At 66.9% G+C, this 57671-nt stretch carries 42 protein-coding genes (1 of these 42 running past the window's edge); 41 read left to right on the top strand and 1 reads right to left on the bottom strand.

Annotation, left to right across the window (positions count from 1 at the left end; all coding sequences use genetic code 11):
- Positions 1-591: 591 nt before the first annotated feature.
- Entirely contained in the window at positions 592-2805 is a 2214-nt protein-coding gene (locus ACUWEX_RS12270; protein ID WP_445996416.1) for a hypothetical protein, read from the bottom strand.
- Positions 2806-2929: 124 nt separating this feature from the next.
- Here ACUWEX_RS12270 and ACUWEX_RS12265 point away from each other — a divergent pair, with 124 nt between their 5' ends.
- The 41 genes from ACUWEX_RS12265 to rplB form a co-directional block, all read left to right on the top strand.
- Entirely contained in the window at positions 2930-3136 is a 207-nt protein-coding gene (locus ACUWEX_RS12265) for a hypothetical protein (protein WP_445996415.1), read from the top strand.
- 138 nt (positions 3137-3274) lie between these two features.
- A complete protein-coding gene (locus ACUWEX_RS12260; protein WP_079728021.1) occupies positions 3275-4045 on the top strand; it encodes a DUF5819 family protein in 771 nt (256 codons plus the stop codon).
- Complete coding sequence (locus ACUWEX_RS12255) at positions 4042-5346, top strand: HTTM domain-containing protein (RefSeq protein WP_445996414.1); 1305 nt, start codon at positions 4042-4044, stop codon at positions 5344-5346. The genes ACUWEX_RS12260 and ACUWEX_RS12255 overlap by 4 nt, the downstream gene beginning before the upstream one ends.
- 200 nt (positions 5347-5546) lie before the next feature.
- A complete protein-coding gene (rpoB, locus tag ACUWEX_RS12250) occupies positions 5547-9038 on the top strand; it encodes a DNA-directed RNA polymerase subunit beta (protein ID WP_079728023.1) in 3492 nt (1163 codons plus the stop codon).
- A gap of 48 nt (positions 9039-9086) precedes the next feature.
- Positions 9087-12968 (top strand): DNA-directed RNA polymerase subunit beta', encoded by a 3882-nt coding sequence (locus ACUWEX_RS12245; protein ID WP_077055055.1) that lies wholly within the window; start codon positions 9087-9089, stop codon positions 12966-12968.
- 170 nt (positions 12969-13138) lie between these two features.
- Positions 13139-13909: a hypothetical protein gene (locus ACUWEX_RS12240; protein WP_445996413.1), complete on the top strand. Its 771-nt coding sequence runs from the start codon at positions 13139-13141 to the stop codon at positions 13907-13909.
- 90 nt (positions 13910-13999) lie between these two features.
- On the top strand, positions 14000-14686 hold the full coding sequence (locus ACUWEX_RS12235; RefSeq protein WP_445996412.1) for a hypothetical protein: 687 nt from the start codon (positions 14000-14002) through the stop codon (positions 14684-14686).
- Between the two features lie 213 nt (positions 14687-14899).
- Positions 14900-15712 (top strand): amino acid ABC transporter substrate-binding protein, encoded by an 813-nt coding sequence (locus tag ACUWEX_RS12230; protein WP_079728026.1) that lies wholly within the window; start codon positions 14900-14902, stop codon positions 15710-15712.
- A gap of 164 nt (positions 15713-15876) precedes the next feature.
- A complete protein-coding gene (locus tag ACUWEX_RS12225) occupies positions 15877-16539 on the top strand; it encodes an amino acid ABC transporter permease (protein WP_079728027.1) in 663 nt (220 codons plus the stop codon).
- A complete protein-coding gene (locus ACUWEX_RS12220; RefSeq protein WP_445996411.1) occupies positions 16526-17347 on the top strand; it encodes an amino acid ABC transporter ATP-binding protein in 822 nt (273 codons plus the stop codon). Before ACUWEX_RS12225 ends, ACUWEX_RS12220 begins: the two co-directional genes overlap by 14 nt.
- A 93-nt stretch (positions 17348-17440) precedes the next feature.
- Positions 17441-18655: a hypothetical protein gene (locus ACUWEX_RS12215; RefSeq protein ID WP_445996410.1), complete on the top strand. Its 1215-nt coding sequence runs from the start codon at positions 17441-17443 to the stop codon at positions 18653-18655.
- A 57-nt stretch (positions 18656-18712) separates the two neighbouring features.
- The gene (locus ACUWEX_RS12210; protein WP_445996409.1) at positions 18713-23251 is read left to right on the top strand and encodes an FtsK/SpoIIIE domain-containing protein; all 4539 of its coding nucleotides are present in this window, start codon (positions 18713-18715) and stop codon (positions 23249-23251) included.
- A gap of 157 nt (positions 23252-23408) precedes the next feature.
- Positions 23409-23705: a WXG100 family type VII secretion target gene (locus ACUWEX_RS12205; protein WP_077055063.1), complete on the top strand. Its 297-nt coding sequence runs from the start codon at positions 23409-23411 to the stop codon at positions 23703-23705.
- Positions 23706-23795: 90 nt separating this feature from the next.
- The gene (locus tag ACUWEX_RS12200; RefSeq protein WP_143785435.1) at positions 23796-24125 is read left to right on the top strand and encodes a hypothetical protein; all 330 of its coding nucleotides are present in this window, start codon (positions 23796-23798) and stop codon (positions 24123-24125) included.
- A gap of 19 nt (positions 24126-24144) precedes the next feature.
- Positions 24145-25416 carry a hypothetical protein gene (locus ACUWEX_RS12195; RefSeq protein ID WP_143785436.1) on the top strand — a complete coding sequence of 424 codons (1272 nt, stop codon included), beginning with the start codon at positions 24145-24147 and terminating at the stop codon, positions 25414-25416.
- Between the two features lie 5 nt (positions 25417-25421).
- Positions 25422-26033 (top strand): hypothetical protein, encoded by a 612-nt coding sequence (locus ACUWEX_RS12190; protein ID WP_445996408.1) that lies wholly within the window; start codon positions 25422-25424, stop codon positions 26031-26033.
- On the top strand, positions 26030-26707 hold the full coding sequence (locus tag ACUWEX_RS12185) for a hypothetical protein (protein ID WP_079728034.1): 678 nt from the start codon (positions 26030-26032) through the stop codon (positions 26705-26707). Before ACUWEX_RS12190 ends, ACUWEX_RS12185 begins: the two co-directional genes overlap by 4 nt.
- A complete protein-coding gene (locus ACUWEX_RS12180) occupies positions 26704-27543 on the top strand; it encodes a hypothetical protein (protein WP_079728035.1) in 840 nt (279 codons plus the stop codon). Before ACUWEX_RS12185 ends, ACUWEX_RS12180 begins: the two co-directional genes overlap by 4 nt.
- 154 nt (positions 27544-27697) lie before the next feature.
- Positions 27698-27994, top strand: coding sequence for a WXG100 family type VII secretion target (locus ACUWEX_RS12175; protein ID WP_077055063.1), 297 nt, complete (start codon positions 27698-27700; stop codon positions 27992-27994).
- A gap of 318 nt (positions 27995-28312) precedes the next feature.
- Positions 28313-29812 (top strand): hypothetical protein, encoded by a 1500-nt coding sequence (locus tag ACUWEX_RS12170; RefSeq protein ID WP_445996407.1) that lies wholly within the window; start codon positions 28313-28315, stop codon positions 29810-29812.
- Between the two features lie 73 nt (positions 29813-29885).
- Positions 29886-30716, top strand: a complete 831-nt coding sequence (locus tag ACUWEX_RS12165; RefSeq protein WP_445996406.1) for a PP2C family protein-serine/threonine phosphatase — start codon at positions 29886-29888, stop codon at positions 30714-30716.
- Positions 30717-30724: 8 nt separating this feature from the next.
- A complete protein-coding gene (locus tag ACUWEX_RS12160; protein ID WP_445996405.1) occupies positions 30725-32272 on the top strand; it encodes an FHA domain-containing protein in 1548 nt (515 codons plus the stop codon).
- Positions 32273-34066, top strand: coding sequence for a protein kinase domain-containing protein (locus tag ACUWEX_RS12155; RefSeq protein WP_445996404.1), 1794 nt, complete (start codon positions 32273-32275; stop codon positions 34064-34066).
- Positions 34066-34767: a hypothetical protein gene (locus tag ACUWEX_RS12150; protein WP_445996403.1), complete on the top strand. Its 702-nt coding sequence runs from the start codon at positions 34066-34068 to the stop codon at positions 34765-34767. Before ACUWEX_RS12155 ends, ACUWEX_RS12150 begins: the two co-directional genes overlap by 1 nt.
- A gap of 129 nt (positions 34768-34896) precedes the next feature.
- Positions 34897-40164 (top strand): Ig-like domain-containing protein, encoded by a 5268-nt coding sequence (locus tag ACUWEX_RS12145; RefSeq protein WP_445996402.1) that lies wholly within the window; start codon positions 34897-34899, stop codon positions 40162-40164.
- A 62-nt stretch (positions 40165-40226) separates the two neighbouring features.
- Positions 40227-41195, top strand: coding sequence for an AAA family ATPase (locus tag ACUWEX_RS12140; protein ID WP_079728042.1), 969 nt, complete (start codon positions 40227-40229; stop codon positions 41193-41195).
- The gene (locus tag ACUWEX_RS12135) at positions 41192-42523 is read left to right on the top strand and encodes a DUF58 domain-containing protein (protein WP_079728043.1); all 1332 of its coding nucleotides are present in this window, start codon (positions 41192-41194) and stop codon (positions 42521-42523) included. Before ACUWEX_RS12140 ends, ACUWEX_RS12135 begins: the two co-directional genes overlap by 4 nt.
- Entirely contained in the window at positions 42520-45537 is a 3018-nt protein-coding gene (locus ACUWEX_RS12130) for a transglutaminase family protein (RefSeq protein ID WP_445996401.1), read from the top strand. The genes ACUWEX_RS12135 and ACUWEX_RS12130 overlap by 4 nt, the downstream gene beginning before the upstream one ends.
- A 2-nt stretch (positions 45538-45539) precedes the next feature.
- Complete coding sequence (locus ACUWEX_RS12125; protein WP_445996400.1) at positions 45540-46658, top strand: FHA domain-containing protein; 1119 nt, start codon at positions 45540-45542, stop codon at positions 46656-46658.
- 9 nt (positions 46659-46667) lie between these two features.
- Complete coding sequence (locus ACUWEX_RS12120) at positions 46668-47324, top strand: DUF6121 family protein (RefSeq protein WP_445996399.1); 657 nt, start codon at positions 46668-46670, stop codon at positions 47322-47324.
- A 9-nt stretch (positions 47325-47333) separates the two neighbouring features.
- A complete protein-coding gene (locus tag ACUWEX_RS12115; protein WP_079728453.1) occupies positions 47334-47984 on the top strand; it encodes a spermidine/putrescine ABC transporter substrate-binding protein in 651 nt (216 codons plus the stop codon).
- A 71-nt stretch (positions 47985-48055) separates the two neighbouring features.
- Complete coding sequence (locus ACUWEX_RS12110; protein WP_445996398.1) at positions 48056-49726, top strand: hypothetical protein; 1671 nt, start codon at positions 48056-48058, stop codon at positions 49724-49726.
- Between the two features lie 296 nt (positions 49727-50022).
- A complete protein-coding gene (gene rpsL, locus ACUWEX_RS12105) occupies positions 50023-50397 on the top strand; it encodes a 30S ribosomal protein S12 (protein ID WP_077055075.1) in 375 nt (124 codons plus the stop codon).
- Entirely contained in the window at positions 50397-50867 is a 471-nt protein-coding gene (gene rpsG, locus ACUWEX_RS12100; protein ID WP_077055076.1) for a 30S ribosomal protein S7, read from the top strand. Before rpsL ends, rpsG begins: the two co-directional genes overlap by 1 nt.
- Positions 50868-51032: 165 nt before the next feature.
- Positions 51033-53147, top strand: a complete 2115-nt coding sequence (gene fusA / locus ACUWEX_RS12095) for an elongation factor G (RefSeq protein WP_079728049.1) — start codon at positions 51033-51035, stop codon at positions 53145-53147.
- 149 nt (positions 53148-53296) lie between these two features.
- Positions 53297-54490, top strand: coding sequence for an elongation factor Tu (tuf, locus tag ACUWEX_RS12090; RefSeq protein ID WP_445996397.1), 1194 nt, complete (start codon positions 53297-53299; stop codon positions 54488-54490).
- Positions 54491-54999: 509 nt separating this feature from the next.
- Positions 55000-55308 carry a 30S ribosomal protein S10 gene (gene rpsJ / locus ACUWEX_RS12085; protein ID WP_005050520.1) on the top strand — a complete coding sequence of 103 codons (309 nt, stop codon included), beginning with the start codon at positions 55000-55002 and terminating at the stop codon, positions 55306-55308.
- Positions 55309-55330: 22 nt separating this feature from the next.
- Positions 55331-55987 carry a 50S ribosomal protein L3 gene (gene rplC, locus ACUWEX_RS12080; protein WP_079728051.1) on the top strand — a complete coding sequence of 219 codons (657 nt, stop codon included), beginning with the start codon at positions 55331-55333 and terminating at the stop codon, positions 55985-55987.
- 5 nt (positions 55988-55992) lie between these two features.
- On the top strand, positions 55993-56682 hold the full coding sequence (gene rplD, locus ACUWEX_RS12075; protein WP_445996396.1) for a 50S ribosomal protein L4: 690 nt from the start codon (positions 55993-55995) through the stop codon (positions 56680-56682).
- Complete coding sequence (rplW, locus tag ACUWEX_RS12070; protein ID WP_077055081.1) at positions 56679-56978, top strand: 50S ribosomal protein L23; 300 nt, start codon at positions 56679-56681, stop codon at positions 56976-56978. The genes rplD and rplW overlap by 4 nt, the downstream gene beginning before the upstream one ends.
- Positions 56979-57005: 27 nt before the next feature.
- Positions 57006-57671 carry the 5' portion of a 50S ribosomal protein L2 gene (gene rplB / locus ACUWEX_RS12065; RefSeq protein ID WP_077055082.1) on the top strand. The gene runs 171 nt beyond the window's last position, so the window shows 666 of its 837 coding nt (coding positions 1-666); its start codon is at positions 57006-57008; the stop codon falls past the right edge of the window.

Raw genomic sequence — 57671 nt, 5'->3', positions numbered from 1 at the left:
ACAAAATGGAGCACATCACATGAATTCACAGACACACCGGAGTAGTAACCGTCAGGCCGCTGCCAAGCCGGGAGCCAGCTTCCGCCGCAGCAGCCAGGTTGCGCTCGTCGGTGCCGGGGTCGTCGCGCTCGCCGCCTTGGGTTCCCTGCCCGCCTCCGCCGTCATCGCAACCGGATGGACGGGCACCACCGGCGCGAACAGCAGTCAGACTGCAAGCGTCGGCTCCACCAACATCAACATCCAGACCGAGACCCCCGCCAAGGGCAAGGGTGTTCAGATCGAGCAGGGCGGCGGGGATGTCGGCGTCCGCACCACAGACGCCGGCGAATTGGGCCTCGGCATCATCGGTATCGACGAGGCTTTCCCGTGCGCCAACGGCAAAGCCTGCGATCGCGGTGTCGTCGTGATCAAGTTCAGTAAACCCGTCACCAACCCCAAGATTCTCTTCAGTGATCTCGGTGGCGCCACCTTCGCCGTTCCCGTCGCCGGCACCGTGCTCTCGTCTGCGCGCTACACGCTCGAGACGCCCGGGGTCACGCTGTCGTCGACATCGGGCGGTCTGAACGTGACGTCCAATCAGATCAGCGCCCCTCAGAACCTCGCTTCGAGCGGCGAAGTGACGGCAACCGGCACGGTCACCGAGCTTCGTTTCAAGGTCACGATGGATTCGCGGGCATCAGGCGTCATCGGGGGAAGCTTCTGGACCAAGGTCCAGCAGGACAGCCACCGCATCAACGTCGACATCACCGACACCCCCACAGGCGCGAACGCCAACCCCGACACCGAGGGGACGAAGGATTCCAACCCGGACGGCTCGTCGAACTCGAACGCATCGCCTGACTCGAACGCGTCGCCGAAGGCGGATGCGACGCCGGACTCGAACTCGAATGCGACGCCGGACTCGAACTCGAATGCGACTCCGAACTCGAACGCGTCTAGTACGTCGCAGGGTGACGTGAACAAGAACGCTGCCGCGTCGGCGTCGGCTGACTCGAAGGCGAATGCGGCATCGCAGGCTGCGGCGCAGGCGGATGCCACCACGCAGGCTTCTGCGGCGGCGAACCCGGATGCGAGCATCGCTGCGCAGTCGGCGTCGACCACGGATGCGTCGCGTGATGCATCGAGCACGTCGAAGACCGACACGAATGCTGCGTCGATCTCGGCGTCGAAGACGTCCGCGAACGCTGACAACTCCTCGAGCACGAACGCCAAGGCGTCCGCTGCCGCGAACGGCGACAACTCGTCCGCGTCGAAGGCCGCTTCGATCGCGAACTCGTCGACGGATGCGTCGATCAACTCCAACGCGAACGCGAACTCGAACGCCTCGCCGAAGGCGGACGCGACACCGGATTCGACTTCGAACTCGAACGCGTCGCCGAAGGCGGACGCGACACCGGATTCGACTTCGAACTCGAACGCGTCGCCGAAGGCGAACGCGACTCCGGACTCGAACGCGTCCAGTACGTCCAAGGGTGACGTGAACAAGAACGCTGCCGCGTCGGCGTCGGCTGACTCGAAGGCGAATGCGGCATCGCAGGCTGCGGCGCAGGCGGATGCAACCACGCAGGCTTCTGCGGCGGCGAACCCGGATGCGAGCATCGCTGCGCAGTCGGCGTCGACCACGGATGCGTCGCGTGATGCATCGAGCACGTCGAAGACCAACGCGAATGCTGCGTCGATCTCGGCGTCGAAGACGTCCGCGAACGCTGACAACTCCTCGAGCACGAACGCCAAGGCGTCGGCTGCCGCGAACGGCGACAACTCGTCCGCGTCGAAGGCCGCTTCGATCGCGAACTCGTCGACGGATGCGTCGATCAACTCCAACGCGAACGCGAACTCGAACGCCTCGCCGAAGGCGGACGCGACACCGGATTCGACTTCGAACTCGAACGCGTCGCCGAAGGCGGACGCGACACCGGACTCGACTTCGAACTCGAACGCCTCGCCGAAGGCGGACGCGACACCGGATTCGACTTCGAACTCGAACGCGTCGCCGAAGGCGAACGCGACTCCGGACTCGAACGCGTCCAGTACGTCCAAGGGTGACGTGAACAAGAACGCTGCCGCGTCGGCGTCGGCTGACTCGAAGGCGAATGCGGCATCGCAGGCTGCGGCGCAGGCGGATGCAACCACGCAGGCTTCTGCGGCGGCGAACCCGGATGCGAGCATCGCTGCGCAGTCGGCGTCGACCACGGATGCGTCGCGTGATGCATCGAGCACGTCGAAGACCAACGCGAACGCTGCGTCGATCTCGGCGTCGAAGACGTCCGCGAACGCTGACAACTCCTCGAGCACGAACGCCAAGGCGTCGGCTGCCGCGAACGGCGACAACTCGTCCGCGTCGAAGGCCGCATCGATCGCGAACTCGTCGACGGATGCGTCGATCAACTCCAACGCGAACGCGAACTCGAACGCCTCGCCGAAGGCGGACGCGACACCGGATTCGACTTCGAACTCGAACGCGTCGCCGAAGGCGAACGCGACTCCGGACTCGAACGCGTCCAGTACGTCCAAGGGTGACGTGAACAAGAACGCTGCCGCGTCGGCGTCGGCTGACTCGAAGGCGAATGCGGCCTCCAAGGCTGCAGCGCAGGCGGATGCCACCACGCAGGCTTCTGCGGCGGCGAACCCGGATGCGAGCATCGCTGCGCAGTCGGCGTCGACCACGGACGCGTCACGTGATGCATCCAGCACGTCGAAGACCAACGCGAACGCTGCGTCGATCTCGGCATCGAAGACGTCCGCGAACGCTGACAACTCCTCGAGCACGAACGCCAAGGCGTCCGCTGCCGCGAACGGCGACAACTCGTCGGCATCGAAGGCCGCATCGATCGCGAACTCCTCGGCCGATGCATCAGGCGCCTCGAACGCCACGCCGACTGCGAATTCCTCGAGCTCGTCGAACTCGTCCAGTTCATCGAACTCCGACGTGAAAACGACCGGCTCGGCCTCGGCCTCGTCGAAGGGATCTGCTACGGCAACCGGCCTGAACTACAGCTCGCTCTCCGCGACCGGTGCGGACGATGTGAACGGCTTCACGATCACCGCCCTGTCGCTGATCACCGCGGGTGGCCTCTTCGGTCTCGTCGCGGCCTCGAAGCGTCGCCGCGCGGCCGCTCGGGCATCACAGAACTAGTTCCTCGCCATTCCGAGGGAGCGGGGCGCTCACGTTCTCAACGTGTGTGCCCCGCTTCTGTGTGAAGACCCTCGCAAAATACACTGAAATATATATACTTACATTTATACAAGTCGACCGTTGCGTCAGGAGATTCAGATGACCCGCTCCACTACCCGACCGAGGGGCCCGCTGGTGCGTGGCGTCCTGAGCCTGGGGGTGCTCTTCACCGTCTGGCACGTCTTCGCCAGTTTCCTGTGGATCGGGCCCGTCACGCCGCTGCGCGAACTCATCCCCGGCACCGTCCTGACGAGCTACATGATCCCGTGGTACGGCCAGAGCTGGAGTGTGTTCGCCCCCGAACCGATCAACGGCGACTACAACCTCAGAGTGCGCGCCCTCGTGGTGGACGAGAACGGCGAGCAGCGCGAGACGGAGTGGGTGAGTGCGACCGATGTCGAGCTCGCCATGTCTCGCCATAACCTGCTTCCACCCCGCGCGGCGGGGCTCGGAACGCACCAGTCCTCGCTCCTCAAGGGCGCCTACGACCTGCTGACGCCCGAGCAGCGCGCAACGGCCGCCCTGAACTTCTTCGACGGCGACGCCTGGCTCGGCCGCATGCAGGAGGCGATGAACACTCAGGGCACCGACGACAGCATCGTCGTCCGCTACATCGTCCAAGAGAGATATGCGGATGCCTATGCAACGCAGGTAGCGCGTGCGATCTGGGGTGACTCCGTCGTCCGGGTGCAATACCAATCCAGTCGCCAGAACATCATTCCGTTCTCCGAGCGCAACAACCCGGAAGCGCAGAGACCCGGCGAACAGATCGCCCCGACCGGATGGCGGGGCCTCATCACGATGCCCGGCCAGTCCGGTGACGCCTTCGCCGATGTGTTCCGTGCCGGATACGAGAGGCTCGAAAAATGACCACGACCGACCGGGGCGCACGCGCGCCAGAAGCGCCGTCCGACGTATCCGACGTGTCTGACGTGTCTGACGTGTCCAACGGATCCGACGGGACCATCGAGTCCGCCGGGTCCGACTCCGCAGCCGACACTCGCCCCTCGCCCGTGTCCGAGACCGCGCCTGCACCTGCCTCCGCACCGTCACCTGCAACGCCCGCTCAGGTCCACGCAGGCGCCCGCCGCCGTCTTCCCCTGAGGCAGGCGTGGCGCACGTTCCGCTCGCTGCTCCACGACGGCATCCGCGGGTTCGGCGCACTGGTCAGCCGGCTCTTCGGCCTCGGCGAGGACTGGCTCCTCGATCGCAAGCGGGCCTCCTACGGTCTCGCAATCACCCGGATGCTGCTCGGCCTGACCATTCTCGGCACGCTCGTCTCGAACTTCACTACCCGTCTCTATACGTTCGGCGGGGGCGCCGCCTGGACGGGGCAGCTCGACTATCCGACCAGCGAGTTCGCGCGGCTCTGGCCCTTCAACATCTTCCCCAGCATCGCGGCGAACGACTTCGCATTCACCGAGCTCTATCTCCTGCTCGGCGTCTGCGCGGTCCTCTTCACCATCGGCTATCGCACACGCATCGTGATGATCCCTCTATTCATCCTGTGGGTGGGTTTCGTCGAGATCAACGAGTACGTCAGCGACCAGAGTGACAATCTCACGCGGATGGCTCTCATCGCGATCTTCTTCGCCTCGCCGGCGGAACGATGGTCGTTGGATGCTCGCCGCCGACGTCGCAATGCCGGACGCTCCGGCATCTGGCCACTCAGGCTCTGGCGCTTCCAGCGGGTCCTCCCGGAATGGTCGACGAACCTGTCGCACAACCTGGCCATCATCGTGCTCGCGTGCCAGGTGTCCTTCATCTACGTCTCGGGCGGACTCTACAAGGCGGGCGGCGAGCCGTGGTCGGGCGGTTGGGCGATCTACGACCCGATCCACGTCGCTCAGTTCGGCACGTGGCCCGAGCTGTCGTCGCTCGTGACGACCTGGGCGCCGGGCGTGGCGTTCGCCACCATCCTGACCCTGCTCGTGCAGGTCTCGTTCCCGCTCCTCTTACTGCGGCGCGGCACCCGCATCTTCGCGCTCGTCGTCATGCTCAGCTTCCACATCGGCATCGCCGTTCTGATGGGACTGCCCTGGTTCTCCCTCGCCATGATCGCCATCGACTCCATCTTCATTCGGGATGTCACGTGGCGCCATATGTCGCAGGGGCTGCGTCGCGCCTGGCTGCGGTCGGACCCTCAGTCAGGTCGTATACAGGAGAAATGAAATCGGGTCAAGGAAGTAACTGGACACGGCGCGTCGGAGGGCATACACTTGACCTTTGCGCTCTTAGACATCCCTCTGCCTTCATATTGCGGTCGGCTTTCGGGCTCGGGCATCATGTCCGGCCGGCTTTATCGCGGGGTCTACGAGTTCTCCATTACTAACAGTAACTTGACCCGACGGGGTCCACGGAGGTTATTTCCTTGGCTGCTGCGCGCAACGCATCCACCAACTCACCCAAGAACGGCCGCGGGGCTTCCCGTCTGTCGTTCGCTAAAATCACCGACACGCTGACGGTTCCGGATCTGCTCGCTTTGCAGACCGAGTCGTTCGACTGGCTGGTGGGCAACGACGTGTGGAAGGCACGCGTCGAAGAAGCCACCGCGCAGGGTCGCACCGACCTCGCGAGCCACTCGGGTCTCGAAGAGATCTTTGAAGAGATCTCTCCGATCGAAGACCTCGGCGAGACCATGCAGCTGTCGTTCGCCAACCCCTACCTCGAGCCCGAGAAGTACTCGATCGACGAGTGCAAGGAGCGTGGCAAGACCTACGCTGCTCCTCTCTATGTCGAGGCCGAGTTCATGAACCACCTCACGGGTGAGATCAAGACTCAGACGGTCTTCATGGGCGACTTCCCGCTCATGACCGAGCGCGGCACGTTCATCATCAACGGCACCGAGCGCGTCGTCGTCTCGCAGCTCGTCCGCTCGCCGGGCGTGTACTTCGAGCGTCAGCAGGAGAAGACGTCCGACAAGGACATCTACTCGGCTCGCGTCATCCCGAGCCGTGGTGCCTGGCTCGAGTTCGAGATCGACAAGCGCGACCAGGTCGGCGTCCGCATCGACCGCAAGCGCAAGCAGTCGGTCACGGTGTTCCTCAAGGCTCTCGGTCTGACGACCGAAGAGATCATGGAGGAGTTCAAGGGCTTCGAGTCCATCGAGCTCACCCTCGAGAAGGACACGATCCTCACCAAGGAAGATGCCCTCCGCGACATCTACCGCAAGCTCCGTCCGGGCGAGCAGGTCGCTGCCGAGGCTGCGCGCGCGCTGCTCGACAACTTCTACTTCAACCCGAAGCGTTACGACCTGGCCAAGGTGGGTCGTTACAAGATCAACCGCAAGCTCGGCATCGATGCGCCGCTCAGCGACTCGGTCCTGACCGTCGAAGACATCGTCGCGACGATCAAGTACCTGGTGCGCCTGCACAGCAACGAGACCACCTACTCCGGTGTGCGCGATGGCAAGGGCGTCGACATCCGTCTCGACGTCGACGACATCGACCACTTCGGCAACCGTCGCATCCGCGCCGTGGGTGAGCTCATCCAGAATCAGGTGCGCACCGGCCTCAGCCGCATGGAGCGCGTCGTCCGCGAGCGTATGACCACGCAGGACATCGAGGCGATCACGCCGCAGACCCTGATCAACGTGCGCCCCGTCGTCGCCGCGATCAAGGAGTTCTTCGGAACGTCGCAGCTGTCGCAGTTCATGGACCAGAACAACCCGCTCGCCGGTCTGACGCACAAGCGTCGTCTCTCCGCGCTGGGCCCCGGTGGTCTGTCCCGTGAGCGCGCCGGCGTCGAGGTGCGAGACGTTCACCCGTCCCACTACGGCCGCATGTGCCCCATCGAAACCCCTGAAGGCCCCAACATCGGTCTGATCGGTTCGCTCGCCTCCTTCGCACGCATCAACGCGTTCGGGTTCATCGAGACCCCGTACCGCCGCGTCGTCGACGGTGAAGTCACCACCAACATCGATTACCTCACGGCGAGCGAAGAGGACGACTTCATCGTCGCCCAGGCCAACGCTCCTCTGACGAAGGACGCGCGCTTCGCTGAAGACCGCGTTCTCGCTCGGAAGAAGGGTGGCGAGGTCGACCTCGTTCCCGCCGAAGAAATCGGTTACATGGATGTCTCGCCGCGCCAGATGGTGTCGGTCGCGACCTCGCTCATCCCCTTCCTCGAGCACGACGATGCGAACCGCGCCCTCATGGGTGCCAACATGCAGCGTCAGGCTGTCCCGCTGCTGCGCAGCGAGTCGCCGCTCGTCGGAACCGGTATGGAGGGCTACGCCGCTATCGACGCCGGAGACGTCGTCACCGCGCAGAAGTCGGGCGTCGTGTCCGAGGTCTCCGCCGATGTCGTCACCGTGCAGCTCGACGAGGGTGGAACGCAGGAGTACTACCTGCGCAAGTTCGACCGCTCCAACCAGGGCACCAGCTACAACAACCGCGTTGTCGTCACCGAGGGTGACCGCATCGAGGCCGGCGAGGTCATCGCCGACGGCCCCGCCACCGAGAACGGTGAACTGGCCCTCGGAAAGAACCTCCTCGTCGCCTTCATGACGTGGGAAGGTCACAACTTCGAAGACGCGATCATCCTGAGCCAGAACCTGGTGAAGGACGACGTGCTCTCCTCGATCCACATCGAGGAGTACGAGGTCGACGCCCGCGACACGAAGCTCGGCAAGGAAGAGATCACGCGTGACCTTCCCAACGTGAGCCCCGACCTGCTGAAGGACCTCGACGAGCGCGGAATCATCCGCATCGGCGCCGAGGTTCGCCCCGGCGACATCCTGGTCGGCAAGGTCACGCCCAAGGGTGAGACCGAGCTGAGCGCCGAAGAGCGACTGCTGCGCGCGATCTTCAACGAGAAGAGCCGCGAAGTCCGCGACACGAGCCTCAAGGTTCCCCACGGTGAGCGCGGCACGATCATCGCGGTCAAGGAGTTCAACTCCGAAGACGGCGACGACGAGCTGGGTTCGGGCGTCAACCGTCGTGTGGTCGTCTACATCGCCCAGAAGCGCAAGATCACCGAGGGCGACAAGCTCGCCGGCCGTCACGGCAACAAGGGTGTCATCGCCAAGATCCTGCCGGTCGAGGACATGCCGTTCCTCGCCGACGGAACTCCGGTCGACATCATCCTGAACCCGCTGGGTATCCCCGGTCGAATGAACTTCGGCCAGGTGCTCGAGACCCACCTCGGTTGGGTCGCCAAGCAGGGTTGGGATGTCGAGGGTTCGCCCGCCTGGGCGAAGAAGTTGCCGAAGGAAGCGCACAGCGCGGCCCCCGGCACCAAGGTTGCGACCCCCGTGTTCGACGGTGCCTTCGAGGAAGAGATCGCCGGTCTGCTCGACTCGACGACCCTCACCCGCGATGGTGAGCGCCTGATCGACTCGACCGGAAAGACGCGTCTGTTCGACGGCCGCTCCGGAGAGCCCTTCCCCGCCCCGATCTCGGTCGGCTACATGTACATCTTGAAGCTCCACCACCTGGTAGACGACAAGATCCACGCCCGTTCCACCGGTCCGTACTCCATGATCACGCAGCAGCCGCTGGGTGGTAAGGCGCAGTTCGGTGGACAGCGATTCGGTGAGATGGAGGTGTGGGCGCTCGAAGCATACGGTGCCGCCTACGCTCTGCAGGAACTCCTGACCATCAAGTCCGACGACATCCTCGGCCGCGTGAAGGTGTACGAAGCCATCGTCAAGGGTGAGAACATCCAGGAGCCGGGTATCCCCGAATCCTTCAAGGTGCTCATCAAGGAAATGCAGTCGCTCTGCTTGAACGTCGAGGTCCTCTCGGCTGACGGCACCGCGGTCAGCCTGCGCGACACCGACGACGACGCATTCCGCGCCGCCGAAGAGCTCGGCATCAACATTTCCTCCCGGTTCGAGTCCTCGTCAATCGACGAGATCTAGACCAGGCCCCTGTAAAGAACTCACGAGTTTTCCTAAGTAGGAGAGAAATTGCTCGACGTAACCACTTTTGACGAGCTTCGCATTGGCCTGGCTACCGCTGACGACATCCGTCGTTGGTCGTACGGTGAGGTCAAGAAGCCCGAAACCATCAACTACCGCACCCTGAAGCCCGAGAAGGACGGTCTGTTCGGCGAACAGATCTTCGGACCGTCGCGTGACTGGGAATGTTCCTGTGGCAAGTACAAGCGTGTCCGCTTCAAGGGCATCGTCTGTGAGCGCTGCGGTGTCGAGGTCACGAAGTCGTCTGTGCGCCGTGAGCGCATGGGCCACATCGAACTCGCCGCCCCCGTCACTCACATCTGGTACTTCAAGGGCGTCCCGTCTCGCCTCGGTTACCTGCTCGACATGGCGCCGAAGGACCTCGAAAAGGTCATCTACTTCGCCGCCTACATGGTGATCGACGTCGACGACGAGGCCCGCCACGCTGACATGCCCGGTCTGGAGAACGAGCTCCGTCTCGAGATCAAGACCCTGGGTGACCAGCGCGACAGCCGCATCGCCGACCGTCTGAAGAAGCTCGAAGACGACCTCGCGGCCCTCGAGGCCGAAGGCGCCAAGAGCGACCAGAAGCGTCGCACCAAGGATGCCGCCGAGAAGGAGATGAGCCAGACCCGCAAGTCGTACGACGAGCAGATCGCTCACCTCGAGCGCGTCTGGGACGACTTCCGCAACCTGAAGGTCGGCGACCTGAAGCCGGAAGACGCCGTGTTCCACGAGCTGCAGGACCGCTTCGGCCTGTACTTCGACGCCTACATGGGCGCCGAGGCCATCAAGAAGCGCCTCCTCTCGTTCGACCTCGTGGCCGAAGCCGAGCTGCTGCACCTGCAGATCGCCGAGGGCAAGGGTCAGAAGAAGATCCGCGCCATCAAGCGCCTGCGCGTCGTCAACTCGTTCGTGCAGACCGGCAACTCGCCGGCCGCCATGGTGCTCGACGTGGTCCCCGTGATCCCGCCCGAGCTGCGCCCCATGGTCCAGCTCGACGGTGGCCGCTTCGCCACGTCCGACCTCAACGACCTCTACCGTCGTGTGATCAACCGCAACAACCGTCTGCGTCGTCTGCTCGACCTCGGTGCCCCCGAGATCATCGTCAACAACGAGAAGCGCATGCTTCAGGAGGCTGTTGACGCGCTGTTCGACAACGGTCGTCGTGGCCGCCCCGTCACCGGAACTGGCAACCGTGCCCTCAAGTCCCTCAGCGACATGCTGAAGGGTAAGCAGGGTCGTTTCCGCCAGAACCTGCTGGGTAAGCGTGTCGACTACTCGGGTCGTTCGGTCATCATCGTCGGCCCGCAGCTGAAGCTGCACCAGTGTGGTCTGCCCAAGCAGATGGCCCTGGAGCTCTTCAAGCCGTTCGTCATCAAGCGCCTGATCGACCTGAGCCACGCTCAGAACATCAAGGCGGCAAAGCGTATGGTCGAGCGCTCGCGCGCCGAGGTGTGGGATGTCTTGGAAGAGATCATCCGCGAACGCCCCGTGCTGCTGAACCGCGCGCCCACGCTGCACCGTCTCGGCATCCAGGCGTTCGAGCCTCAGCTCGTCGAGGGTAAGGCCATCCAGCTGCACCCGCTCGTGTGTGCTGCGTTCAACGCAGACTTCGACGGCGACCAGATGGCTGTCCACCTCCCGCTGTCGGTCGAGGCCCAGGCCGAAGCGCGCATCCTGATGCTCGCCTCGAACAACATCCTGAAGCCCTCCGACGGCCGCCCGGTCACCCTGCCCTCGCAGGACATGATCATCGGTCTGCACCACCTCACCACCCTCAAGTCGGGTGTCGAGGGCGAAGGCCGCGCGTTCTCCTCCGTCGCAGAAGCGATTCTCGCGAAGGACCAGGGCTCGCTCGACCTCAACGCCAAGGTGCGCATCCGTCTCGAAGGCGTGCACTTCGCCGAAGGACAGACGCCCGAAGACTTCGACGAGAGCAAGCCGTACCTGCTCGAGACGACGCTCGGTCGGGCGCTCTTCAACGAGGCTCTGCCTTACGACTACCCCTACATCGAAGACGTCGCCGACAAGGGACGCCTCTCGACGCTGGTCAACGACCTCGCCGAGCGGTACCCCAAGACGGTCGTCGCTGCCACCCTCGACAACATCAAGGACGCCGGTTTCCACTGGGCGACCCGAAGTGGTGTCACGGTCGCTCTCTCCGACATCCTCACTCCGCCGAACAAGCGCGAGATCGTGGGTGCCTACGAGAAGCAGGCCGCCAAGGTGCAGTCGCAGTTCGAGAAGGGTCTGATCACCGACTCCGAGCGTCGTCAGGAACTCATCCAGATCTGGACCGAGGCAACCGACAAGGTCGCCGAGGCCATGCGTGCGAACTTCCCCGAAGACAACACCATCAACCGCATGGTGTCGTCGGGTGCACGTGGTAACTGGCTGCAGATCCGCAACATCGCCGGTATGCGAGGCCTGGTGAACAACCCGAAGGGTGAGATCATCCCTCGCCCGATCATCTCGTCCTACCGCGAGGGCCTGTCCGTGGCCGAGTACTTCATCGCCACGCACGGTGCCCGTAAGGGTCTGGCCGACACGGCGCTTCGTACCGCCGACTCGGGTTACCTGACGCGTCGACTCGTCGACGTCTCGCAGGACGTCATCATCCGCGACGAGGACTGTGGCACCACCAAGGGCCTCACCCTCACCATCGCAGCCAAGGATGCCGACGGCACCCTGGTGCGCGACGCCAACGTCGAGAACTCCGTGTTCGCTCGTTCGCTCGCCGCCGAGGCCGTCGACCCCCAGGGCACCGTGGTGGCCGAAGCCGGAGACGACGTCGGAGACGTTCTCATCGACAAGCTCGTTGCTGCTGGCGTCGAGACGATCAAGGTCCGCTCCGTGCTGACCTGTGAGTCCAGCGTCGGTGTCTGCGCCGCCTGCTACGGCCGTTCGCTGGCCACCGGCAAGCTCGTCGACATCGGTGAAGCCGTCGGTATCATCGCGGCCCAGTCGATCGGTGAGCCCGGAACGCAGCTCACGATGCGTACCTTCCACACCGGTGGTTCCGCGTCGGCAGACGACATCACGCAGGGTCTTCCCCGCGTGCAGGAGCTGTTCGAAGCCCGTACCCCGAAGGGTGCGACCCCGATCGCCGAGGCGCCGGGACGCATCACCATCGAGGAGACGGACAAGAGCCGCAAGGTCATCCTGACGCCCGACAACGGCGACGAAGCAGTGATCTACCCGGTGCTGAAGCGTGCAACCCTCCTCGTCGAGGACGGCCAGCACGTGGAGCTCGGTCAGCCGCTGCACATCGGTGCCGTCGACCCGAAGGAAGTCCTGCGCGTGCAGGGCGTCCGCGAAGTGCAGAAGCACCTCGTCGGTGGCGTGCAGGGTGTCTACCGCTCGCAGGGTGTCCCCATCCACGACAAGCACATCGAGGTCATCGTTCGTCAGATGCTCCGCAAGGTGACTGTCGTCGATCACGGTGACACCGACCTGCTGCCCGGTGAGCTCGTCGACCGCATGAAGTACAACGAGCTGAACCGTGCCGCTCTCACCGAGGGCAAGCGCACGGCCTCGGCCCGTCAGGAAGTCATGGGAATCACCAAGGCGTCGCTGGCCACCGAATCGTGGTTGAGCGCGGCTTCCTTCCAGGAGACCACGCGTGTTCTCACGCAGGCCGCCATGGAAGGCAAGTCCGACCCGCTGGTCGGCCTCAAGGAGAACGTCATCATCGGTAAGCTCATCCCCGCCGGAACGGGACTCGCGAAGTACCGCGACGTCACCGTCGAGGCGACGGAAGAGGCGAAGGCGGAGCGTTACCCGAACCGCATCTTCGCGTCCGATGGCGCGTTCGATGAAGCGGACCTCGGATTCGTCGACTTCGACACCTTCTCGAGCGACGACTTCACTCCCGGCACCTACAACTAAGCAGCATCCAACGCCCGGCTTCGGCTGAGTGTGTGAAGAGGGCCCCGGCATCTGCCGGGGCCCTCTTTTCGTGCGTTACGAGACCGTTATGGCGGCATGCTCCTGCGCGAATATGCGGGCTGACATGATGTGGGAACACGCAGTGAGCGTGATGTGCCAGGGGAGCAAAAGTGAGCAACGATGACGGCCGAACCGAGCTGTTCGACAACGATCGCAGCGGGGGTGAGGACGGCGCGGCCGACAGCCTGACCGCGCCCCGAAAGAGCCGCACCGGATGGATCGTCGGCGGCGTGCTCGCGGCAGTCGTCATCGTCGGTGGGATCGTGACCGCCTCACTCCTCGGTGCATCGAATAGCGGCGGTGACGCCGGCGGCGCGGACACGCGGAGCCCCGTGGCAACGGAGAGGCCCGCGACGCCCGACGCGTCGCAGACACCCGGGCCGGCTGCATCCGCTCAACCGACCGATGACGCGAGCGGTGTCGTGGACCAGGTGGCTCTGCCGACCGACTGCGAGGCCATCTACACCCCGCAGCAGTGGAGCGAACTCTCGAACGCGACCGACCTGCCGTTCAATCATCCAGGCGTCGTGTCGAACGATCGCTTGACGATGTACGACGACGTCAACGCGCTTCTGTTGGCCCACGACAAACTCGCGTGCTCGTGGGGCGGACCGAGCGAATACGGCATCATCACCTGGGTGACCGAGGTGACACCCGAAGAGAGCGCCGAGGCAGTGCGCGCGCTCGAGGCAAACGGGAACGACTGCGGTGAGCAGTTGGGCGGCATCCGGTGCACGTTCGAGTTCGCCGAGGACGACGCCGGCACGGGTGTCGCCGGCTACTCCCACGTTCTCCGCGGCAACCTGTGGATCGCCACGCACTGGGTCAACGTGGCACCCAAGAACTACAGCGAGGGCATCGTCGAGACGCTGTTCTCGTAACGAGCGACGTGGCCCGGGCGGAACGACCCGCGGGTCGCGGCCCAGTTCGGCTGGGTAAGGTGAAGGCATCGTGAACCGAGGAGATCGACCATGACCGCAGACAGTGCTGCCCCCACGCCGAACGACCGCGTGCGCCGCCGCAACATCACGCTCGCCATCGCCGCGGGCCTCGTGTTGATCGTCGTGCTCGTGGCCGGTGTGCTGGTCGGTGTGCAGGGTCTCGGCGGTGCCAACGCCGGCGGGTCGGATTGGGGATCGGGGGGTTCGGGCTCCGGTTCGGGTGGTTCGAGCGAGACGGCCCGGCCGCAGCCCAGTGAGACGGCTGCCGCGGCGCCCGTGATCACCGGACCGAACCCGCAGAGCTGCGACCAGGTCTACAGCAAGCGCATGTTCGCCACGCTCGAGAAGGGCGGCCCTCTCAACGACGAGACCATCGCCGAGGAGCCCGCGAGCACGACTCCCGCCGTGGCGGCGCTGCTCGCCGATCTACCCGGCCTGCGCTGCAGCTGGGGCCAGGCGGGCGAATTCGCCATCATCACCGAGGTCAAGCAAGTCACGGCCGAGCAGTCCGCCGCGGCTCTGGCAGCCCTGCGGGCGGCCGACTTTTCCTGCTACGCCGAAGCGGGCGGCACGCGTTGCGTCGTGCAGGACGACTCCGAGGGTGGATCGTCGGGGCAGTCGCACTTCTTGCGGGAGAATGTCTGGCTCGCGACCGACTGGCTCAACTGGCCGCAGGCCGGATACACCGCCGATATGGTCCGCACACTCTGGGGCTGAAAAAAGTCGCGCTGCCCAGGAATGGGCGGGGGAGTGCGTGCGTTGCAGCACGAGGTCGAGCTTTCCGAGCCGGTCGTGCCGAGGCCTGGTGCGACGACGCGGCGGGGGCTGCCGTAACACCGCGACATCGAGTCGCGGGGGCGGTTCGGGCCACGTAACTTGTGCTGAGGCATCCGCTGGTCGTTGCGGGTGCGAACGAGAGGAAACATCCCCATGTCGTCACGTCGTATTTTCGCCGCAGTGGCCGCCGGTGCGCTCGCCCTCGGGCTGAGCGCGTGCTCGTCGGGTGGAGCCGACTCGGGTTCGGGCAGCACCGCCCCCACAAGCCTCGAGCAGATCAAGGATGCCGGCACGATCGTCGTCGGAACCGAGGGCACCTACCGCCCCTTCAGCTACCACGAGGGCGGCGCGGGCGACCTCACGGGCTACGACGTCGAGGTCGTGACGGCCGTTGCCGACAAGCTGGGCGTCGACGTGAAGTTCGAAGAGACCCAGTGGGACGGCATCTTCGCCGGCCTCGAGGCGGGCCGCTTCGACATCATCGCGAACCAGGTGTCGATCAACGACGAGCGCGAAGAGAAGTACACCATGACCGAGCCCTACACGATCTCGCCCGGCGTGGTCATCGTGGCCAAGGACAACACCGACATCTCGTCGCTCGATGACCTGTCGGGCAAGACCACGGCGCAGTCGCTCACGAGCAACTGGCACGATGTGGCCACCGCGGCGGGCGCCAATGTCGAAGACGTCGAGGGATGGGCGCAGGCCGTCGAGCTGCTGCAGCAGGGCCGCGTCGACGCCACCGTCAACGACAAGCTGACCTACCTCGACTACCTGAAGCAGCAGCCGGATGCCGGCATCAAGGTCGCCGCCGAGCTCGACGACGTGTCGCGCAACGCCTTCGCCCTGAAGAAGGGCAGTGACGACCTGGCTGACGCCATCAACAAGGCCCTCGACGACCTGCGCGCCGACGGTACGCTCGCCGAGATCTCGGAGAAGTACTTCGGCAGCGACGTCAGCCAGTAAGCACGGACGGCGCCGCTGCGGGTTCTGAACAGGCGGCGGCGGGCTGATTCATCCACAGGGTCGACAACCCGGGTGCGATGAGCAGGCGCGACTGCGAGGATGGACCGATCGGGGCAATCCGCCCCGTGTGATCAACGAGCGAGAGACGAGAGGCGAGGCATCCGATGGACAATCTCGAGCTCTTCTGGACCTCGCTCTGGCCCATCGTGTCGGGCGCCATCATGGGCACCATCCCGCTCGCGCTCGTGTCATTCGTCGTCGGTCTCGTGCTGGCGCTGGCCGTGGCACTCATGCGGCTGTCGAAGAACCGTCTGCTCTCGGGCATTGCGCGTGTCTACATCTCGATCATCCGCGGCACGCCGCTCCTCGTGCAGCTGTTCGTGATCTTCTACGGCCTGCCCACGATCGGCATCAAGCTCGACCCGTGGCCGAGCGCCATCATCGCGTTCTCGCTCAACGTGGGCGGCTATGCGGCCGAGGTCATCCGCGCGGCGATCCTGTCGGTGCCCAAGGGGCAGTGGGAGGCCGGGTACATGCTCGGCATGTCGCCCGCCAAGACCCTGCGTCGCGTGATCCTGCCGCAGGCCGCGCGCGTGTCGGTGCCGCCGCTGTCGAACACCTTCATCAGCCTCGTGAAGGACACCTCGCTCGCCTCGCTGATCCTCGTGACCGAGCTGTTCCGTCAGGCGCAGCGCATCGCCGCGTTCAGCCAGGAGTTCATGCTGCTCTACCTCGAAGCGGCCCTCGTCTACTGGATCATCTGCATGGCCCTGTCGACCGGCCAGAACGTTCTCGAGAAGAGGTTGGACCGCTATGTCGCACACTGAGCCGACCGGGCGCCCCGGGCAGCTGCGCCAGCCACTCTTGCGGGTCACGGGTCTCGAGAAGCGCTTCGGCGAGAACCGCGTGCTGCGCGGCGTCGACCTCGATGTCGCGCGTGGCCAGGTGCTGGCGCTCATCGGTCCGTCAGGCTCGGGCAAGACAACTCTCTTGCGATCGCTCAACGGCCTCGAGCGGCCCGAGGCCGGTGTGCTCGAGATCGGTTCAGACGTGCGCGTCGACTTCGCCGACCGCGACATCCGGCAGGGTGTCCTGGCCGCGCGCAACCGCACCTCGATGGTCTTCCAGCACTACAACCTCTTCCCCCACCGCACCGTGCTCGAGAACGTGATCGAGGGCCCCGTGCAGGTGCAGCGGATGTCGAAGCAACAGGCCACGGCCGAAGCCCTCGTCCTGCTCGAGCGCGTGGGCCTGGCGGACAAACGCGACTCCTACCCGTTCGAACTCTCGGGCGGGCAACAGCAGCGCGTCGGAATCGTGCGCGCCCTCGCCATGAAACCCGATCTTCTGCTCTTCGACGAGCCCACCTCGGCGCTCGACCCCGAGCTCGTGGGCGAGGTGCTCGCCGTCATCGCCGAGCTCGCGTCCGAGGGCTGGACGATGGTCGTCGTCACGCACGAGCTCGCCTTCGCTCGGGAGGTCGCCGACGAGGTCGTCTTCCTCGACGGCGGCGTGATCGTGGAGCGTGGGGCGCCGAAACAGGTGTTCCAGTCGCCGCGGGAAGAGCGCACCAAGCAGTTCCTGCGCCGCATCCTGCACCCCTTCGGGAGCGACGACACGGTCGCCGACGCATAAATCGCCTCGCGGCGCCACCTCGTGCGAGCCGTTGGAACCCCGCAGTAGAGTGGGCGCCACGCGGGCCCGGCCCGGAACAGCGAGGAGCACGACATGGCGACGAACGAGCACGACGAGCGCGACGGCCAGGACGGCCGCAACGGCCACGACAGCCGCGACCTGAACGGTGAGCAGCAGGCCGACGCGACGCAGCCGGCGCCGGGCGAAGAGTACGTCGTCGACTACGACGCCGTTCCCGCCGAAGAGGACCGCACTGTTCGCGAATCCGAGATGTACGACCCCGCGGTCGACGGGAACGCCGCAACGGGTCACGACGCCGCGCACACCGACTCGGCGACGGCCGCGACCGGCCACGACACCGAGGCGCCGCACACCGACTCCGCCGGAACGTCTGCCGCCGAGCGCACGACAGACGAACGCGTCCGCGACGAAGACACGCGCGACCACACCTTCGCTCCGGCCGCAGCCGGCGTCGCCGGAACGGCGGGTGCCGCATCCGTCGCCGCCGCGCGCCACGACGACTCGCGCGGTGACCGCGCGGAAGACGCCGACCGCGCCGCGAACACAGCGAACACAGCGAACACGACGAACACCGCGAACACCGCTGCCGCCGCCCACACCGACGGCGACCTCACCGATCGCGAGCGCGCCGCCATCCGCGATGAGCGCGGCACCACGACGGCGACCCCGACCGCGACGACGACCGAGACCGCGCACACCGTCAACGACGAAGAGCGCCGCTCCATCCAGGTGCAGGCACCGACCACGCCCGTGAAGCGCAGCAACCGCGGCTTCGGCATCGGCGTGATGCTGCTGTCGAGCCTCGTCTTCGCCGCCATCTACGGCGCGATCATCTACCTCGTCACCTTCTACTTCCTCGACCCGTCCGTCGACGACGGCACGCAGGGCGTCCTCCAGGCCCTCGGAACCCCGGTCTTCTGGGTTCCTGTTGTCGTCTACCTGGTGGCCTGCATCCTCTGGGTTCTCATCGTGAACCGGGCCGGCGGATGGCTGCACGTGCTCTTCGGCCTCATCGTCGGTGTGCTGGCCTACGCCAGCGTCGTCGCCGTGCTGTCGGTCACGGCATCCCTCGCCGAATCGCGCCCCGAGGACTTCGCGGACTTCGTCTTCCGCTCGCTCATCGACTCCCGCGCGCTGCTCGCGTTCATCGTCGCTCGTGAGCTGCCCATCTGGTTCGGCGCCTGGATCGGCCGCCGCGGCCGCAAGCTGCGCGAGCAGCACGCCGAGGCGCGCCGCGTCTATGACGACGAGGTGGCGTCACAGAGCGACCGCTCACAGGTAGGGTAAGACCGTCCCGGGGTGAGACGTGCCGCCGGGCCTGCCCGGTGAAAGGTTCGACACCCCATGCGACTGAAGCTCACACTTGCGCGATCCTCGGGCAGCACTGAAGACATCGTCGTCACGACCGATGCCGCCGCCACCATCGCCGAGGTGGCGGCGACGATCGCCCGCGTCGACCCGGCATCGCCGTTCCAGCCCGACGGCAACCCGGGGGCTGACGCACCAGCCGCGGCTCCGGCATCCCCTCTGTCGAATGACGCGTTGCCCGACCTCACGCTGCAGGCCGCCCTGCCCGGGCACAGCGAATGGCTCACGCTGCCGCCCGACGCCCCCGTCGGCGAGGCCTGGATCGGTTCGGGCGCCACGGTCGCGCTGACCGAGGCCGGCCGCTACTTCTCGCCCGCCAAGACGGGCAACGCGCCCACGCTCGCCACGCTCGAGATCCTGACCGGCTCGGAGAAGGGCCGCACGCTGTCGCTCAGCGAGGGCAGCGTGACGATCGGCCGCGAAGACGTGTGCGACATCGTGCTCGACGACCGCATGGTCTCGAAGAAGCACGTGCGGCTCGAGGTGGGCGACGGCGTGGACGTCATCGACCTGGGTTCGGCGAACGGCGTCGAGGTGGATGGCGGCATCGTCACACGCCTGCACGTGCGCGACGTCGACACCATCCTGCTCGGCGAGACCGAGCTGCGCATCCGGGTGCACGAATCCGTGGCGGGTGCCGGTGCGCCCAAGGCCGGGCCCATCTTCTTCAACCGGTCGCCCCGTGTCGAGCGCCGCTATGCGGGCCAGGAGTTCGCGGCCCCCGAGGTGCCCGCCGAGAAGGAGAACCAGCCGTTCCCCCTGCTCGCCATGCTCACGCCCATGCTGCTCGGCGGGGCCATGTTCCTCATCACGAAGAACCCCATCTCGCTGCTCTTCGTCGCCATGACGCCCATGATGCTCATCGGCAACTTCCTCACCACGCGCACGCGCGACAAGCGCCGCCTGAAAAAGGCCATCGCGCAATTCGACACGCACCTCGAAGACCTCGACGAGCGGTTGCAACGCGAGGCCATCACCGAGCGCGAGGTGCGGCTCGCCGAGGCCCCGTCGACGGGTGAGGCGCTCGAGCAGGCCATGCGCCGCGGGCCCGCGCTCTGGACCCGTCGCCCCGAGCACTGGGCCTTCCTCAACGTGCGGCTCGGCGTGGGCTCGATGCGCTCGCGCAACACCATCAAGACGAGCGAGCGCGGCGACCTGCTGCCCAAGTTCCAGGAGCGCCTCGACGCGCTCATCGAGAAGACCGCGTTCGTGCCGGGCGTGCCGCTCATCGACAACCTCTACGACTCCGGCGCGCTGGGCGTTGCCGGCAAGGGCGCCGCCGCCGCGGGGGCGCTCAACAGCATCCTCGTGCAGCTCACGGCCCTGCACTCGCCCGGCGAGATGGCGGTCGCGGCCCTCGTGAGCCCGGCCTGGTCCGAACGCCTCACCTGGCTCAAGTGGATGCCGCACACCTCGTCGCCGCAGAGCCCGATCGAGGGCATCCACCTCGCCGACGGCGCCTCCAGCGCCGCCGCCCTCCTCTCGGAGCTCGAGGGGCTCGTGCAGCAGCGCTCGGCCGATAAGCGCAAGGCCGCAAAGCGTGGCGCCCTGCGCGTCGACCGGGCCGCCATCGAACGCGGCGCGGATGTCGGCGAAGGCCAAGACGTCGGCGTGGACGCGCCCCTGCCCGCCGTTGTCGTCATCATCTCGGACGACGTGTCGGTCGACCGCGCGCGGCTCGTGCAGCTCGCCGAGCAGGCCGCGGATGTCGGCATCTACCCGATCTGGGTCGCGAACGACGTGCCCGCGCTGCCGGCCGTCTGCCGCACCTACCTGTCCCTGCCGAACGGTGACGAGAACGCCGTCGTCGGCCTCGTGCGTCTCGGCGAGACCATCGACGACGCCGTGACCGAGCTGATCGACGAGACGGTCGCGCTCGATTATGCAAAGCGCCTCGCATCCGTCATCGATGCGGGTGCCATCGCGGCCGACTCGAGCGACCTGCCGCGTTCGGTCTCGATGGTGAGCCTGCTCGGCCACGAGCTCGTCGAGCAGAGCGACGCCGTGATCGACCGGTGGCGCCAGAACAACTCGATCCACGATCGCCGCCCCGGTGTCGAGCCGAAGAAGCGCCGAGCGGGCAAGCTGCGCGCCACGGTCGGATCGGCCGGCGTCGAGGCCATGCACCTCGACCTGCGCACGCAGGGCCCGCACGCGCTCGTGGGTGGAACGACCGGTGCCGGCAAGAGCGAGTTCCTGCAGGCCTGGGTGCTCGGCATGGCCGCCGAGTACAGCCCCGACCGCGTCACGTTCCTCTTCGTCGACTACAAGGGTGGTTCGGCCTTCGCCGATTGCGTCACGTTGCCGCACTGCGTCGGTCTCGTGACCGACCTGAGCCCGCACCTCGTGCGCCGCGCCCTGACCAGCCTGCGCGCCGAACTGCACTTCCGCGAGCACCTGCTCAACCGCAAGAAGGCGAAAGACCTGCTCGAGTTGGAGAAGCGGGGCGACCCCGACAGCCCGCCGGCCCTCGTGCTCGTGATCGACGAGTTCGCCGCCCTCGTGGGCGAGGTGCCCGAGTTCGTCGACGGTGTCGTGGACATCGCCCAGCGCGGCCGTTCGCTCGGCATCCACCTCATCATGGCCACGCAGCGGCCCGCCGGCGTGATCAAGGACAACCTGCGTGCCAACACCAACCTCCGCGTGGCCCTGCGCATGGCCGACGAGAGCGACAGCCAGGATGTCGTCGGCGTGAAAGACGCCGCGCACTTCGACCCGGCGATCCCGGGCCGCGGCCTCGCCAAGACGGGCCCCGGCCGTCTGCGCACCTTCCAGTCGGGCTATGCGGGCGGCTGGACGGCGCGCGAACCGGAGCGCCCCGGCATCGACGTCTCCGAGCTGCGCTTCGGCGCCGAGAACCGCTGGGAGGAGGCGCGACGCACCGACGTCGACGAGAACCGCGACCTCGGGCCGACCGATCAGCAGCGACTGGTCACCTCGATCATCCAGGCCTCGTCGTCCGCCGCCATCCCCGCCCCTCGCCGCCCCTGGCTCGATGAGCTCGCGAAGGTGTACGACCTCGGCAAGCTGCGGCAGCGGAGCGACGCCGAACTGCTTCTCGGTGTGACCGATCTGCCCGACACCCAGCAGCAGAAGCCCGCCTACTTCCGACCCGACCTCGACGGCCACCTCGTGGTCTATGGCACGGGTGGATCGGGCAAGAGCACGGTTCTGCGCACCATCGCCACGGCCGCGGCCATCACGCCGCGCGGCGGACCCGTCGAGGTCTACGGCCTCGACTTCGGTGCCGGCAGCCTGCGCATGCTCGAGACGCTGCCCCACGTGGGCTCGATCATCAACGGCGACGACAACGAGCGCGTCGTGCGACTCATGCGCTACCTCAAGCAGCAGCTCGAGTCGCGCGCACCCCGCTTCGCCGAGGCCAATGCGGCGTCGATCGTCGACTACCGGCGGTTGGCGAACAAACCCGAGGAGCCGCGCATCCTGTTGCTCATCGACGGGTTCCCCGCGTTCCGGGCCGACTACGAGGTTCCCTCGGGTCGCACGCAGTGGTACGGGGTGTTCCAGGACATCATCGCCGACGGTCGTCAGCTCGGCATCCACGTGGCGTTCACGGCCGACCGCCCGGGTTCCGTTCCCGGCTCGGTGTCGTCGAGCGTGCAGGGTCGCGTCGTGCTGAGACTCGCGGATGACGGGGGCTACGGTCTGCTCGATGTGCCCAACGACATCCTGAGCGCCGCGTCACCGGCCGGTCGCGCCATCGTGGAGGGCGAGGAGACCCAGATCGCGGTGCTCGGCGGAACCCCCGTGCTGGCCGAACAGTCGCAGGCCACCGCGGCCCTCGCCGCCGCCATGACGCGCGCGGGGGTCGCACCCGTGCCGCCCGTGCGCTCCCTTCCGCGCGAATACCCGGTCGACGACCTGCCGGCCACGGTCAACGGGCTGCCCGTCGTGGGCATCGGCGACGAGAACCTCGGACCGGTGGGGCTCGAAGCCGCCGGAACGTTCCTCGTGTCGGGCCCGCCCGCCTCCGGTCGGTCGAACGCCCTGCGCGCGCTCGCCGCCACCCTGCGACGCGCGAGCGATGAGACCCGCCTCTACTACGTCGGCAACAAGCGCTCGCCGCTCGCCAGCGATCCCGCGTTCGTCGCCACGGCGACGACCATCGAGCAGGCCGCCGAGCTGGCGAAGGATCTGAGCGCCGCCATGTCCGACGAGGACACCGAGGGCCGCATCGTCGTCATCATCGAGCAGCTCGGCGACTTCTTGCAGACGGCCGCCGACAACCCGCTCGTCGACATGATCCGCACGGCCAAGCGCAGCGACCACCTCGTGATCGGCGAGGCGGAGTCGAGTTCGTGGACCAGCTCGTGGCCGCTGCTCGGCGAATTCAAGAACGCGCGCCGGGGCCTGCTGCTGCAGCCCGAGACCATGGACGGCGAAGTCATCGTGAAGACATCCCTGCCCCGGATGACGCGCGCCGAGTTCCCCGAAGGCCGCGGCGTCATGGTGGCGTCGGGCAAGTTCCAACGCGTGCAGATGCCGCTGGCCTAGGCCGTATGGCGGAGCGGGAGGTGCATGGGGAGTGCTCCCCATCGACGCCGGCCGAGCTGTTCGTTAGGTTTCATGTAGACGGTGACGCACGACCCACCGGCATCCATAACTTGACATCAGTACCACCACGAATTCCACCCATAAAAGGAGCAACATCATGGCAAACCTCAACGTAACCTACGGTGACCTGAAGACCGCTGCCGGCCAGCTGTCGACCGGTAAGGGCGCCCTCGAGGACAAGCTCAACGAGCTGCAGCGTCTGGTCGGCGACCTGGTGTCGTCGGGCTTCGTCACTGACGCGGCGTCGGGTGCTTTCCACGACTCCTACACGCAGTTCACTACGGGTGCCACGCAGGCTGTTTCGGGCATCCAGGGTCTGTCGGACTACCTGAACAAGGCTGCTGACGCTCTGCAGAACACCGACCAGGAGCTGGCCAACGCCATCAAGGGCTAATACCCCTCGGCGGGGTGCGGGTGATCGAGCCCGCATCCCGCCCTTCCTCTGTTCACCCACAGTCGTCGCGACCACATCGAAGGACACATCATGGCGGATTTGAAAATTCGTTCGGAAACACTGGATGACGCGGTGTCGAGCATGTCGACGGCCATCACGGCCTTCGAAGACTCGGAGTCGTTCGCGTCCGACCTCGCGGAGGCCGTCGGAGACGAGAGCCTGCGCGACACCGTCGAGGGCTTCGGCAACAAGTGGAACAAGAAACGCGAAGAGATGATCGCCTCGGCCACCACGCTGCGCGACACCCTCAAAGCGATCAACGACGCCTTCACCGAGGCGGATGCCGAGCTGGCCAAGGCCCTCGATGCTCCGCCCGAGAACGCGCCCGCCCCGAACCCCCACGGACCCACGGCATACTGAACGCGGTTGAGAGAAGATCATGAGTAGAGACTTGAAGCCGATCCCGGGTGACCCCGATGTGATCGAGGCGCGAGCGGCGACCTACCTCGGTGTGGCCGACGCCATTCGGACGGCCAACCAGAAGCTCACGCGCGTCGCCACCCTGAGCGACATGACATCAGACGCGATCAACGCGGTGCGCGAAGACGCATCCAAGGTCGCCGAGTCGATCGACAACGCCGAGGTGCGCTATCGCGGCACGGCTGAAGCGCTCGCCGAATATGCTCCGCTCCTGCGTCAGTACCAGGCCGACGCCGACAAGGCGATCCTCGACGCGGCCGGTGCCGCCGAGGCCGCAGACAACCAGCGCGCCCGCCAAGACGAGTATGCCCAGAAGGCGGCGACGCCCGGGCCCGACCAGGCGAGCGACCAGAAGTGGGCCGACTTCTTCAAAGACCAGGCCGAGTCCAAGGACGCCAGCGCCGCGAGTGCCCAGGCCGCCTACGACACCGCCTACGAAAACTGGAAGGCGGCGGCCGACGCGGCGCGCTCCAAGATCGATGACGCGATCGACGAGAGCAAGCTCAACAACACCGTGTGGGACACCATCGTCGATGGGGCGAAGCTTGTCGGCGAGATCGCCGGTGTGCTCGCCCTCTTCCTCTCCTGGGTTCCCATCCTGGGCCAGATTCTCGTTGCCATCGCCATCATTGCTTCGGTCATCGCTGTTATCGACGCGATCGTGAATCTCGTCAACGGCACCGGAACCTGGGGTGACCTCGCCTTTGCGGTCGTCGGCCTCGTCCTCACGGTCGTCGCCCCCGGCATCATGAAGATCCTCGGCAAGGCGATGAAGGCATCCAACCTCGCGAAGCCCCTCGCCACGATCAGTAAGTCGAAGTTCAAGGGCCTCACGGGTGTGTCGAAATCGAGTGCCGCGAAGCTGGCCCGCCAGCAGAACATCACGTGGAAGGACGCGTTCACGAGTACCTTCAAGCCGCTCTCGAAGTCGCATTTCACGCCCTCCGGATTCGCCTCGCAGGCCAAGACGGGGTTCGCCGAATTCCGCGCGAACCCGCTGGGCCTGAAGTCGCCCGACATCTACGGCGACATGGTGCGCAACGGGGGACCGATCCCGAAGAGCCTGACGGTATCGTTGGCCGTTATGGAGTACCGCGGAATCGCCGGCAAGATCGAGACCCTGTCGAACAACCCCTTCGATCCGACTGACCAGAAGGCGACTCTCAAGCCTGAGTCGATCCTTCAGCAGGCGACGAAGGGCGAGGCGCCCGTGCTGGTGCCCTCTCGATGAGCGAGATGGCCGAGATCGAAACGTACCGCTTCGACGTTCCGCCGGAGTGGTACGCGCTCGATCTCACCGACAGTGTTCCGCCACGACAGGTCGCCCAGGACATCATGGATGAGCTGGGTTCCGTCGACGACGACAATGCGCCGCTGTTCCGTGACGACGTCACGGGGCTCGTCGAGCGTCTGCGTCTCGAGAACGACGGCCTGACATCCGCGGCGGTACTCGTGCGCACCGAGGGCGGCCTCCGCGTCGGCGCCCTCCTCGTGCACGCCGTACGCGACCTCGAAGACGGCGACACACCCGAGTCCTATGAACAATTCGCGCGGCAGGCCCTCGCCAGTGGTCAGCCGGGGCAGCAGAGCCTCGCCGTTCAGTCCTGGCAGCTCGAGTGCTCCGCCGGCCCCGCCGTCGGAGTCGTCCACGTGCTCTCGGCCCGCGAGCCGGGGGAGGCAGATGCCTGGGTCGAGGAACGCGCCATCTATGCTGTCTTCGTCGAGGGCACCCGGCAGCTCGTCCAGTTCACGTTCACGACCGCCGACTTCGGCACGTTCGAGGACATGCCGTCCGAGACCTGGAGCATCGCGTCGACCCTGACGGTCGAGTTGAAGGAGTTCGCATGACACAGGCATTCGGCTCGGAGTCGGCGAAGTTCACGATCGTGCTTCCGGGCACGTGGGCGAACATCCCCCTCCACGACCCCGATGAGACCGAGCGTTCGGTGCGGGCGCTCGTGAAGAAGCAGGTCGGGCGGGATGACCGTTTCGCCCGGGTGCGCCGCGATGCCAAGAACCAGCTCATGGACCTGGCCGAGACCGCGGTGGCCACCAATGTCCTGGGGCTTTCGCTCTGGCTGGAGCTCGTTCCGGGGATGCCGTTCCCGGGTTCGCTGACGGTCGACATCGTCAAGCGCCCCGACGAGACCGCCGAGAGCGTGCTGCCCAGCGATTCGGATGAACTGACGCTCTTCCTCGAGCGGCTGTTCCCCGAGGCCATCGTGCTCGATGCAGGGCCCGGACCCACCGCGCGCACCGCCTACGTGACGTCCGTGCGTTCAGGGGAGAGCGACATCCCGCACCTGAAGATCAACTACTTGGTCCCCGATCCGAGCGCTCAGCATCTCCTGCGCTTCCATGTGGACCTGCCGATGGTGGACCGCACCGAGAACTACGTCGATCTGTTCGATCTCGTCATCGATTCGGTCCGACTGACATCGGTGCCGACCGTGCCGGCACCGACTGAGCAGCCGGAAGACTCCGAGGTCGCCTCGACGGGTCGAGAAACGGTGGCCCTGTGACCCGCGGTGTCGCCATCGCCTATGCCGTCGGATCGTTCTTCGCTCTCCTGACGGTTGGTCTCTTCCTCTGGACGACGACGGCGTGGTGGAACGAGGGCTCGGTCTACGACCTTCCCGGTGGCCGCTTCTGGAACCAGAACAGCGTCATCGGCCTCGAGTTCCTCTTTCTCGTTCTCGGGATGGCCGCGATCCTGATGGCCGAATTCTCGCGGCAGGGCATCACGACCGAGTCGGGTGGGCCGCTCGGCCTCGGCACGAACCGTGTCGATGTCACGCGCCGCAGGTACTTCTCACGGGTCGCGTGGATGCTTGTGCCGCTCCTGTCCTGGGCCGCCATCGTCTTCGTGCCCCTCTGGGCCTCGGCGACGGGCGACCCCTATGAAACGCCGGAGTACGGATCGCCCGAGAGCATGTGGGTCGTCATCGCGGCGAACGCCATCATCGCGGCGGGCGCCTTCGGCGTCATGGTCGCCTCGTTCGTCAAGGCCGTGTTCTACGATCGCGCGGCCCGTCTCGGGCGACTCGAACGCTCGAAGAAAGGCAAGCGGAAGGGGCTGACGGCGAAACCTGCCCGCGGGGAGGGCTTCTTCGCCCTCGTGTCCTACCAGGGCAGGCTAGAACTCGTGCTCGCTTTCTTGGCCGTGGGGACCCTCGGTCTGCTGCCGTTCGCCTTCGCCGATGAGGAGGGCGTGGCGAGTTACGTGCCCGCGGTCATGATCGGCGCCGTCGTGACTCTCGTGATCGCTCTCGTCATCGCGGCGAACTCGTGGCGTTCGGGTCGGGCGCTCACGGCGGGTGAGTCGCTCGTGGGCGGCATCGCGCCGGCCTCGCACTGACGCAGGCGCGGCCCGTTCGATCGTTCTCCCCCGGCCGATTCGGCGAGAGTTGTCCACATGGGGAGGGGTACCCATCGCCTTCCGGTGGCGGCCTTGTTAGTTTGAATGCGTAAGGTCGATCCAGTGGGGATGGCCGAGACCGATTGGACACATCATGGCAAACCTCAACGTAACCTACGGTGACCTGAAGACCGCTGCTGGCCAGCTGTCGACCGGTAAGGGCGCCCTCGAGGACAAGCTCAACGAGCTGCAGCGTCTGGTCGGCGACCTGGTGTCGTCGGGCTTCGTCACTGACGCGGCGTCGGGTGCTTTCCACGACTCCTACACGCAGTTCACCACGGGTGCCACGCAGGCTGTTTCGGGCATCCAGGGTCTGTCGGACTACCTGAACAAGGCCGCCGACGCTCTGCAGAACACCGACCAGGAGCTGGCCAACGCCATCAAGGGCTAACACCCCGCCTCGCTCCGAGGCAAGCTGTACTTCCCGACTCCCGGCCCCCGTTCAGGGGGTCGGGAGTCCTCCTTTTGGAGGACAGACACGCCGTAAACGCCGAAAACGTACCCTAATTGGGGGTAATCCTCCCTGCCGTCCGCGCGCGGGAGTGTGGTTATCTGACGGGGAAGGCTGGGTGCAGTGAAGTGGTCGAGCGACACGAGCATCCCGGGCGAAGGTGCGCGGTAGTCGTGCCGACATCCGTGTCTGCGTCCAGCCGGGGACACCGTCAGATTTGCCCGAACGCACCACCGGGCCCAGGGGAGAGAGTGCCACGTGTCGCACGCGGGCGAGTCGAGGGGGCTGTCACGGTCGACCCTGCGCGTCGCGCTTCCCGGAATCAGCGCCCCTGAGCTCAGTCTCGACGGCCTGCGCGGGTCTCTCATCGGGGCCCTCTCCGCCGCCACGACCGCCACGCGCCGCCGCATCGTGCGGGTATTGCGTCACCCCCGAACGGTCGCGCTGCCGACCCTCGTCGTGGTTGCCAGCCTCGGCGCCGGCATCGGCGTGTCGCGGGCCGACGCCCTCGTGGTCGCCGGTGAGCAGGTGGCCGCGTCGTTCGTCACCGATCTCAACCTGCTGGCGGGCGAAGGAGCGGGAGCCTTCTCGTGGGTGTCGGCCAACGGGGGAGCCCTGCTCAGCTCCTCGGCCCTGAGCCTGTTCGGCCCCGCCGGCCTCGCGTTCGTCGGCGCCAGCATCGCCCAGCCGGTCGCCGACGGTGGGGGCGTGAACAGCGCGACGGCGTTCGGCGCGACCCGCATCGCCGCCGCCATGGTGTCCATCGGCTCTCTGCTCGGCGCGTTCGGCGATGCCGGCACGGGGCAGGGCGGCGCAGCTCCTTCCGTCGCGCTGCTTCCCGTCCTCGACCGCGCGCTCGTCGACGCCAACCTGCAGGGCGTGTTCCCCGGCGTCGCGGGCCTGGCGGGCGCTGCGTCCGCCGCGGTGGCCGTCGCCGCCGGCGGTTCGACCGCGACCGTGTCGGCCGTGACCGTGTCGGCCGCCGTGTCGACGACGGCATCGACCGTGGCGGCGCAGGCCAGCTCGACCGCGGCCGGGGCGGTCACGCCGATCGCGGCGGCGCCGCAGCCCGCATCCGACTTTGCGTCGCTCTTCACGGTGCAGCAAGAGATCGACCTACGCGGGGGGACGTCGTTCGCCGACATCCGCATCACCCGGCTCGCCTCGGGCGCGTGGACCGTGCAGATCCCCTCCACCCAGGGCAGCTTCATCGACCCCATGGCGGCGAGCCACCCCAACGACGTCGTGGCCGATGTCGTGGCCATGTCGGGCGCCCAGACGGCGCTCGGCCGCGCGGTCACGGCAGCCATGACCGAGGCCGGCATCGGTGCGAACGACCCCGTCATGATGGTGGGCTTCAGCCTCGGCGGAATCACCGCGGCGCAACTCGTCTCCGACCCCGACTTCCCCTTCACGGTCACGCAGATCCTCACGGCCGGGGCGCCCATCGCCAGCTTCAACATTCCCGAGACGGTCTCGGTGCTCTCGCTCGAATTGACGCAGGATGCCGTGCCCAAACTCGACGGCCGTTCCAACCCCAGCCGCTCGACGTGGTCGACGCTCGAGGGCGATGCGCCTAGGCTTCAGGGCGAGACCGCGGCCCCCGGCATCGCGGGCGCCCACAACACGTTGCGCTACGCGGCCTTCGCCCGTCAGCTGGTCGCGGCCGACGATGCGACCGTCGGCACCTTCACCGCGTCGGCCGCGCCGTTCCTCACCGGGATGGGCACGAGCGCCGACTACGCCGTCGTCCGCTGACACCCTGTTCGTGAGGCGCATGGAGAGAACTCCCCATCGCGTCAGCCCGCCAAACCCCTAGGCTGAGGGGGTGATGGCCCGAGAATCCACGATCGCCTCAGCGAAGCGCATCGTCACCGTGACGGTGACGGGTGTCAGCGACACGGGCTGCGTGCGCGAGATCAACGAAGACAGCTTCTTCGCCCAAGCCCCGATCTTCGCGGTCGCGGATGGCATGGGCGGGCACACGCGGGGAGACCTGGCGAGCCGGGCTGTCGTCGAATCGTTGGCTCACAGCATCCGACCCGGTGTCGCCACCAGCCCCGAAGCGGTTTTCACCGCACTGACGGCGGCCAACGCGCAGATCGCATCGTGGTCCGGAGAGGTCGGCATCGCCGGCACGACGGTCGCGGGGCTCGCCCTCGTGACCCTGTCGGCGCAGACCGATCTGCACTGGATGGCCTTCAACATCGGTGACTCCCGCGTCTATCTGCTCGATGACGGCGAGTTCGAGCAGATCACCGTCGACCATTCGGCGGTGCAAGAGCTGCTCGATCAGGGGCGCATCACCACCGACGAGGCCGAGCGGCATCCCGAACGCAACGTCGTCACGCGCGCGGTGGGCGTCGATGCCGACGCCGATGCCGACGTCTGGCTGCTGCCCACGTCGGGTCAACAAACGTTCCTCATCTGTTCAGACGGCCTCACGCGCGAGGTGTCGGACGACAAGATCCGCTCCGTTTTGGCCACCAACGCCGACGATCCGGCCGGTGAATTGCTGCGCCTCGCGATCGAAAACGGCGCCCGCGACAACGTGACCGTGCTGGTGGTGCGGGCGACGACGCTCGACCCGACCCCGCCGGGCCCGGGATATCATGAAAACCGGTCACTCGGTTATCTCGAGAAGACCCTTCCGAGGCTATAGGGGACACGATGACGGGGTATCTCTACACGCCTGGATCGGCGGGCGACTGGTTGGTCGTCGCGGCGACCGGGCGACTGCTTGTGGCACGTATCGACGGCGATGCCGCGCGCGCGGAACGCTGCCTGGCGGTGCTCGATGCCGGCACCTCGGTGTCGAACCTCGTCGACATCCTGTCCTCGCAGGGGCTTGAATCGACGGGGCCGTTCGCTCTGCTGTTCTGGGTCGACGGCGAGATGGGCGACAAGGGTCTCGGCGTGATCGTGCGCGGCACACCCGAGGTCACGGTGCACGGGGCTGACGGCGATCAGCGCGTTGTCGCCGGTGGTTTCATGACGTGGAGCGAGCAGCTGGTCGACGGCGCAACCGGGTTCCGGGTCGAGACCGGGTCCGCATCCGACGGCGCCTCGAGCGAACTCGCATCCGCGCTTCTCGACCTGCCGTTCACCGGGGGTGCCGTCTGGGCGACATCGGTGGCCACGGATGCCGCAGCCTCCGCTCTCTCGGGCGCTCGCGGCGCCGAAGCCACCGCCCAGGCCGTCGCGCAACTCTCCGAGGTCGACGACGCCATCGACGGAGCGACGGTCATTGTGCCGACGCGTGCCCGCCGCCGCGAACAGTCCGCCGCGAACGCCGAACCCGAGGCCAGCTCGGCGACGACGGGCGAGAGCGTCGATCAGGATGCCTCGACCTCCGTCGAGAGCGACGCGGCCGGCCCGGCGGCGACATCCGATGCAGCCACCCCGGCCCACCCGTCGAGCGCGTCCACTCCGGCAACCCCTCCAACCCCTGCGGCCACGCCGGTCGAAGAGACCCGCGTCTTCCACACGACGACGGCGCGTCACGACGGAGAAGTGAGCGACGATTCGTCCGAGGGCGCGGCGGCCAACTCCGCCGGTGCCGCCTCCGACGCCGAGAGCTACGACTACCTCTTCGGCGCCACCATCTTCCGCCCCGTCGGCCAGGCGGCCGTGGCCGAGGAAGACGACGAGGATGGCGAGGGCGCCGGCGCTCCCGCTCCAGCGAGCGAGGCACCGTCGTCGACCGCCGCCGCCGCAACCCCCACCGTCGCGACGGGCGACCACGACGGCAGCACGGTGTTCTCGACCGATATCCGTCAGGCCCGTGAGGAGAGCCGTGCCCGCGCCGGCGGCCACGGCGACGGCTCGGCCGAACCCGCAGCCTCCGCATCGGCCCCGGCCGACCAGACCGACGCCCACCGCTCCGGCGGCTATGTGCTCGTGCTGCCCGACGGCCGGTCGCAAGAACTCAACGCCCCGGTCATCATCGGTCGCGCGCCGAGTGTCTCCAATGTTCCGGCTTCGGTGCTGCCGCACCTCATCACGCTGAGCGCCGACGACATCTCGCGCAACCACGCCCGCATCGCGGTCGAGGGCGGCACCGTCGTGGTCACCGACCTACTGTCCTCGAACGGCACCCAGGTGATCCAGCCCGGCAAACCCCCGCTGTCCCTGCGCGGCGGCGAACCGACGCCCGTCATCGTGGGCACGGTCGTCGACCTCGGCAGCGGCATCACCCTGACGATTGCGGAGGCCTAGGTGCCGCAGCGTCCCGTCGCCGCCCCGCCGCGGCTCACCGGTCTCACTTATGACCGCGTGCTCGGTTCGGGCGGTTTCAGCGACGTCTACCTCTATCAGCAGGAGCTTCCCCGCCGCCTCGTGGCCGTGAAGGTTCTGGCTGCCGAGGAGACGACCGACGAGTCCCGTCGCGCCTTCGTCGCCGAGGCCAACCTGATGGCGCAGCTCTCGGCGCACCCCTACATCGTCACGATCTATAACGCCGCCGTGACCGACGACGGCCGCCCCTACTTCGTCATGGAGTACTGTGCCGGCCCGTCACTGGCCGAGCAATACAAGCGAGCGAAGTTCAGCGTTGTCGACGCCCTGCGCACGGGGGTGCGCGTGTCGAGCGCCGTGGCCACCGCGCACGCCGCCGGCATCCTGCACCGCGACATCAAGCCCGCCAACGTTCTCACCAACGCCTACGGGTGGCCCGCGCTCGCCGACTTCGGTATCTCGTCGGCCGTCGACACCGAGCTGCCCGCCCACGAGGCTGCCGACGCCGCGAACGCCCCGCAGGGTGCGACGTCGACGGGCACGGTGGGCATGAGTATCCCGTGGTGCCCGCCCGAGCTCTTCGAAGAACACCCGCAGCCGGATGTCCGCAGCGACGTGTTCTCGCTCGCCGCGACGATCTACACGCTGCTCGCCGGTCACACGCCGTTCGAGGTGCCCGGCAAGCCCAACGGCACGGTCGACCTGATCGGACGCATCGAGCGCGGCACGATCACGCCGCTCAACCGCACCGACGTTCCGCGTTCCCTCGTCGCCGTGCTCAACAAGGGCATGGCCGTCGACCGGTCCAACCGCTATGCCACGGCCGTCGATTTCGCGCGCGCCCTGCAGCGGGTCGAGATGGAGCTGTCCTACTCGCCGACGCCCATCGACGTTCCCAATCTGATCGTCGAACAGCGGCCGGATGACTCGCAGCAGGAGAATGGCGACGCCACGCGCATCCGGCAGGTGTCGACCATCGAGGCGCAGCCCGAGGAACGGCCGCGCACCCCGGCGCCCGCAGCCCCTGCCGCGCCCACGCCGGCGCCCGCCGCCGACCCCACGGTCATCCGCGGCGTCACGCCCGTGAATGCGCAACCCACCGACGCCCCCGCCGCCCCCGGCGCCGGTCAGGCATCCGGTGCGCGCACGGCCGATCCGAAGCGCCCACGCATCACGCCCGGCGATATGCCCGCGGCGCCCGCGCCCGGCAGCCCTGGTTCACCAGCCTCCGGCGCCCCCGCTCGCCCGCTCGGCGAGAACACCGTCCTGCGCCCGCGCGTCATCGCCGAACCCGGTGCGCCCGCCGGCTCCGATTCCGGCGACACCGTCGGCGGCGGCAGCGCACACGGCGACTCCGACGGCACCCGCGCCCCCCGTAAGCGCTGGCCCATCTGGGCCGCCGCGGCAACCGCGGTCGTGCTCGCCGCCGCGGTCACGGCCGCCATCGTCTTGGCCCCGCCCGCCCCGGGCCCGGCCAAGCCCACCCCCGAGGCCTCGAGCGATATCGACACGGTCGGCATCCCGAGCCCCGTCGCCGGCGCGATCACGCCCAACGGCGACGCCACGGCGCTCACGTTCACGTGGTCGAACCCCGACGGCGAAGAGGGCGACCGCTATGTCTGGCAGCGCACCGACGGCCCGGCCACCGACCCCATCTCGACGCCCAACACCGAAGCCGTCATCGAGGGTGTCCAGCCCGGCCAGACGGTCTGCATCGAGGTCAGCATCAACCGCGGCGGAAAACTGTCGCTCGAACCCACGGAGATGTGTAGCTGATGAAGCCGCCGCGTATCGAATTCGTGGGGGAGTGGTACGACCTCACGCCCGACCAGCCGTTCTTCGTCGGCCGCGAATCCGACCTGATCATCGACGAGAACCCGTTCCTCCACCGCCGCTTCCTCTCGATCTCGAGCGAGAACGGCCTGTGGTGGCTGTCGAACGTGGGCAACCTGCTCTCGGCCACCGTCACCGACACGACCGGCCAGGTGCAGGCGTGGCTCGCCCCCGGCGCCCGCCTGCCCATCGTGTTCCCGCAGCTCATGGTCATGTTCAGTGCGGGGTCGACCACGTATGAGTTCACCATCCACTCCGAGGCCGAGTTCTTCGGCACGTCGTCGCTGACCACCATGCAGGCCGGCACGACGACGGTCGGCCCCGTGCACCTGACCACCTCGCAGCGGCTGCTGATCGTGGCGCTCGCCGAGAACGTGCTGCGTCAGACATCCCCCGGTCGTGGCGAGATCCCGGCGTCGGCAGAGGCGGCGGCGCGACTCGGATGGACGCAGACCGCGTTCAATCGCAAGCTCGACAACGTGTGCGACAAGCTCGACCGCATCGGCGTGCGCGGGCTGCGAGGCGGCCGCGGAAAACTGGCCACCGGCCGCCGCGCGCGCCTTGTCGAGTACGCGGTCTCGAGCCGTCTGGTCGACACCGAAGACCTCGTGTTACTCGACCGACCACAGCAGGTCAACCCCTGATGCGGGGGCCACAGAAGTGCGTGCTAACTTAAGTGAGCTGATGTGGCCTTTTCGGGTGTCATCACATTGGGCACACATGATTCGATACGCGAGTGAATATCTCCTTGGGCGGGGCGAACGAATATGGGCATGAAAACGTGGCTGCGCGGCCGTAAAGTCACCGCGTCGATCGTCGCCGTTTCGGTCCTCGTCGGTGTGCCCGTCGCCGCCGCCATCATCCACCAGGGTTTCCCCGTCACCGACGTCGAGCTGCAGGCCAAGGATGTCTGGGTCACCAACGGTCAGAAGCTGCTCGCGGGCCGCCTCAACCGCCAGATCGAAGAGCTGGATGCCTCGGTCGCCACGGTCTCGAACGACATCGATGTGCTGCAGAACGGCGACAACGTGCTCATGCACGACCGCTCGGGTTCCACCGTCGAACGCATCGACCCCGCCAACGTCACCCTCGTCGAACGCGCCGAACTGCCGCCCGCCGCAGCCATCACCCTGGGCGACACGCGCCTCTCGGTGCTCGACCCGTCGAACGGCGAACTCTGGATCACCGACATCCAGAACGGCCTGAACTTCTCGATCACCGACACCAAGTCCATCGCCAAGCTCGGCCGGGATGCCCAGGCCACGGTTTCATCAGAGGGCACGGTCTTCGCGGTGTCGCCCTCGAAGAAGAAGCTCTACACCTACAAGGCCGACGGTGGAGACCCCGTCGTCACCACCATCCCCGCGGTGAAGGACTTCCAGCTGACCGCGGCCGGCGAAGAGGCCGTGCTGCTCGACACCGACAAGAACCGCATCATCACGGGCGAGGGCAAACCGCTGAAGCTGCCCGACACGGCCCTCAAGATCCAACAGCCGAGCGCCACGGCCGGCAACGTCATCGTGGCGACCGGGTCGACGCTCATCGACGTGCCACTCGACGGTGGCGACACGCGCACCATCAAGGCCCGCATCACCACGCCCGTGAGCGACCCCAAGGGAGTCTCAGCCCCCGTCAACCTCAACGGGTGCATCCACGGAGCTTGGGCCGGCGCGAGCCGCTACATCGCCGCGTGTGACGCGAAGGTGACCGATGTTCAGGATGTCGAGCCGCTCTCCAAGGGAGCCAACCTCGTCTTCCGAGTGAACCGCAACGTCATCGCGCTCAACAACATCCAGTCGGGCGACGTCTGGCTCGTCGACTCGAACATGCGCCTCGTCAAGAACTGGGAAGAGGTCACCCCGCCCGAAGAAGACGAGGGCGAAGAGGGCGACGAGAAGGCCTCCACCCAATCGTTCGAAGACACTATCGCCGACCGCACCGACCAGAACCGGCCGCCGCTCGCGCGCGACGACGAGTTCGGCGCGCGCCCCGGCAAATCGACCGTGCTGGGCGTGCTCGACAACGACACCGACCCCGACGGCGACGTGCTCGTCATCAACAACTACGACCCCATCCCGCCCGAGACCGGCACGCTCGACACCATCGACGGCGGCCGCGCCCTGCAATTCACGCCCAACCCGAACGCGGGCGCGGGCGCGACGGCGTCCTTCCGCTACTCGGTCTCCGACGGCAGGCCGGGCGGTGTCGCCGAGGCGAACGTCAACGTGAAGCTCGTCGCGGCCGACCAGAACGCCGCGCCCATCACCAACCGCGAGGCCGCGACCACCGTCGAATCGGGCAAGAGCGTCACCTACAACGCCCTCACCGACTGGCGCGACCCCGACGGCGACGACATCTACCTGCAGCAGGCGGCCTCGGATGCCGGTGACCAGGTGCGCTTCTCGCCCGACGGCTACATCACGGTCACGCACACCTCGGGCGAGCTCGGCACACGCGACATCAAGTTCGTGGTCAGCGACGGCACGGCCAGCGCCGAGGGCAAGTTCGTGCTCGACGTGAAGCCGCCGAACTCGCTCAACCCCGTCGGCACGCCCGACTACATCGAAACCTTCGTGGGCGAACCCGCCGACGTGTTCCCGCTCGAGAACGATGTCTCGCCCTCGGGGGAGAAGCTCGACCTGCTCGCCGCCGAGTCGATCACGGCCGGCCTGCAGACCTCGGTCAACCCGGATGACGACAGCATCCGCGTTCTCTCGGGCGCCCCGGGTGCCTTCTACATCAAGTACACGGTCGGCGCCGCGGGCAAGTCGAGCCCCGGAATCATCCGCGTGCAGGTCAACGAGAAGCCGGCCCAGGCGCAGAAACCCATCGCCGTGCGCGACATCGGCTATCTGCGCCCGAATGAGCCCACCTCCATCAACGTGCTCACGAACGACGTCTCGGCCTCGGGCAACGTGCTCGCCGTGCGCTCGGTCGACGTGCCCGACGAGGTCGCCGCGCAGCTCTCCGTCGAGGTGTTGAACCTGCAGGTCATCCGCGTCACCACCTCGGCCGCCGTCACGGGCCAGCTGCAATTCAGTTACACGGTCTCGGATGGCACGCAAGACGCCGTCACGACCGTCACCGTGGTGCCCATCCCGCCGCTCCAGAAGCACCAGGCGCCCATCCCCGCCGACGACCAGATCACGGTGCGTGCGGGCGACATCGTCTCGGTGCCCGTGCTCGACAACGACGTGCACCCCGACAACACCGTCATGAAGGTCGCTCCCGACCTGCAGCAGGCGCCGAGCGCGGGGCTCGCCTTCGTGGCCGACAACGAGGTGCGCTTCCAGGCGCCGCGCGAGGCGGGCACCTACACGGCGCAGTACAAGGTGACCGACGAGTTCGAGCAGACAGCCGTTGCCACCGTCACGTTCAACGTGGTCGCCGCCGACGAGAAGAACAACCAGACGCCCACGCCCCGTGCCCTCAACGCCCGCGTCTTCTCGGGCGCGACGGTCACCGTGAACATCCCGCTCGACGGCCTCGACCCTGACGGCGACTCGGTCGTCTATGACGGCCTCGTGCGCCCGCCGTCCCTCGGCACCATCATCGACAGCACATCGACCAGCATCACCTACCGTTCCTTCGAGGGAACGAGTGGCACGGATGCCTTCGAGTACAGCGTGCGCGACACCTACGGCGCAACGGCCACCGGAACCATCAACATCGGCGTCATCGCCCGCCCCGCCGAGGCCGCACCGCCCAAGGCCGTCGACGACATCGTCGAGGTGCAGCCGGGTCGCGTCGTTACCGTGCCCGTGCTCGCCAACGACTCCGACCCCAACGGCTACGAGTTGAAGCTCGAGAAGAAGCTCGTCGAGGTGCCCGCCGAGATCGAGGCGAAGGTGTCCGGCGCCAACGTCGAGATCCAGGCGCCCGACGAGGAGCGCACGTTCGGCGTGCAATACGCCATGAACAACGGCCACGGCGGAACGGACAACGCGTTCATCCAGGTGCGGGTCACCACGGCCGCGCGCCTGCAGCCGCCCATCGTGCAAGACCACATCGTCGAGGCGAAGGATGTCGTCAACAAGAAGACCGTCGACGTCGACGTCAAGCAGGGCGCCAGCAACCCCGGCGGAACGAACGACGAGCTCAAGGTCGACGTCGAGGGACCGAACGCCGGCCAGGCCGAGATCCTCTCGAACGGTCAGGTGCGTGTGACGCTGGGCGATGCGCGAACGGCCATCGCCTACCGCCTGACCAACGAGACCGACAACCTGTCGACGGCCGCCTTCATCGTGGTGCCCCCGTTCTCCGACGGCATGCCGCCCGAGCTGCGCCCCAACCTGCCCGAGCAGATCGTGCCGATGAACGAGTCGCGCACCTGGCGTCTGTCGGATGTCGCCTACTCGCCCGGCGGCAAAGAGATCAGTATCAAGGAGCTGGGCTCGGTCACCTCGACCAACAGCGACGGCAGCAAGAACGCTCCCGACGACAAGACCCTGACCTACACGCCGCGCCGCGACTACCGCGGTCCCGCGTCGATCACGTTCGAGGCGACCGACGGCACGTCGACCGGTCACCAGGTGCTCACGCTGCCCATCACGGTCGGCGACCCCGAGCAAGAGGATGTCCCGCCCACGTTCGTGGCCCAGGAGATCCCGATCGAGGCCGGCGAGGCGCCGCAGACCGTCGACCTGCGCGCGGCGACGAACCACCCGAACCCCGCTCTCATCCCGCAGATGACCTATGACAACCTGGGCGGCGCGAGCGGCGGCATCGAGCCGACCCTCAGCGGTTCGACGATCTCGGTCAGTGCGCCGTTCGGTGTGCAGCCGGGCACCTCCACCACGCTCACCTTCAATGTGAAGTTCAAGCAGTTCACGGTGCCGGGAACCGTCACGGTGCGCGTCGTGAAGTCGACCCGCCCGCTGCCCTCCGCCGTGCAGGACTCGGAGGGCAACGGCCGGCCGTCGAAGCCCGTCACCCTCAACGTGCTGAAGAACGACTTCAACCCCTTCGGCAACGACGGCAAACCCCTCACGATCGTCGATGCGGCCGTCGAGACGGGCAACGCGCAGGCCGCCATCAAGGGCGAGAACATCACGGTGACGCCGGGCCCCGACAAGGCGCAGACGATCAGCGTGCTCTACACGATCGAGGATGCGACCAAGGACCCGTCGAGGCGCGCCCAGGGGCGTGTGTCGGTGACGGTCATGAGCGAGCCGGATGCGCCTGGCGCGCCGAACCTCACGGCGTCCCCGCGCAACATCACCGTCAAAGTGAACCCGTCGAGATCGAGCAACGGCTCGGCCATCACCGACTACACGGTGACGCGCACACCGGGTGGCACGAAGCAGAGCTGCCCGACCGCCGCGCCGTGCACGCTGAAGTTCGCCGGTGAGAACGGTACGAAGTACACCTTCACCGTCGCTGCAACGAACGGCGTCGGCCAGAGCGAGGCTTCGCCTCCCAGCAGCGAGACGTCCTACGACAAGCCGGCGACGCCGGGTCAGCCCACGGCCACGCGTGACGACCAATTCGCCCCGACGACCATCTCGGGCAAATGGCCCGCGACGGCTGACACGGGCGGAAGCGCTGTCACCTACAACTACGAGTTCTCCAACGGGACGAAGGGCTCGACAACAGGGCTCAGCGCCCGATCCGGCACGGTCGGAGTCGGTAGTTACACGTTGCGCGTTCAAGCCTGCAACAACGAGGCCGGCTGTAGTGCTTGGTCGGCGAACAGCAACGGCGCCAACGTCGAAGAAAAGCCGCCGCCCCCACCGCCCAAGCCCTCCGTGACGATGTCGCAGGGTGGCCCCAAGGCCGTAGCCGGTTCCGGCACGGGTTACCACTTCGCCTTCACGGCGAAGAACTTCCCGCCCAACACGACGGTCGAGGTGCGCTGCCGCGGCGTGGATGGTTCCAGCTCCGACTGGAACTACCCGTCGAGCGGTCCGCGACCCGGTTCGCCGGCGTACATCACCGATGGCGACGGCAACCTCACCACCCAGACCGGTTGCTACAACGGCAACCACGGTGACCACTGGGTGAGCGTGAACGGCGTCGAGTCGAACAAGGTCGTCTGGTAGCAAGCATCCGATTCGGTTGTCAGCACCCGCAGCATTTCTAACCCGAGAAGAGAGAGCAAAACGTGAGCGTTAGTCAGGAACAGGCGACGTGGTTCGCCGGGGCGTTCGATTCGTTGGTCACGAACGTCGGCGGCGCCATCCTCGGCAAGGAGGGCGTGATCAAGCTCATCATCGCGTCTCTCTTGTCCGAGGGTCACGTGCTGCTCGAAGACTTCCCGGGCACGGGTAAGACGGTGCTCGCCAAGGCGCTGGCCAACACGCTCGAGGGCACCAACTCGCGCATCCAGTTCACGCCCGACCTGCTGCCCTCCGACGTGACGGGCGTCACGATCTACAACCAGTCGCTCAACCAGTTCGAGTTCCACAAGGGCCCGATCTTCGCCTCCGTGGTGCTGGCCGACGAGATCAACCGTGCGTCGCCGAAAACCCAGAGCGCGCTGCTCGAGGTCATGGAGGAGGGCAAGGTGACGGTCGACGGCGAGAGCTACCCGGTCGGCCGGCCCTTCATGGTCATCGCGACGCAGAACCCCGTCGAGCAGGCCGGAACGTACAAGCTGCCCGAAGCGCAGCTCGACCGTTTCATCATCAAGACCACGCTCGGCTACCCCGACCGCTCGATCGCCGTCGACCTGTTGATGGATGCGGGCAACCGCTCGCGTGCGTCGAAGATCACGCCCATCATCGGGCCGGATGCCCTCATCGCCATGGCCGAGCTGGCCACCGATGTGCACGTCGACCGCAGCGTCATGGAGTACATCACCGACATCGTGGGAGCCACGCGTGACCACAAGGACATCGCGCTCGGCGTGAGCATGCGCGGCAGTCTCTCGCTGGCACGCATGGTCAAGACGTGGGCGCTATCGCAGGGCCGCACCTACGCCACGCCCGACGATGTCGCCGAGTTGGCCGTGCCCGTTCTCGCGCACCGTCTCATCGTCGACTCCGAATCCGAGTTCGCCGGTGTGAAGGCCGAGGACATCATCGCGGGCATCGTCGTCGACCTGCCCGCCCCGGCCTACCGCGCCGCATGAGCGAAACCGTCCGTCCGACGAGACCCCGCCTGAGCGTGCCGTTGACCGGCATCCGCCAGGCGGGGGGCTCTGTCGCGCGGGCGTTCGGCCGGTCGTGGGCCGTCGTCGCCCGCCGACTCGAGCCGCTGTGGCGCGTCGTGTCGTCGTGGGCGCTGTGGGCCTGGCGCTACGTGCGCCCGGTTCTCGCGGTCGTCTCGCCCCTCGGATGGCTCGTGCTCGCGTCTGCGGCCACCGCGCTCGTCGTGGGTGCCGTCTTCGGCTGGGCCGAATTGCTCCTCGTCGGTGCGACGCTGGCCGTGGCCTGCATCGTCGCCGCCTGTTTCCTCTTCGGACGCTCGCGTTTCCGCGTCGAGATCGAGCTCAACCCACGCCGCGTGACGGTGGGGGAGCGGGCGATCGGGCGTGTGCTCATCACCAACATCGGCGACAAGCGCTCGACCGCCACGACGCTCGAGCTGCCCGTCGGGCGCGGCCTCGCCGAGTTCGCCATCCCGGGTCTGGCCGCCAACGCCGACACGGAGGAGCTGTTCGCCGTTCCCACGAACCGCCGCGCGGTCATCCATGCCGGCCCCGCCGTGTCGGTGCGCGGTGACCAGCTCGGGCTGTTCCGCCGCGTCGTGAAGTGGACCGAGCCCATCGAACTCTTCGTGCACCCCGTGACCACGCGCCTGCACCCCACGGCCGCGGGTCTCGTGCGCGACCTCGAGGGCCAGATCACGAAGAAGATCACCAACAACGACATCTCGTTCCACGCGCTGCGCGACTACGTGACGGGCGACGACGTGCGCTACGTGCACTGGCGCTCGTCGGCGCGCACGGGCCAGCTCATGGTGCGCCAGTTCGAGGAGTCCCGGCGCAGCCAGTTGACCATCGTGCACTCGCGCGACCGCCGCTATTACGCCTCCGACGATGAGTTCGAGCTGGCCGTGTCGGCCACCGCCTCGATCGCCTCGCAGGTCATCCGCGACGGCACCCAGATCAGTGTCGTCACCGAGGGTCTGCAGTTGCGCACCCACTCGGTCGTCTCCATCCTCGACGACTCGTGCCGCATCGAACCTCTCGAGGGCGAGACGGGCAACGCGCGCACCTTCGCCCGTGAGGCCACAAAACGTCTGCCCCCGCCCAGCGTCGTCGTCATCGTCGCCGGCTCCCTGATGGATGCCTCGGACTACCGTTCCGTGCAGCGTCTCTTCGGCGGCGACACCAACGTCATCGCCATCGCGGTGGCGCTCGGCCAGAAGGCGCGGTTGACGGATGTCGCGGGCCTCAGCGTGATCTCGATCGGGGCTCTCACCGACCTCCCGCGCGTGATGGCGAGGGCCGTATGAGCGGCGTGTTCCCCCAGCCGAACCGGGATGGTTCGCGCATCACCCCGCCGCCGGCCGCTGGTGTTCCCGCCGCGGGCGCTTCTGGTGACGCCGCAGGCGCGCCCTCGGTTGGATCCGAGAAGCCCTCACGTCGCGGCCGAGCGGGTCGCGCCGAGCGCGCCGAGGGCGCAGGCCGCGCCGGCCGCACGGATCGCGCCGGCCGCACGGATCGCGCAGGCCGAGCCGGCCCCGAAGAGTCGTCGACCGGTCGCTCATCACTCCGCGACCGGTTCAGCCGGTCTAATCGAGCCGACCGCGCCGACACTCGCGGCTCGTCCGGCGGTCGCCCGCCGCGCACCCCCCGCCAACCCGCCGCCCCTCGCCCGCCCCTCCCGCGCGGCACGGTCACGCCGCTCGCCTGGCGCGACCTCGGCGTCGTCTCGTTCCTCAGCCTCATCGGCCTGTGGGGTTTCGCCCCCGCGTTCAGCGACAACTGGTACCTCCTCGCGGCCGTCGGCGGCCTCGTCGTCGGCACGGCCGCGGGCTATCTCTCGCACCGTTGGCGCCTCAACGCCCTCCTCACGGCCCTCCTCGCCCTGGTCGGCTACTTCGTCTTCGGCAGCGCCTTCGCGGTGACGGCGGATGCTCTCGCGGGCGTCCTGCCCACGCTCGTCACGCTGCGTTCCCTCGCCCTCGGCGCGGTCTTCGGATGGCGAGACATCCTCACCCTTGCCCCGCCCGTCGGCGCCCCCGAGTACATCAACGTGCTGCCCTATGTCGCCGCGTGGCTCGTTGGCCTCGTCACCGCCATCCTCACCCTGCGGTGGATGCCGCGCCACGACCGCACGCCCGGTCGACTCGCCGTGCTGCTCTCGGGCCCGGCCGCGCTCTACATCTTCAGCGTCGTCATTGGCACCGAGCGCCCCTTCTTCGCCGCCGCGCGCGGAATCGTCTTCGCCGCCGTCGCGCTCGTGTGGCTGAGTTGGCGCCGCAGCTCGGCCGAGAACGTGAGCCTGCAAGACCGCTCCGGTCTCGTCCGCTCGAAGCTGCTCGGAACAGGTGCCGTCGTCTTGGCCGCCGCCCTCGTAGCCGGGCTGGGCGCCGGTCTCCTCACCCCGCCATCCGCGGATCGTGTCGTCGTGCGCGAACATGTGCAACCGCCCTTCGACCCCGAGGAGTACCCGAGCCCGCTGAGTGGTTTCCGGCAGTACACGAAGAACCTCGCCGAGACCGACCTGTTCGAGGTCACGGGCCTCGAGAAGGGCGACCGCCTGCGCCTCGCGACCATGGACACGTATGACGGCGAGCTCTGGAAGCTCGCGCCGGCCGACGTGCAGACCGACGGTTCTGGCTCGTTTCAGCTCGTCTCGCGCCAGTTGCCCGCTCCTGAACTGCTGACGGCCAAGGGCTCGCGCAACATCGACGTCCAGGTCACCGGTTACCAGGGCCCCTGGCTGCCCGTCGTCGGCTACCCGACCGGCCTCGAACTCCCCGAGACGCCCGACAAGTCGCAGGACCTGCGCTTCAACGCCGACACCGCCACGGCCGTCGTGACCTCGGGCATCGGACCGAAGTTCACCTACGACCTGCAGTCCGTCCTGCAGACGCAGCCCTCCGATGACGCCCTCGCCGATGTGCCCGTCGCCTCGGTCACCCTGCCGGCCGTGCAGCGCGTGCCGAGCATCGTCAAGGCCAAGACCAATGAGTTCGTCGGCGATGCCACGAGCCCGATCGGCAAGTTGCGCGCCATCGAGAACAACCTCAAGACGAGTGGATACCTGAGCCACGGTCTTGCGAGCGACACGGCCACCTCGCGCGCCGGCCACGGTGCCGACCGCATGGAGGAGCTCTTCACGCGCAACCAGCTGATCGGCGACCAGGAGCAGTACGCCTCGGCGTTCGCGCTGATGGCCCGGCAGCTCGGCTACCCCGCCCGTGTGGTGATGGGTTTCGCGCCCGAGAACGTCTCCGAAGACGGCGCCACCAAGGTCACGGGCAACGATGTCACGGCCTGGGTCGAAGTGCCGTTCGAGGGTGTCGGCTGGGTGCAATTCGATCCCACGCCCGACGAGACCGAGATCCCGCAGGACCAGAACCCGAAGCCCAAGACCGAACCGCAGCCGCAGGTGCGCCAGCCCCCGCGTGTCGACAAGCGCGACGAAGACCTGCTCACCAACGTCGAGATCGACGACAGCAACGACGAGAAGAAGGACGACCAGATCGTCGTCCCGACCTGGATGTACGGTCTCGCCGCCGCGCTGGCCGTGCCGATCCTCGCCTACCTCATCCCGATCCTGATCGTCATGGCCATCAAGCGCCGCCGCGTGAAGCGTCGTCGAAATGCGCCCACTCCCGACCGTCAGGCTGCCGGAGCCTGGGATGAACTTCTCGACCGTCACGCCGAGTACGGCGTCGAGGTGCCGCAGGGCATGACGCGTCGAGCCACGGCTGCGGCCCTCGCCGCCGCCGTCCCCGCGTCCGCGTCGGCCAAGCCGTCACCCGCCACCGGGCACCGCTCGGCCACGGCCCCTGACCCTCGAGTCCCGGCTCCGTCGGCCTCCTCGATGCCCCCCACGTCGTCGACCGGCGATTCGTTCGCGGCCGTCGCGCGGGATGCCGACCGCGCCGTCTTCGCCGGCGAAGATGTCCCCGCAGCCGACGTCGACGCCATCTGGGACGAAACCGAGCGCCGCATCCGTTCGACCGGTTCGGCCGTCGGCTGGTGGCGTCGCCAGCGCAGCCGTTTCCGCGTCAACTCGAAGCGCCGCGTCAGCGACCGTCTCACAGCCCCGGGCCACAACCCCAAGCGCTCGGCCCGTCCGGCCGGCACCGAACCGTCGACGGGTGGCGCGCCCGCTCCCGCGCGGCGTAGCGTAGGACGTGCGTCGAAGAAAAACTCGGGTTCGCTCTCGTCGAAGCCGCAGTCCACGACGAAGAAACAGTCCACGTCGAAGCCGAAGCGCCCGCGCGGCAACCGGCCGACATCCGGACAGTCCGAGCAGAAGACAAATCAGCCCGAGCAGAAGGGGGAGTAGCAGTGACCGACCGTGAACGCTGGGATGCTGCCATCCCGCCCCGCCCGCCGCTGCCGCCCGTTCCGGGTGCCGCCGGTTCCGACCCGACTCCTCCCGGAGCGCCCTTCCCGCCGCCCCCTCCTCTTCCGCCCGCGCCACCGCTCCCTCCCGTCGCGTCGCGCGCAGAGCAGCCGACGTCCTCGCCGCAGCCCCAGTCGCAGTCGCAGCCGCGGTCGCAGCCACAGCAGTCGCAGTCGCCGTCCGGGTCTCCCTCGTCCGACCAATCGGCCGGGCAGAGTCCGGCACGCAAAATCGGCCTGCCGCCCGGCATGACGGCACCCCGCACCGACCAGTCGGCTTTCTCGCGAGACCCGATCCCGGTTCTCAAACCGGAATTCGGCATCACGGGCGGAACGATCCCGGTGGCCCCCGGCTCCCGCAAACCCGGCACGATCGGCGCATCGCCCCTGCCCACTCCGCCCGATGTCGCACCCGCGCCAGCTGCGCCTTCCGCGGCCCCCTCGGTGCCCGCAGCCCCCTCGGTGCCGGCGGCCCCGGTCGTCCCCACGGACGCGCCGCAAGCCCCCGCCCCTGCCTCGCAAGCCCCCGCCCCGCAAGCTCCTGCCTCGAGCCCCACCGAGTCGGACTCGGCTGGCTCGGCCCTTCCGGAGCCCACCCCGATCTCTTCCGCACACGCTCTTCCCGTAGAGGGCGGGGCGGCTGCGGCATCCGGTTCTCTCGTCGACGCGAATGACCAGCCCGCCGCGCGTCCGGTCGCTCCTGCGACCCCAGCCCGCGGTGTCTCGTCGGCCTCGATCATCGAACTCGAGCTTCCCGATGGCCAGGTCGTCCCTCTCGTGTCCGGCATCCTGTTGGGCCGCGACCCGCAGCAACAGCCCCACCTCGACATCACCGCGCGAGCGCGTCTCTACGACACGCAGCGCAGCGTGTCGAAGACCCATGCTGCCGTGGGCCTCGATCCCTCGGGCCTCTGGGTCATCGACCTCGAGTCGACGAACGGAACCTCCCTCATCTCGTCCTCGGGTGCCGAGCGTTTCGTCGACCCCGGTGTCAAAACCCCCATTGCCGACGACGAGTCCCTGCGCTTCGGCGAGTACGCCGTCCACATCCGTCGCCGCTGACGCGCTGCCATGTCGACCCCGTCCGGCGAGCCCAACCGCTATCCCGTCGTTCTGGCGATCTTCGCGGGCATCACCTTCTTCGCCCTCGTCGTCTGCGCTTTCGGTTTCATCAGCCTCTTCACCAACCTCGAGGTCATCGACGAACCGGATGCCGGCCCCCTCGTCGGCCCGTCCATGGTCGCTTTCGCGCTGGCCGCGTTCCTGATCTCGCTCCTCCGCCGCGCTGCAACCCTCCGCGCCCCGCAGACCCCCGCCGCGCAACAGCCGCGCACCCCCGACGCGCAGCACTCCTCGCCTCCAGCCCCCGACGCCCGGTCCTTCGATGCCCGGTCCTTCGACGCGCCGCCCTCCTCTCCGCCGGACCCGTCGACGGCATACCCGCACCGACCCGCCTCCGACGCCTCACGCGTGCCCGTCGGTTGGGCCGTCCTGACCGGCTTGGCGACCTACCTCGTCTACGCCCTCTCCGGCGCGGTTCTCTATGCGGCCACGACGGGCAGCATCCTCGCGGGTGTCATCTTCGCCCGCGACACGTTCCTCGGCCCCTTCGCCCTCGCCGCGGGCATCGCCGCGCTGGTCGTCGCGCTGGTCTTCGCGATCCTCGTGATCGTGGGTGGCGAACATCCGCGCCGCCCGCTCTGGCCGTGGGAACGGGATCGCGGGTAACGTATGGTCATGGACCGGTCGCTCGAGACGCGTGTCAGCCAGGCGGTCGACGCGTGGCTGAAGTGGTTGCCCCGGTGGCACCCGTCCACCCACACGGGGCGCACGCGGGTGTGTCGCCGTTGCTTCGGTTCTCCCGTCATGGCGGCTGCGGGTCTCGACCACGATGTCCCGCACGCCGTCCAGCACGGCCTGTCCACGCGCGTGAAGGCCATCGTCGATGACGTCGTCGACGACTACACGAACAAGAATCTGCCTCTCCTTCGCCATGAGCTGATCGAAGCGGAGCGACGCAAGGCGGCCACCTACCGCCCGGAACGCGGCCTCGAGCCGGAGTACGACGGCCTGCCCCTCGACCCCGAGCCCGACCCGTCGGCCCCGTACCTCTTCACGCTCGCCGGCCTCGCCGACCTCGACACGCCGCAGGCCGCAACGCCGCCGCCCCCGCCGCCTCCACTCTCCGACGAGGAGAAAGTGGCCTTGCGCACCGAGATACGCCTGGCCGACGAATGCGCCATCCACGCCGGCAAACTGGTCTGCATCGCGATGGCCGAGCACCGTGGTCGCATCGAGCGCGCCGTCGCGATCTATGTCGAACCGCAGGTCGCGGCCCTCCTCTCCGACCTCAGCCTCGAGCTCGACGCGCCGCCCTCGCAATGGTGATGGATGTCCGAGCCACACGCAGGCGTCACTAAACTTTCAGCAACAACTCATTCCACATCCCGGGGGACACCATGACGCAGCCGACCGACGACGACAACCGCCCCGAGCGCCCGCCGCTCCCGCCCGTCCCCCCGATGCCCGCGAACGGCGCCCCCGCGCCCAGCCCTGCGCAGCACCCCGCGCCCTCCGCGCAGCAGCAAAACCCTGCGCAGCACCCCAACTCGCAGCAGCCGAACTCGCAGCCCTACACCGCGCAGACATCGCCGCAACAGCCGGCCCAGCAATACCCCGCGCAGCAGCAGAACCCGCAGCACTACCCCGCCGGGTCAGGCCAGGAGCAGCCGTCGCAGCAGTGGCCCGCCCAGCCGACCCAGCAGTACCCCGCGCAGCAGCCAAGCCAGCAGCAGCCAACCCAGCAGCAGCCGGGCCAGCAGCAGCCGACGCAGCAGTACCCCGCGCAGTCGGGCCAGCAGAACCCCACGCAGCAGTATCCGAACCGTCAGACGCCGCCCTCGCCTCAGCAGTACCCCGCTCAGCAGCCCGGCGGCCCTCAACGACCCGCGGGCCCTCAGCAGCCCTCCGGCGCGAGTAACGGCGGCGCCTTCCCGGCTGCTCCCGGCTACTCGGCGCCGAATGCGTCCGCCGCTCCACACCAGGGCACGCCCTACACCGGCCCCATCCCTCCGACCGGCTCCGGCCCGACCTCCCACACGGATGCCGCCGCCCCGCGCAAGAAGCGCCGCCGCGGTCCCATCATCGCCATCGTCTCCTCCGTCGTCGTCCTGATCCTCCTCATCGCGGGCGGCATCGTCGGCTACTCCGTCGGCACGGCGGCCCACGCGCCGGAACACCAGGTCACGGCCTACCTCGACGCCCTTGTCGAGGGTGACGCCGCCGAGGCGCTGAAGCTGGCCGGCACGGATGTCGACGCCGACGCCGACGTCTTGCTCACGAACAAGGCTTATGCCGAGGTCGCCGACCGCCCCTCCGCCTACGAGATCGGTCGCACCACGACATCCGGCGACACCGCCACCGTCACCGCGACCATCACGCAGGGCGACAACGAGCTCACCGAAGAATTCACCCTGCAGAAAGACGGCAAGGATGCGATCTTCTTCGACAAGTGGGCGCTCGAAGAGGTCCCTCTCGGCACGATCACGGTCGGTATCACGGGCCCCTCGGCCGTAGCTCCCGCCATCTCCGGCATCGCAATCCCCGAAGGCGCCGAGTCGCTCCGCGCGCTCCCCGGCACATATGACGTCGCCCTGGCCGAAGACAACGAGTTCTTCTCGGTCGAGGCCCAGCAGGTCACGGTCGAGGGTTTCACGGGCTCAGCTGCAGCCCCGTCAGCCGATCTGACGGTCGGGCTCACGGATGCGGGCACGCAGAAGGCCAACGACGCGGTCAACGCCTGGTTGGACGCCTGCCAGGCGTCGACGGAGTTCGACCCCGCCGGCTGCTCGTTCTACGCGACCGGCAAGAACCCCGCCTACACCTACACGAACACGAAGTGGACGCTCGACCCCCGGCCGACGTTCACGATCGGTGAATGGAACGGCACCGGTTACCGCGTGTCGACGGGCGCCTCCGGTCAGGCCAACCTGACGGCCGACATCCGGGACAACGCATCCGGTGCGACCGGCACGGCGACGGCTGGCCCTATCTCGGTGTTCGTGAACGGTGACATCACCGATATCACGGCGGATGGTGCCACCTTCGTCTCTGCGATTTCGCGCGGCTGAGCGGGCCCCGAGGGTTGTTGCTCCGGCTTGACCGCCCGACCCCCGCCGCGTAACATTGCAGGGGTGTGCGCTTTGTCGTGCCATGAACCGTGCCCGAAAGGGTCTGCTCGGGTTCACATCTCTCACACATCGGGTCGGGTCGACCATCGACCAGCCCCCACGGCATATCCGTCGCCTACTGGCTGAGCCTCTGCTCATCCTGACGGATCCAATCGAACTCGACGCACCGAGCAATCGGCGCGTCGAATGCTAAAAGCACATCCGCTGTCACCGTGCAGCACAAACAAGGAGAAGTAGTGCCAACTATTCAGCAGTTGGTCCGGAAGGGTCGCACGCCGAAGGTCTCCAAGACCAAGGCTCCCGCCCTGAAGGCAAACCCGCAGCAGCGTGGCGTATGCACCCGTGTGTACACCACCACCCCCAAGAAGCCGAACTCGGCGATGCGCAAGGTCGCTCGTGTGAAGCTCTCCAACGGCACCGAGGTCACCGCTTACATTCCCGGTGAGGGCCACAACCTGCAGGAGCACTCGATGGTGCTCGTTCGCGGCGGTCGTGTGAAAGACCTCCCCGGTGTCCGTTACAAGATCGTTCGCGGCGCCCTCGACACGCAGGCCGTCAAGAACCGCAAGCAGGCTCGCAGCCGTTACGGCGCGAAGATGGAGAAGAAGTAATGCCTCGTAAGGGTCCCGCTCCGAAGCGCCCCGTCGTCGCAGATCCCGTCTACGGCGCGCCGATCGTCTCCCAGCTCGTCAACAAGATCCTCGTTGACGGCAAGAAGGGCCTCGCCGAGCGCATCGTCTATGACGCGCTCTCCGGTGTCTCCACCAAGAACGGCCAGGACGCCGTCGTCACCTTGAAGAAGGCGCTCGACAACGTTCGCCCCACGCTCGAGGTCCGCTCGCGTCGTGTCGGTGGTTCCACCTACCAGGTGCCGGTCGAGGTCAAGCCTCACCGCGCCAACACGCTGGCTCTCCGTTGGCTCGTCAGCTACGCGAAGGGTCGTCGTGAGAAGACCATGACCGAGCGTCTGACCAACGAGATCCTCGACGCCTCGAACGGCCTCGGTGCCGCTGTGAAGCGTCGTGAAGACACTCACAAGATGGCCGAGTCCAACAAGGCCTTCGCGCACTACCGCTGGTAAACCCCGTTTTACCGCACGCCGGCGTCTGGCGATCGAGCTGTTCGATTCGATCATCGGATGCCGGCGCCGGGGCCCTTATCGGGCCCCGGACCCTCGCGGGCAACACCGCGTGGGAATCCGTGAGTAGCACTCGCGGCACACACAACAACTTCCTGGAGGAACCCAGTGGCACTTGACGTGCTCACCGACCTGAACAAGGTCCGCAACATCGGCATCATGGCCCACATCGATGCCGGCAAGACCACGACGACCGAGCGCATCCTGTTCTACACGGGCGTCAACCACAAGATTGGTGAGACCCACGACGGTGCGTCGACCATGGACTGGATGGAGCAGGAGCAGGAGCGCGGCATCACCATCACGTCCGCCGCGACGACGTGCTACTGGGACAAGAACCAGATCAACATTATCGACACCCCCGGTCACGTCGACTTCACCGTCGAGGTGGAGCGTTCGCTCCGCGTGCTCGACGGTGCCGTCGCCGTCTTCGACGGCAAGGAGGGCGTCGAGCCCCAGTCCGAGACCGTCTGGCGTCAGGCCGACAAGTACGACGTGCCCCGCATCTGCTTCGTCAACAAGATGGACAAGCTGGGCGCCGACTTCTACTTCACCGTCGACACGATCATCAACCGCCTGAAGGCCAAGCCGCTGGTTCTCCAGCTGCCGATCGGCTCCGAGAGCGAGTTCGAGGGTGTCGTCGACCTGGTCGAGATGCGCGCGCTCACGTGGCGCGGCGACTCCAAGGGTGACGTCGAGATGGGCGCCAAGTACGCCATCGAGGAGATCCCCGCCGACCTCGCCGACAAGGCCGCCGAGTACCGCAACGCGCTGCTCGAGGTCGTCGCCGAGACCGATGACGCGCTCATGGAGCGTTTCTTCTCCGGTGACGAGATCACGGTCCCCGAGATCAAGGCCGCCATCCGCAAGCTCACCGTCAACAGCGAGATCTACCCGGTCCTCTGTGGTTCGGCGTTCAAGAACCGCGGTGTGCAGCCCATGCTCGATGCCGTCATCGACTACCTGCCGTCGCCGCTCGACGTGCCGGCCGTCGAAGGCCACGACGTCCGCGACGAAGAGAAGATCGTCCTCCGTCACCCCGACTCCACCGAGCCGTTCGCAGCCCTCGCGTTCAAGGTCGCGGTGCACCCGTTCTTCGGTCGTCTCACCTACGTGCGCGTGTACTCCGGTCACCTCGACTCGGGTGCCGCTGTCGCCAACAGCACCAAGGGCAAGAAGGAGCGCATCGGAAAGATCTTCCAGATGCACGCCAACAAGGAAAACCCGGTCCCCTCGGTTACCGCCGGCCACATCTATGCGGTCATCGGTCTGAAGGACACCACCACGGGTGACACCCTCTGTGACCCCAACGACCAGGTCGTCCTCGAGTCGATGACGTTCCCGGCCCCCGTTATCGAGGTCGCGATCGAGCCCAAGACCAAGGCTGACCAGGAGAAGCTCTCCACGGCCATCCAGAAGCTGGCCGAAGAAGACCCGACCTTCCGCGTCGAGCTCAACCCCGAGACCGGTCAGACGGTCATCAAGGGCATGGGCGAGCTGCACCTCGACATCCTCGTCGACCGCATGAAGCGCGAGTTCAAGGTCGAGGCCAACGTCGGAAAGCCTCAGGTCGCCTACCGCGAGACCATCCGCAAGTCGGTCGAGCGTCACGACTACACGCACAAGAAGCAGACCGGTGGTTCCGGTCAGTTCGCCAAGATCCAGTTCGCTCTCGAGCCCATGGAAGTCACTCCCGAAGAGACCTACGTGTTCGAGAACAAGGTCACCGGTGGACGCATCCCGCGTGAATACATCCCTTCCATCGACGCCGGTTTCCAGGATGCCCTCAACGTGGGTATTCTCGCTGGCTACCCGATGGTCGGCGTGAAGGCCATCCTCCTCGATGGTGCGGCGCACGACGTCGACTCCTCCGAAATGGCCTTCAAGATCGCCGGTTCCATGGGCTTCAAAGAGGCCGCACGCAAGGCCAGCCCGGTTCTTCTCGAACCGCTGATGGCTGTCGAGGTGCGCACCCCCGAGGAGTACATGGGCGACGTGATCGGCGACCTCAACTCCCGCCGTGGCATGATCCAGTCGATGGAAGATGCCTCCGGTGTGAAGGTCGTTCGTGCAAACGTTCCGCTGTCGGAAATGTTCGGTTACATCGGTGACCTGCGTTCCAAGACGTCGGGTCGTGCGGTGTTCTCGATGACCTTCGAGAGCTACGCTGAGGTCCCCAAGGCCGTCGCCGAGGAGATCGTGCAAAAGGGCAAGGGCGAATAGCCTCACAGCCCCAATCGTTGACGGGCCCGGTCGCCGCCGGTGTATCGGGCCCAGTCACGATCAAGTAACATAAGTACACAAATCCCGTAGAGAACCGAGCGCATTCCAGCGCCCGGGTTATTTACACCAATGTCCTAGGGAGGACCATAGTGGCTAAGGCCAAGTTCGAGCGGACCAAGCCGCACGTCAACATCGGAACGATCGGTCACGTCGACCACGGCAAGACCACCCTCACCGCAGCTATCTCGAAGGTGCTCGCCGACAAGTTCCCGTCCGCGACCAACGTTCAGCGCGACTTCGCGTCGATCGACTCCGCTCCCGAAGAGCGCCAGCGCGGTATCACGATCAACATCTCGCACGTCGAGTACGAGACCGAGAAGCGCCACTACGCGCACGTTGACGCCCCGGGTCACGCTGACTACATCAAGAACATGATCACCGGTGCTGCTCAGATGGACGGCGCGATCCTCGTTGTCGCCGCCACCGACGGCCCGATGGCTCAGACCCGTGAGCACGTTCTGCTCGCCAAGCAGGTCGGCGTTCCCTACCTGCTCGTCGCGCTGAACAAGTCCGACATGGTTGACGACGAAGAGATCCTCGAGCTCGTCGAGCTCGAGGTTCGCGAGCTCCTCGCGAGCCAGGACTTCGATGGCGACAACGCCCCCGTCGTTCGCGTCTCGGGCCTCAAGGCTCTCGAGGGCGACGAGAAGTGGGTCGACGCAATCGTCGAGCTCATGAACGCCGTCGACGAGTCCATCCCGGACCCGGTGCGCGACAAGGACAAGCCGTTCTTGATGCCCATCGAAGACGTCTTCACGATCACCGGTCGTGGAACCGTCGTCACGGGCCGCGCCGAGCGTGGAACCCTCGCGATCAACTCCGAGGTCGAGATCGTCGGCATCCGCCCGACGCAGAAGACCATCGTCACGGGTATCGAGATGTTCCACAAGCAGCTCGACGAGGCATGGGCCGGCGAGAACTGTGGTCTCCTGCTCCGCGGCACCAAGCGCGAAGACGTTGAGCGCGGCCAGGTCGTCGTCAAGCCGGGTTCGGTCACGCCGCACACCCAGTTCGAGGGCACCGCGTACATCCTGTCCAAGGATGAGGGTGGGCGTCACAACCCGTTCTACGCGAACTACCGTCCGCAGTTCTACTTCCGCACCACCGACGTCACCGGCGTCATCACGCTGCCCGAGGGCACCGAGATGGTCATGCCTGGCGACACTACCGAGATGACCGTTGAGCTGATTCAGCCCATCGCCATGGAAGAGGGCCTCGGCTTCGCGATCCGTGAGGGTGGCCGCACCGTTGGTGCCGGTACCGTCACCAGCATCCTGAAGTAGTTCCCCGCAGCTCAGCTGCATAGCTTCACCGGCGCCGCCCGGGTCTTCGGATCCGGGCGGCGCTTTTTAACGCCGGGCGGATGGTGTGAGCGGGGCCTCTCAGCGGTGCGCTGAGCGCTGCGGGGCGAGGGTCTCCTGCGCGACACGCCCGGGTTGCATCGATGCCAAACATCTGTCAGACTCTTCTAGTTGAGAACTTCCGGCTACCCGTGTGCGTTCATTCGCCCGAGAGCTTCGGAATCACTGCCAGGCTGTGCATAGACCTCGTCTAGGCCGCAGGCAGCACAACACACACTTAAACGAATCCCCTTCGCAGTCGCGTTTATTCGCGCCTTTCTGTGTAATGCCTCCGCTGGTGCGGAATGCGGCACAGACCGGGTGAAGAGGTGCCGGGCGAGACTTGACAGATGAACAGTGGTGCGACACCAGGAGTGCCCGGCGTATTACTACGCCACGAAGCGCGTCCAATGCGATAAAACGTATGACGCTTAAAAGAGAGTGAGTCACACATGGCGGGACAAAAGATCCGCATTCGACTTAAGTCGTATGACCACGAGGTCATCGACACCTCGGCGCGAAAGATCGTCGACACGGTAACCCGTGCAGGTGCAACCGTCGTCGGCCCCGTGCCGCTTCCGACGGAAAAGAACGTGGTGTGTGTCATCCGTTCGCCGCACAAGTACAAAGACAGCCGCGAGCACTTCGAGATGCGCACACACAAGCGCCTCATCGACATCATCGACCCGACGCCCAAGGCCGTCGACTCGCTCATGCGACTCGACCTCCCCGCGGACGTCAACATCGAGATCAAGCTCTGAGCCGGCGAGGACAAGGGAAACTATGTCTACGACTAACAAGACCACCAAGGGTCTGCTCGGCAAGAAGCTCGGCATGACTCAGGTTTGGGACGAGAACAACAAGCTTGTTCCCGTGACCGTCATCGAAATCACCCCGAACGTCGTCACCCAGGTTCGCACCCCCGAGGTCGATGGTTACGACGCCGTTCAGATCGCCTACGGCCAGATCGACCCGCGCAAGGTCAACAAGCCCGACGCCGGTCACTTCGACAAAGCAGGCGTCACGCCTCGCCGCCACGTCACCGAGGTCCGCACCGCGGATGCCGGCGACTACTCGCTCGGCCAGGAACTCTCTGTCGACGCCACGTTCGAAGCCGGCCAGAAGGTCGACGTCGTCGGAACGTCCAAGGGTAAGGGTTTCGCCGGTGTTATGAAGCGTCACAACTTCAAGGGTGTCTCCGCTTCGCACGGTGCTCACCGCAACCACCGTAAGCCCGGTTCCATCGGTGCTTCGTCGACCCCCAGCCGTGTCTTCAAGGGCATGCGCATGGCCGGACGCATGGGTGGTGAGCGCGTGACCGTGCTCAACCTCCGCGTTCACTCGGTCGACGCCGAGAAGGGCCTGCTGCTGGTCAAGGGTGCCGTTCCCGGCGCTCGCGGCCGCATCGTTTTCGTCCGCAACGCAGTGAAGGGAGCGTAGCCTCCATGTCTACCTCACTCGACGTTATCGACACCCAGGGTAAGAAGACCGGCTCGGTCGACCTCCCCGACGAGGTGTTCGACGTTCAGACCAACATCCCCCTCATCCACCAGGTCGTTGTCGCGCAGCTCGCTGCCGCCCGTCAGGGAACGCACAAGACCAAGAACCGTGGCGAGGTGTCCGGCGCCGGCCGCAAGCCGTTCAAGCAGAAGGGAACCGGTCGCGCTCGTCAGGGCTCGATCCGTGCCCCTCAGATGACCGGCGGTGGCATCGTCCACGGACCGACCCCGCGCAACTACTCGCAGCGCACCCCCAAGAAGATGATCGCCGCCGCCCTGCGCGGAGCGCTCTCCGACCGGGCCCGCGGAGGCCGCCTGCACGTCGTCGAGACCCTCGCGGTGTCGACCGAGCGTGTCACGAAGGCTGCAGCCGAGTACCTGGCGACCATCGCCTCCTCGAAGCACGTGCTCATCGTTATCGAGCGCGGCGACGAGGCGAGCCTGCTCGCCGTCCGCAACATCCCCACCGTTCACGTTCTGGAATACGACCAGCTGAACGCCTACGACGTGCTCGTGTCCGACGACATCGTCTTCACCAAGGCTGCATACGACGCTTTCGTCGCCGGTCCTGTTGCAGGCAAGTCCGTCACCGCATCGGCTTCGTCGGCTGACGTTACTGAGGAGGTCTCGGCATGACCGCGATCAACAAAGACCCCCGCGACATCATCATCGCCCCGGTCATCTCCGAGAAGAGCTACGGCCTGATCGACGAGGGAAAGTACACCTTCGTGGTTGACCCCCGTTCGAACAAGACCGAGATCAAGCTCGCCATCGAGAAGATCTTCAAGGTCGAGGTTGCGTCGATCAACACCCTGAACCGTCAGGGCAAGACCCGCCGTACCAAGTTCGGTCTCGGCAAGCGCAAGGACACGAAGCGTGCGATCGTCACGCTGAAGTCCGGTTCCATCGACATCTTCACGGCAGTCGGCTAAGACGACCGGGATTAGAGGAAATTAGACATGGCTATTCGTAAGTACAAGCCCACGACCCCTGGTCGTCGTGGATCGAGCGTTTCCGATTTCGCAGAAATCACGCGCTCGACCCCGGAGAAGTCGCTTCTGCGTCCGCTCTCCAAGACCGGTGGCCGCAACAACCAGGGCCGCATCACGACCCGTCACATCGGTGGTGGCCACAAGCGCCAGTACCGCGTCATCGACTTCCGTCGCAATGACAAAGACGGCGTGAACGCCAAGGTTGCTCACATCGAGTACGACCCCAACCGCACGGCCCGTATCGCGCTCCTCCACTTCGTGGACGGCACCAAGCGTTACATCCTTGCGCCCAACAAGCTCAAGCAGGGCGACATCATCGAGTCCGGCTCGGGTGCTGACATCAAGCCGGGTAACAACCTGCCCTTGAAGAACATCCCCACCGGTACCGTGATTCACGCCATCGAGCTGAAGCCGGGCGGCGGCGCCAAGATGGCCCGCTCCGCCGGTGCCTCGGTGCGTCTCGTCGCCAAGGACGGCCCCTACGCGCAGCTTCGTCTGCCGTCGGGTGAAATCCGCAACGTCGACGCACGCTGCCGCGCCACCATCGGCGAGGTCGGCAACGCCGAGCAGTCCAACATCAACTGGGGTAAGGCCGGCCGTAACCGCTGGAAGGGCATCCGCCCGACCGTGCGT

The sequence above is a fragment of the Okibacterium fritillariae genome, from assembly GCF_052783725.1.
This window is presented reverse-complemented; position numbering and strand designations above follow the sequence as displayed.

Bases quoted from the DNA above. Each gene is read 5' to 3' on its own strand.
- ACUWEX_RS12175 (WP_077055063.1), top strand. From the start codon at position 27,698: ATGGCAAACCTCAACGTAACCTACGGTGACCTGAAGACCGCTGCTGGC.
- ACUWEX_RS12225 (WP_079728027.1), top strand. From the start codon at position 15,877: ATGGACAATCTCGAGCTCTTCTGGACCTCGCTCTGGCCCATCGTGTCG.
- ACUWEX_RS12215 (WP_445996410.1), top strand. From the start codon at position 17,441: ATGGCGACGAACGAGCACGACGAGCGCGACGGCCAGGACGGCCGCAAC.
- ACUWEX_RS12220 (WP_445996411.1), top strand. From the start codon at position 16,526: ATGTCGCACACTGAGCCGACCGGGCGCCCCGGGCAGCTGCGCCAGCCA.
- ACUWEX_RS12255 (WP_445996414.1), top strand. From the start codon at position 4,042: ATGACCACGACCGACCGGGGCGCACGCGCGCCAGAAGCGCCGTCCGAC.
- ACUWEX_RS12210 (WP_445996409.1), top strand. From the start codon at position 18,713: ATGCGACTGAAGCTCACACTTGCGCGATCCTCGGGCAGCACTGAAGAC.
- ACUWEX_RS12110 (WP_445996398.1), top strand. From the start codon at position 48,056: ATGACGCAGCCGACCGACGACGACAACCGCCCCGAGCGCCCGCCGCTC.
- ACUWEX_RS12165 (WP_445996406.1), top strand. From the start codon at position 29,886: ATGGCCCGAGAATCCACGATCGCCTCAGCGAAGCGCATCGTCACCGTG.
- ACUWEX_RS12145 (WP_445996402.1), top strand. From the start codon at position 34,897: ATGAAAACGTGGCTGCGCGGCCGTAAAGTCACCGCGTCGATCGTCGCC.
- ACUWEX_RS12200 (WP_143785435.1), top strand. From the start codon at position 23,796: ATGGCGGATTTGAAAATTCGTTCGGAAACACTGGATGACGCGGTGTCG.
- rpsG (WP_077055076.1), top strand. From the start codon at position 50,397: ATGCCTCGTAAGGGTCCCGCTCCGAAGCGCCCCGTCGTCGCAGATCCC.
- ACUWEX_RS12130 (WP_445996401.1), top strand. From the start codon at position 42,520: ATGAGCGGCGTGTTCCCCCAGCCGAACCGGGATGGTTCGCGCATCACC.
- ACUWEX_RS12190 (WP_445996408.1), top strand. From the start codon at position 25,422: ATGGCCGAGATCGAAACGTACCGCTTCGACGTTCCGCCGGAGTGGTAC.
- ACUWEX_RS12185 (WP_079728034.1), top strand. From the start codon at position 26,030: ATGACACAGGCATTCGGCTCGGAGTCGGCGAAGTTCACGATCGTGCTT.
- rplC (WP_079728051.1), top strand. From the start codon at position 55,331: ATGTCTACGACTAACAAGACCACCAAGGGTCTGCTCGGCAAGAAGCTC.
- ACUWEX_RS12160 (WP_445996405.1), top strand. From the start codon at position 30,725: ATGACGGGGTATCTCTACACGCCTGGATCGGCGGGCGACTGGTTGGTC.
- rplD (WP_445996396.1), top strand. From the start codon at position 55,993: ATGTCTACCTCACTCGACGTTATCGACACCCAGGGTAAGAAGACCGGC.
- ACUWEX_RS12205 (WP_077055063.1), top strand. From the start codon at position 23,409: ATGGCAAACCTCAACGTAACCTACGGTGACCTGAAGACCGCTGCCGGC.
- ACUWEX_RS12260 (WP_079728021.1), top strand. From the start codon at position 3,275: ATGACCCGCTCCACTACCCGACCGAGGGGCCCGCTGGTGCGTGGCGTC.
- ACUWEX_RS12235 (WP_445996412.1), top strand. From the start codon at position 14,000: ATGACCGCAGACAGTGCTGCCCCCACGCCGAACGACCGCGTGCGCCGC.
- ACUWEX_RS12150 (WP_445996403.1), top strand. From the start codon at position 34,066: ATGAAGCCGCCGCGTATCGAATTCGTGGGGGAGTGGTACGACCTCACG.
- ACUWEX_RS12230 (WP_079728026.1), top strand. From the start codon at position 14,900: ATGTCGTCACGTCGTATTTTCGCCGCAGTGGCCGCCGGTGCGCTCGCC.
- ACUWEX_RS12120 (WP_445996399.1), top strand. From the start codon at position 46,668: ATGTCGACCCCGTCCGGCGAGCCCAACCGCTATCCCGTCGTTCTGGCG.
- rplW (WP_077055081.1), top strand. From the start codon at position 56,679: ATGACCGCGATCAACAAAGACCCCCGCGACATCATCATCGCCCCGGTC.
- ACUWEX_RS12195 (WP_143785436.1), top strand. From the start codon at position 24,145: ATGAGTAGAGACTTGAAGCCGATCCCGGGTGACCCCGATGTGATCGAG.
- ACUWEX_RS12135 (WP_079728043.1), top strand. From the start codon at position 41,192: ATGAGCGAAACCGTCCGTCCGACGAGACCCCGCCTGAGCGTGCCGTTG.
- ACUWEX_RS12115 (WP_079728453.1), top strand. From the start codon at position 47,334: ATGGACCGGTCGCTCGAGACGCGTGTCAGCCAGGCGGTCGACGCGTGG.
- rpsJ (WP_005050520.1), top strand. From the start codon at position 55,000: ATGGCGGGACAAAAGATCCGCATTCGACTTAAGTCGTATGACCACGAG.